Source organism: Lactobacillus apis (assembly GCF_003150935.1).
GTDB lineage: Bacteria > Bacillota > Bacilli > Lactobacillales > Lactobacillaceae > Lactobacillus > Lactobacillus apis.
The window spans coordinates 989,387-1,047,057 of the sequence record NZ_CP029476.1 but is presented as its reverse complement, the minus strand read 5'-3'; the positions used below and the strand labels follow the sequence as shown (position 1 = coordinate 1,047,057).

At 37.3% G+C, this 57,671-nt stretch carries 57 protein-coding genes, 1 tRNA gene and 2 other annotated features (2 of these 60 running past the window's edge); of the genes, 47 read left to right on the top strand and 11 right to left on the bottom strand.

Annotated features, from left to right (window positions below; all coding sequences use genetic code 11):
* Positions 1–1,110, top strand: the 3' portion of a protein-coding gene (locus DKL56_RS05035; RefSeq protein WP_109715639.1) for a HAMP domain-containing sensor histidine kinase. 459 nt of this gene lie to the left of the window's left edge; only the last 1,110 of its 1,569 coding nucleotides appear in the window; its start codon lies beyond the left edge, outside the window; the stop codon is at positions 1,108–1,110.
* Positions 1,111–1,253: 143 nt separating this feature from the next.
* On the opposite strand, the gene yidC is transcribed toward DKL56_RS05035, so the two are convergent.
* The gene (gene yidC, locus DKL56_RS05030) at positions 1,254–2,225 is read right to left on the bottom strand and encodes a membrane protein insertase YidC (protein WP_109715638.1); all 972 of its coding nucleotides are present in this window, start codon (positions 2,223–2,225) and stop codon (positions 1,254–1,256) included.
* 36 nt (positions 2,226–2,261) lie between these two features.
* Positions 2,262–2,591 carry an acylphosphatase gene (locus tag DKL56_RS05025; RefSeq protein ID WP_109715637.1) on the bottom strand — a complete coding sequence of 110 codons (330 nt, stop codon included), beginning with the start codon at positions 2,589–2,591 and terminating at the stop codon, positions 2,262–2,264.
* 103 nt (positions 2,592–2,694) lie between these two features.
* Here DKL56_RS05025 and DKL56_RS05020 point away from each other — a divergent pair, with 103 nt between their 5' ends.
* The 5 genes from DKL56_RS05020 (at position 2,695) to greA (ending at position 8,202) form a co-directional block, all read left to right on the top strand.
* On the top strand, positions 2,695–3,462 hold the full coding sequence (locus DKL56_RS05020; protein WP_109715636.1) for a TrmH family RNA methyltransferase: 768 nt from the start codon (positions 2,695–2,697) through the stop codon (positions 3,460–3,462).
* 76 nt (positions 3,463–3,538) lie between these two features.
* On the top strand, positions 3,539–3,889 hold the full coding sequence (locus DKL56_RS05015) for a winged helix-turn-helix transcriptional regulator (RefSeq protein WP_109715635.1): 351 nt from the start codon (positions 3,539–3,541) through the stop codon (positions 3,887–3,889).
* A gap of 48 nt (positions 3,890–3,937) precedes the next feature.
* Positions 3,938–4,143: a binding site (T-box leader), on the top strand.
* 38 nt (positions 4,144–4,181) lie between these two features.
* A complete protein-coding gene (gene pheS, locus DKL56_RS05010; protein ID WP_046307238.1) occupies positions 4,182–5,231 on the top strand; it encodes a phenylalanine--tRNA ligase subunit alpha in 1,050 nt (349 codons plus the stop codon).
* Positions 5,231–7,648: a phenylalanine--tRNA ligase subunit beta gene (gene pheT / locus DKL56_RS05005; RefSeq protein WP_109715634.1), complete on the top strand. Its 2,418-nt coding sequence runs from the start codon at positions 5,231–5,233 to the stop codon at positions 7,646–7,648. The genes pheS and pheT overlap by 1 nt, the downstream gene beginning before the upstream one ends.
* A gap of 77 nt (positions 7,649–7,725) precedes the next feature.
* Positions 7,726–8,202 (top strand): transcription elongation factor GreA, encoded by a 477-nt coding sequence (greA, locus tag DKL56_RS05000; RefSeq protein ID WP_109715633.1) that lies wholly within the window; start codon positions 7,726–7,728, stop codon positions 8,200–8,202.
* A gap of 53 nt (positions 8,203–8,255) precedes the next feature.
* Here the strand turns inward: greA and DKL56_RS04995 are convergent, their stop codons facing one another.
* Positions 8,256–9,170, bottom strand: a complete 915-nt coding sequence (locus DKL56_RS04995; protein ID WP_109715632.1) for an N-acetylglucosamine kinase — start codon at positions 9,168–9,170, stop codon at positions 8,256–8,258.
* A gap of 302 nt (positions 9,171–9,472) precedes the next feature.
* Here DKL56_RS04995 and DKL56_RS04990 point away from each other — a divergent pair, with 302 nt between their 5' ends.
* From DKL56_RS04990 to DKL56_RS04945, 10 genes are all read left to right on the top strand, one after another.
* A complete protein-coding gene (locus tag DKL56_RS04990) occupies positions 9,473–11,500 on the top strand; it encodes a peptidoglycan D,D-transpeptidase FtsI family protein (protein ID WP_420812402.1) in 2,028 nt (675 codons plus the stop codon).
* Between the two features lie 84 nt (positions 11,501–11,584).
* Positions 11,585–11,734, top strand: a complete 150-nt coding sequence (rpmG, locus tag DKL56_RS04985; RefSeq protein WP_046307229.1) for a 50S ribosomal protein L33 — start codon at positions 11,585–11,587, stop codon at positions 11,732–11,734.
* A 53-nt stretch (positions 11,735–11,787) separates the two neighbouring features.
* On the top strand, positions 11,788–12,360 hold the full coding sequence (locus DKL56_RS04980; RefSeq protein WP_109715630.1) for a 5-formyltetrahydrofolate cyclo-ligase: 573 nt from the start codon (positions 11,788–11,790) through the stop codon (positions 12,358–12,360).
* A gap of 10 nt (positions 12,361–12,370) precedes the next feature.
* Positions 12,371–13,051: a rhomboid family intramembrane serine protease gene (locus tag DKL56_RS04975; protein WP_046307225.1), complete on the top strand. Its 681-nt coding sequence runs from the start codon at positions 12,371–12,373 to the stop codon at positions 13,049–13,051.
* Positions 13,051–13,269 carry a YqgQ family protein gene (locus DKL56_RS04970; protein WP_046307223.1) on the top strand — a complete coding sequence of 73 codons (219 nt, stop codon included), beginning with the start codon at positions 13,051–13,053 and terminating at the stop codon, positions 13,267–13,269. Before DKL56_RS04975 ends, DKL56_RS04970 begins: the two co-directional genes overlap by 1 nt.
* A gap of 59 nt (positions 13,270–13,328) precedes the next feature.
* Positions 13,329–13,733, top strand: a complete 405-nt coding sequence (locus DKL56_RS04965; protein ID WP_074425086.1) for a rhodanese-like domain-containing protein — start codon at positions 13,329–13,331, stop codon at positions 13,731–13,733.
* Between the two features lie 83 nt (positions 13,734–13,816).
* Complete coding sequence (gene miaA / locus DKL56_RS04960) at positions 13,817–14,737, top strand: tRNA (adenosine(37)-N6)-dimethylallyltransferase MiaA (RefSeq protein WP_109715629.1); 921 nt, start codon at positions 13,817–13,819, stop codon at positions 14,735–14,737.
* On the top strand, positions 14,730–15,980 hold the full coding sequence (locus tag DKL56_RS04955) for a methionine gamma-lyase family protein (protein WP_109715628.1): 1,251 nt from the start codon (positions 14,730–14,732) through the stop codon (positions 15,978–15,980). Before miaA ends, DKL56_RS04955 begins: the two co-directional genes overlap by 8 nt.
* A gap of 193 nt (positions 15,981–16,173) precedes the next feature.
* Positions 16,174–17,511, top strand: coding sequence for a type I glutamate--ammonia ligase (gene glnA, locus DKL56_RS04950; RefSeq protein WP_109715627.1), 1,338 nt, complete (start codon positions 16,174–16,176; stop codon positions 17,509–17,511).
* A gap of 703 nt (positions 17,512–18,214) precedes the next feature.
* Positions 18,215–19,399 carry an MFS transporter gene (locus DKL56_RS04945; protein WP_109715626.1) on the top strand — a complete coding sequence of 395 codons (1,185 nt, stop codon included), beginning with the start codon at positions 18,215–18,217 and terminating at the stop codon, positions 19,397–19,399.
* 146 nt (positions 19,400–19,545) lie between these two features.
* Here the strand turns inward: DKL56_RS04945 and pyrE are convergent, their stop codons facing one another.
* Positions 19,546–20,181 (bottom strand): orotate phosphoribosyltransferase, encoded by a 636-nt coding sequence (pyrE, locus tag DKL56_RS04940; RefSeq protein WP_046307214.1) that lies wholly within the window; start codon positions 20,179–20,181, stop codon positions 19,546–19,548.
* Complete coding sequence (gene pyrF / locus DKL56_RS04935) at positions 20,182–20,889, bottom strand: orotidine-5'-phosphate decarboxylase (protein WP_109715625.1); 708 nt, start codon at positions 20,887–20,889, stop codon at positions 20,182–20,184.
* A 244-nt stretch (positions 20,890–21,133) separates the two neighbouring features.
* Here pyrF and DKL56_RS04930 point away from each other — a divergent pair, with 244 nt between their 5' ends.
* The 7 genes from DKL56_RS04930 (at position 21,134) to DKL56_RS04900 (ending at position 29,856) form a co-directional block, all read left to right on the top strand.
* Complete coding sequence (locus tag DKL56_RS04930; protein WP_109715624.1) at positions 21,134–22,057, top strand: dihydroorotate dehydrogenase; 924 nt, start codon at positions 21,134–21,136, stop codon at positions 22,055–22,057.
* 237 nt (positions 22,058–22,294) lie between these two features.
* A complete protein-coding gene (gene pyrR / locus DKL56_RS04925; protein WP_046307209.1) occupies positions 22,295–22,834 on the top strand; it encodes a bifunctional pyr operon transcriptional regulator/uracil phosphoribosyltransferase PyrR in 540 nt (179 codons plus the stop codon).
* Positions 22,835–22,993: 159 nt separating this feature from the next.
* The gene (locus DKL56_RS04920) at positions 22,994–23,950 is read left to right on the top strand and encodes an aspartate carbamoyltransferase catalytic subunit (RefSeq protein ID WP_109715623.1); all 957 of its coding nucleotides are present in this window, start codon (positions 22,994–22,996) and stop codon (positions 23,948–23,950) included.
* A complete protein-coding gene (locus DKL56_RS04915) occupies positions 23,950–25,224 on the top strand; it encodes a dihydroorotase (RefSeq protein ID WP_109715622.1) in 1,275 nt (424 codons plus the stop codon). Before DKL56_RS04920 ends, DKL56_RS04915 begins: the two co-directional genes overlap by 1 nt.
* Positions 25,225–26,310, top strand: coding sequence for a carbamoyl phosphate synthase small subunit (locus DKL56_RS04910; protein ID WP_109715621.1), 1,086 nt, complete (start codon positions 25,225–25,227; stop codon positions 26,308–26,310).
* Positions 26,303–29,485 carry a carbamoyl-phosphate synthase large subunit gene (gene carB / locus DKL56_RS04905; RefSeq protein WP_109715620.1) on the top strand — a complete coding sequence of 1,061 codons (3,183 nt, stop codon included), beginning with the start codon at positions 26,303–26,305 and terminating at the stop codon, positions 29,483–29,485. Before DKL56_RS04910 ends, carB begins: the two co-directional genes overlap by 8 nt.
* 77 nt (positions 29,486–29,562) lie before the next feature.
* On the top strand, positions 29,563–29,856 hold the full coding sequence (locus DKL56_RS04900; RefSeq protein WP_109715619.1) for a hypothetical protein: 294 nt from the start codon (positions 29,563–29,565) through the stop codon (positions 29,854–29,856).
* A gap of 798 nt (positions 29,857–30,654) precedes the next feature.
* Here DKL56_RS04900 and DKL56_RS04895 read toward each other — a convergent pair.
* From DKL56_RS04895 to DKL56_RS04880, 4 genes are all read right to left on the bottom strand, one after another.
* A complete protein-coding gene (locus DKL56_RS04895) occupies positions 30,655–30,957 on the bottom strand; it encodes a hypothetical protein (RefSeq protein ID WP_109715618.1) in 303 nt (100 codons plus the stop codon).
* Position 30,958: 1 nt separating this feature from the next.
* Positions 30,959–33,355, bottom strand: coding sequence for a Xaa-Pro dipeptidyl-peptidase (locus tag DKL56_RS04890; protein ID WP_109715617.1), 2,397 nt, complete (start codon positions 33,353–33,355; stop codon positions 30,959–30,961).
* A gap of 96 nt (positions 33,356–33,451) precedes the next feature.
* On the bottom strand, positions 33,452–33,808 hold the full coding sequence (locus DKL56_RS04885; protein ID WP_109715616.1) for an arsenate reductase family protein: 357 nt from the start codon (positions 33,806–33,808) through the stop codon (positions 33,452–33,454).
* A gap of 81 nt (positions 33,809–33,889) precedes the next feature.
* Positions 33,890–34,927, bottom strand: coding sequence for a PTS sugar transporter subunit IIC (locus DKL56_RS04880; RefSeq protein ID WP_109715615.1), 1,038 nt, complete (start codon positions 34,925–34,927; stop codon positions 33,890–33,892).
* Positions 34,928–35,357: 430 nt separating this feature from the next.
* Here DKL56_RS04880 and DKL56_RS04875 point away from each other — a divergent pair, with 430 nt between their 5' ends.
* Entirely contained in the window at positions 35,358–35,843 is a 486-nt protein-coding gene (locus DKL56_RS04875; protein WP_074425117.1) for a hypothetical protein, read from the top strand.
* A gap of 119 nt (positions 35,844–35,962) precedes the next feature.
* On the opposite strand, the gene DKL56_RS04870 is transcribed toward DKL56_RS04875, so the two are convergent.
* Positions 35,963–36,036 (bottom strand) — tRNA-Arg (locus DKL56_RS04870).
* A gap of 187 nt (positions 36,037–36,223) precedes the next feature.
* Here DKL56_RS04870 and DKL56_RS04865 point away from each other — a divergent pair.
* The 16 genes from DKL56_RS04865 (at position 36,224) to DKL56_RS04790 (ending at position 50,631) form a co-directional block, all read left to right on the top strand.
* Positions 36,224–38,014 carry a DUF2207 domain-containing protein gene (locus DKL56_RS04865; RefSeq protein WP_109715614.1) on the top strand — a complete coding sequence of 597 codons (1,791 nt, stop codon included), beginning with the start codon at positions 36,224–36,226 and terminating at the stop codon, positions 38,012–38,014.
* Positions 38,015–38,104: 90 nt separating this feature from the next.
* Positions 38,105–39,439 (top strand): DUF2325 domain-containing protein, encoded by a 1,335-nt coding sequence (locus DKL56_RS04860; RefSeq protein ID WP_109715613.1) that lies wholly within the window; start codon positions 38,105–38,107, stop codon positions 39,437–39,439.
* A 116-nt stretch (positions 39,440–39,555) separates the two neighbouring features.
* Positions 39,556–40,395 carry a YitT family protein gene (locus tag DKL56_RS04855; RefSeq protein ID WP_109715612.1) on the top strand — a complete coding sequence of 280 codons (840 nt, stop codon included), beginning with the start codon at positions 39,556–39,558 and terminating at the stop codon, positions 40,393–40,395.
* Positions 40,396–40,471: 76 nt separating this feature from the next.
* Positions 40,472–40,549: a sequence feature (ribosomal protein L21 leader region), on the top strand.
* Between the two features lie 14 nt (positions 40,550–40,563).
* Positions 40,564–40,878, top strand: a complete 315-nt coding sequence (gene rplU / locus DKL56_RS04850) for a 50S ribosomal protein L21 (RefSeq protein WP_046307185.1) — start codon at positions 40,564–40,566, stop codon at positions 40,876–40,878.
* A 13-nt stretch (positions 40,879–40,891) separates the two neighbouring features.
* Positions 40,892–41,185 (top strand): 50S ribosomal protein L27, encoded by a 294-nt coding sequence (rpmA, locus tag DKL56_RS04845; RefSeq protein WP_046307181.1) that lies wholly within the window; start codon positions 40,892–40,894, stop codon positions 41,183–41,185.
* Between the two features lie 127 nt (positions 41,186–41,312).
* Positions 41,313–42,422, top strand: a complete 1,110-nt coding sequence (locus DKL56_RS04840) for a M24 family metallopeptidase (protein ID WP_109715611.1) — start codon at positions 41,313–41,315, stop codon at positions 42,420–42,422.
* A 71-nt stretch (positions 42,423–42,493) separates the two neighbouring features.
* Positions 42,494–43,063, top strand: a complete 570-nt coding sequence (gene efp, locus DKL56_RS04835) for an elongation factor P (protein WP_046307177.1) — start codon at positions 42,494–42,496, stop codon at positions 43,061–43,063.
* Between the two features lie 18 nt (positions 43,064–43,081).
* Positions 43,082–43,540 (top strand): Asp23/Gls24 family envelope stress response protein, encoded by a 459-nt coding sequence (locus tag DKL56_RS04830; RefSeq protein ID WP_046307175.1) that lies wholly within the window; start codon positions 43,082–43,084, stop codon positions 43,538–43,540.
* Positions 43,518–43,916 carry a transcription antitermination factor NusB gene (nusB, locus tag DKL56_RS04825; protein WP_046307173.1) on the top strand — a complete coding sequence of 133 codons (399 nt, stop codon included), beginning with the start codon at positions 43,518–43,520 and terminating at the stop codon, positions 43,914–43,916. Before DKL56_RS04830 ends, nusB begins: the two co-directional genes overlap by 23 nt.
* Positions 43,917–43,967: 51 nt before the next feature.
* A complete protein-coding gene (locus tag DKL56_RS04820) occupies positions 43,968–44,816 on the top strand; it encodes a tetrahydrofolate dehydrogenase/cyclohydrolase catalytic domain-containing protein (RefSeq protein ID WP_074425126.1) in 849 nt (282 codons plus the stop codon).
* Entirely contained in the window at positions 44,806–46,164 is a 1,359-nt protein-coding gene (gene xseA / locus DKL56_RS04815) for an exodeoxyribonuclease VII large subunit (RefSeq protein ID WP_109715610.1), read from the top strand. The genes DKL56_RS04820 and xseA overlap by 11 nt, the downstream gene beginning before the upstream one ends.
* Complete coding sequence (locus tag DKL56_RS04810) at positions 46,154–46,396, top strand: exodeoxyribonuclease VII small subunit (RefSeq protein WP_046307168.1); 243 nt, start codon at positions 46,154–46,156, stop codon at positions 46,394–46,396. Before xseA ends, DKL56_RS04810 begins: the two co-directional genes overlap by 11 nt.
* Position 46,397: 1 nt before the next feature.
* Positions 46,398–47,264 carry a polyprenyl synthetase family protein gene (locus DKL56_RS04805; protein ID WP_109715609.1) on the top strand — a complete coding sequence of 289 codons (867 nt, stop codon included), beginning with the start codon at positions 46,398–46,400 and terminating at the stop codon, positions 47,262–47,264.
* A 2-nt stretch (positions 47,265–47,266) separates the two neighbouring features.
* Positions 47,267–48,076 carry a TlyA family RNA methyltransferase gene (locus DKL56_RS04800; RefSeq protein ID WP_109715608.1) on the top strand — a complete coding sequence of 270 codons (810 nt, stop codon included), beginning with the start codon at positions 47,267–47,269 and terminating at the stop codon, positions 48,074–48,076.
* A gap of 9 nt (positions 48,077–48,085) precedes the next feature.
* Positions 48,086–49,771, top strand: a complete 1,686-nt coding sequence (gene recN / locus DKL56_RS04795) for a DNA repair protein RecN (RefSeq protein WP_109715607.1) — start codon at positions 48,086–48,088, stop codon at positions 49,769–49,771.
* Positions 49,768–50,631: a GNAT family N-acetyltransferase gene (locus DKL56_RS04790; RefSeq protein WP_109715606.1), complete on the top strand. Its 864-nt coding sequence runs from the start codon at positions 49,768–49,770 to the stop codon at positions 50,629–50,631. The genes recN and DKL56_RS04790 overlap by 4 nt, the downstream gene beginning before the upstream one ends.
* A 40-nt stretch (positions 50,632–50,671) precedes the next feature.
* On the opposite strand, the gene DKL56_RS04785 is transcribed toward DKL56_RS04790, so the two are convergent.
* Positions 50,672–50,947: a hypothetical protein gene (locus tag DKL56_RS04785; RefSeq protein ID WP_046307161.1), complete on the bottom strand. Its 276-nt coding sequence runs from the start codon at positions 50,945–50,947 to the stop codon at positions 50,672–50,674.
* A gap of 207 nt (positions 50,948–51,154) precedes the next feature.
* On the opposite strand from DKL56_RS04785, the gene gmk reads away from it, so the two are divergent.
* From gmk to pknB, 7 genes are all read left to right on the top strand, one after another.
* Positions 51,155–51,769, top strand: a complete 615-nt coding sequence (gene gmk / locus DKL56_RS04780; protein ID WP_046307159.1) for a guanylate kinase — start codon at positions 51,155–51,157, stop codon at positions 51,767–51,769.
* 2 nt (positions 51,770–51,771) lie between these two features.
* Positions 51,772–51,990: a DNA-directed RNA polymerase subunit omega gene (gene rpoZ, locus DKL56_RS04775; RefSeq protein WP_046307157.1), complete on the top strand. Its 219-nt coding sequence runs from the start codon at positions 51,772–51,774 to the stop codon at positions 51,988–51,990.
* A gap of 63 nt (positions 51,991–52,053) precedes the next feature.
* Positions 52,054–54,453 (top strand): primosomal protein N', encoded by a 2,400-nt coding sequence (priA, locus tag DKL56_RS04770; RefSeq protein ID WP_109715605.1) that lies wholly within the window; start codon positions 52,054–52,056, stop codon positions 54,451–54,453.
* Positions 54,454–54,467: 14 nt separating this feature from the next.
* Positions 54,468–55,412 carry a methionyl-tRNA formyltransferase gene (fmt, locus tag DKL56_RS04765; protein ID WP_109715604.1) on the top strand — a complete coding sequence of 315 codons (945 nt, stop codon included), beginning with the start codon at positions 54,468–54,470 and terminating at the stop codon, positions 55,410–55,412.
* The gene (rsmB, locus tag DKL56_RS04760) at positions 55,402–56,724 is read left to right on the top strand and encodes a 16S rRNA (cytosine(967)-C(5))-methyltransferase RsmB (protein WP_109715603.1); all 1,323 of its coding nucleotides are present in this window, start codon (positions 55,402–55,404) and stop codon (positions 56,722–56,724) included. The genes fmt and rsmB overlap by 11 nt, the downstream gene beginning before the upstream one ends.
* Before the next feature lie 4 nt (positions 56,725–56,728).
* Positions 56,729–57,478, top strand: a complete 750-nt coding sequence (locus DKL56_RS04755) for a Stp1/IreP family PP2C-type Ser/Thr phosphatase (protein WP_109715602.1) — start codon at positions 56,729–56,731, stop codon at positions 57,476–57,478.
* Positions 57,475–57,671, top strand: the 5' end (the start) of a protein-coding gene (pknB, locus tag DKL56_RS04750) for a Stk1 family PASTA domain-containing Ser/Thr kinase (RefSeq protein WP_109715601.1). 1,783 nt of this gene lie beyond the right edge of the window; only the first 197 of its 1,980 coding nucleotides appear in the window; the start codon lies at positions 57,475–57,477; its stop codon lies off the right edge, out of view. The genes DKL56_RS04755 and pknB overlap by 4 nt, the downstream gene beginning before the upstream one ends.

Sequence of the window (57,671 nt, the reverse complement as noted above, 5' to 3'; positions counted from 1 at the left end):
ATGGAGAGCGTCTATGTTAAGGGCCATCGGCGACAAATTATTACCTATCAGAAAGTTAGAGCAGCACATAGTGGCAAACTTACAGGCTATATTGTTGTTGCCAACAAGATGTCTTACTACAATGAATTGATGCACGATCTACTTAAATGGATGGTACGGATTTCCGCTATTGCAATTGTGGTCTTTATTTTGATTTCGTACATGATTGTGCGCGGCGTTGTTCGGCCAATCAAAGAAATGTCTAAAGTTGCCCGTGAAGTTAATGCAGATCCAAATAGTACTGCTCGAATAAGAAGTTTTCACCGAAATGATGAGCTGCAAGAACTTGCAGTTTCTCTGAATCAAATGCTTGATCGAATGCAACGCTACATTGATCAACAAAAAGAATTCGTTGGTGACGTTTCACACGAGCTGCGTACACCAGTTGCGGTAATCGAAGGGCATTTGAACTTGTTAGAACGGTGGGGCAAAGATGATCCAGAAATTCTGGAGGAGTCAATCAATGCTTCATTACAAGAAGCTAAGAGAATGCAACATCTAATTCAAGAAATGCTCGACTTAACCCGTGCGGAACAAATCAATGTGCAGTATCCAAATGCCGTAACAAACGTTGCGGATGTTTTGAAGCGTGTCGCTGGAGATATGGGAATGGTCCATCAGGACTTTTCAATCGGTTTGGAAATGGATGATTTACCACAGGATACTGAAATTCAGATTTACCAGGGACACTTGGAGCAGCTACTTGTAATTTTGGTTGATAATGGAATAAAGTATTCAACTACGCGAAAAGAAATTAATATTTCTGCCGGTTTGGCCCAAAATGACGTACATATTATCGTACAAGACTTTGGTGAAGGTATCTCTAAAGAAGATCAAAGCAAAATTTTCAACCGTTTTTACCGTGTTGATAAAGCTAGAACACGTGAAAAAGGTGGTAATGGTTTAGGTCTGTCTATTGCACAAAAACTGGTTAACAGTTATCATGGTAAAATTAGTGTTGAATCAGTCGAAGGTCAGGGGAGTCAGTTCATTATTGAGTTCCCAGCCCTCACAAAGAAGCAGGCACAAGTTTTGCGTGAACGCGCTCAAAGTAAAAAAGAAGCAGAATAATAGAAGAATATCTGAAACAGCAAAAGAAAAGCTTTTGCTGTTTTTGTTTTAGCTAAATTTAGGTAAGTAAAAAGGCTAATTCTATGTACTGGAATTAGCCTTTTAGGAGTTCTATATTATTTAGTAAAAATCTTGAGAAATCTTTATTTATGATGCTTTTGTTGTTTACCTTTATTACGGTTGCGCAAGTTTTCGTGCAATTCCTTTTCTTTTTCAGAGACAGCTGAACCTGAAGTTTTTTGATTTAGTAATTCATCAATTTTCTCTTTCGTTACAATCGCCTTAATTGGTTCGTTCTTAAGGTGTTCATCAACGTCCTTCTTAACTTTTGGCATGATGATAAAAGTAACGATCAACTGTTGAATGACCGAGAAAAAGTTTCCGGCAGCCCAGTATAGAGCTACTGAACCAGAAACGGATAGAGAAATAAACAAAGTCATGATTGGGTTCATCAACATCATTGATTGCATTTGTTTCTTTTGCTCTTTAGGGACACCGATAATTGACAGGTACCCTTGGATGAAAGCAAACAGTGTTGCAATGATGGTAACCGAAATGGATCGTTCACTAAGTGAGATACCAAAGAAAAACGAGTTTGCCAGTGGTTTGGAATACATTACGGCTTGATAAATTCCAATCATGATTGGAAACTGAATAATCAAAGGTAAGCAGCCCATACCACCTGTTAAGGAAATGTTGTTTTGCGAATAAAGTTCTCTTTGCCAGCCTGCCAAAGTCATTTGTTGGTCTTGAGTTAAATCTTTACGCTTCATTGCGTCCTGGATTAACAGCATTTGAGGCTGAACTCGCGTCATTTTTTCCTGTTGTGTAGTTGATTTCTTTTGTTGGTTTAGCATTAAAGGTAGAAGAACTATTCTAACAACTAACGTCATTAAAATGATTGCCCAACCTGCGCCATTTGCTCCACCAATCATGTGCGAAAACGACAACATGATATTTTGAAGTGGTTTCCCAATAAAGCGATAAATATTGCCATAGAAAAAGCCTGTAGGGGGCTTAGTAGCAGCATTACCATTTTGGGCACATGCTGTAACAGTTAGCATGACCACAAAACAAAGAGCAATTAATCCAATATATTTACGAAATTTTTTCATTAAATTCACCAAGTTAGTTTTTTAAAAAGTCAATACTTAATATAATACATGAAAACCATGGAGTTTGGCTACATCTGTCAGTTTTTCTTTTTTAATTGTAGAAATACGTGCAGAAGGTGAAACATTACGAGGCAGTTCCTTGATAAATTGATTGACGCAATCAAGGTTAGTCTGTAAAGTAATGGTGACTGTGCTGTCGCTATTATTACATACGTTACCAACAATATTCATCTGCTTGGCAAGGTTCATAACACTCCAGCGAAAGCCAACACCTTGGACAATACCAGAGGCAGTCAACTGCCACGTTTCAACTGGTGAGTCAGTCGTTTTTTCACTATTGTGGTTGTGATGATTAAATAAACCCATAATGATTTTCCTTTCTAAAAGCATATCATCTTGATTTTACCATTTTCTTCATCGAATATTACAATTGTCAGGTACTAAATCTAAATAAAAAGAGGACAAATAAATGGAACAAATTACTTCGGTAAATAATCAACTTATTAAAAGTTTAGCTAAACTAAAGCAAAAAAAGTATCGTGAGCAAACCGGTACTTACATGATAGAAGGTTTTCACTTAATAGAAGAAGCACTTAAGGCAAAGCTAAGTTACGTTTACTTACTAGGAACAGAAGATGCTTTGGAACGCGCAGAAGAGGAATTAAATGTTGAATTAAGTGCCAAAAACGTTTTTTTGATAAATACAGCAATTACACGAAATTTAACTAGCACTAAAAATTCACAAAGTATTTTTATGGTTCTTAAGATGACTCAGCCGAAGAACTATTCATTTAACTTTGGTAAGTGGGTATTGCTTGATAATCTTTCTGATCCTGGTAACGTAGGGACAATTATCAGAACTGCCGACGCTGCCGGTTTTGATGGTGTTATTTTGTCACCTGAAAGTGTTGACCTATATAATCCTAAAACGCAGCGTGCAATGCAGGGTAGCCAGTTTCACCTTAATTTAATAGTTAAACCACTATCCGAAGTAATTAATGAATTGAAGTTAAATTCTATCCCTGTCTACGCCAGCTTATTAGACAAAAATGCGAAGCAATTACCAGAATTTGAGCATGTTGCTCAATTGGGCTTGGTAATTGGGAATGAAGCACACGGTGTAAGTGAAGAAGTTGCTAATATTTGTGATGAAAAGCTCTATATTCCGATTAAAGGGCAAGCAGAATCACTTAATGCTGCAGTTGCAGCTGGAATTATGATTTATTATTTTGCCTAGGTCTTGTACTTGTTTCTAGTAAGTGTTTTTTTTATAATAAATTCATGACATTGCTTTGCTGTAGGAGGAAAGTAGGATGGCTTCAAGTAGTAAAAACAAGGAAGGTACTGACTATATTGGCACAGACAACGAGATGTGCCAGCACTATATAAATGCATTTCAAATAATTGGTAAAAAGTGGAATGGCTTAATAATTAGTTCCCTCTGTGCCGGAAATTATATGCGTTTTAAAGACTTAACACGTTGTGTCAGAGCCTGTTCCGATCGTGTTTTGGTTGAACGTTTAAAAGAACTAGAAAAAGAAGGAATTGTTAAGCGATCAGTTGATAGTGATACTAAAATTATTTCTTATGGTTTAACGAGAAAGGGTGCAGATTTAAAGCCAGCTTTAGACAAAATACATGATTGGGCCGACAAGTGGGTCTAATTTTTAATAATTGCTTGCATGTTTTAACAAAAAGAATTATTCTAATAGTTAATTACATGGAGTAAGACTAGTAGCAGTAATCGTTTATTGCAGAGAGACTTTTTTATTAGCTGAAAGAAAAGTCTAAATAGAGCTGTGAATTTCATCTTACTAGTAGGATTTAATCAATTCCGGTATTCACCGTTATCGAAGACTTGAGTGTAGACTCTCTGTGAGTCTAAACCAGGGTGGTACCGCGAAGCTTCGTCCCTTGATATGAGGGATGAAGCTTTTTTGTTTGAAAGGAAAAATTATGGATTTGTTTGAGAAGCTGCAAGAACTTCGCGACCAAGGATTATCAGAAATTGATAAGGCAAAAACCGAAGAAAAGCTAAACGATGTACGCGTTAAGTTAGTAGGTCGTAAAAGTGAATTAACCGAAATTTTGCATTCAATGAAAGATGTTGAACCTGAAAAAAGACGTGAGATTGGTCAAAAGGTCAACAAAGTGCGTGATCTGTTTAATCAAAAATTAGATGATGCCAAAAATGAAATTGTTGAAAAATTGGTTAAGGAACAACTGGAAAAGGAAGCAATTGACGTGACGCTTCCTGGACGTGAGGAGCATCTTGGCACTAAGCACCCAATCAATATTATTTTGGATGACTTAGAAAAATACTTTATTGGTATGGGTTTCAAAGTAGCACAGGGTCCTGAAATTGAAACTGATCACTACTGTTTTGAAATGATGAATTTGCCAAAGGATCATCCAGCACGTGATATGCAGGAAACTTTTTATATTGATTCAGAGGATTTGCTTCGTTCGCAAACTTCAGGTGATCAAGCCCGTGAATTAGAGAAGCACGACTTTTCAAAAGGTCCACTAAAGATGGTCGGGCCTGGTAAGGTATATCGTCGTGATGATGATGATGCAACGCACTCACACCAATTTATGCAAATGGAAGGCTTAGTAGTCGATAAAAATATTACAATGGGCGACTTAAAAGGTACATTGGAGTTAATGGCTAAGCATGTTTTTGGTCAAGACCGCGAGACACGCCTTCGTCCTAGTTACTTCCCATTTACTGAGCCATCAGTTGAAATGGATGTTTCTTGCTTCAACTGCAATGGTAAAGGCTGCTCAATTTGTAAATATACCGGTTGGATTGAAGTTTTAGGTGCCGGAATGGTTCACCCTAATGTTCTGGAAAATGCTGGAGTTGATTCTAACGTCTATGGTGGTTTCGCCTTCGGTGTAGGATTAGACCGCTTTGCTATTCTTAAATATGGCATTGATGATATCCGTGACTTCTATACTAATGATGTTCGTTTCTTAGAACAATTCAGCAAGGAGGAAAGATAATGTTAGTTTCATATCAATGGTTACAAGATTTTCTTAAATTAGACCAAGAGCCACATCAATTAGGTGAAAAAATCACCCGTACTGGGGTTGAAATTGCTGAAGTAAAGCATCCTGAAGAAGGACTTAAGAAAATCGTTATCGGTCACATTATCGATTGTGAGCCAATCGAAGGCACTCACTTGAACCTAACTCATGTTGATGTTGGTGAAGAAGAACCTCATCAAATCGTCTGTGGTGCTCCAAATGTTGCTGCAGGTGAGGATGTTGTTGTTGCACTGCCAGGTGCGCGTATTGCGGATAACGTTAAAATTAAAAAGGGTAAGTTGCGTGGCTATGAATCCAATGGCATGATTTGTGGCTTACAAGAGATTGGTTTTGCTGATAATCTCGTTCCAGAAAAATACGCTGATGGTATTTTTGTCTTCCCTCAAGATGCTGATGTAAAACCTGGTCAGGATGCTTACGAACCTTTAGGAATGGATGACTATATTTTTGATTTTGATATCACACCTAACAGGGCAGATACATTATCAATGGAAGGTGCTGCTTATGAAGTGGGTGCAATCGTTGATGAACCAGTTAAAATTGAAAATGTCACTTTAAAGGCAGACGGTGAATCTTGGACTGATAATTTCACTGCCGAAGTTGACCCTAAGCTCGCACCAAAATTTAATTTACGTAAAATCAGTGGTGTAAAGGTGGCCGATAGCCCTCTTTGGATGCAAAAGAGACTTTGGAATGCTGGTATTAGACCGATTAATAATGTCGTTGATGTGACAAACTACATCATGCTTTTAACTGGTCAACCAATGCACACTTATGACGCTCGTGCATTTGAAACTAACAAGTTAGTAGTAAGAAAAGCAAATCAAGGTGAAAAGTTAACTCTTCTAAATGACAAAGAGATTGACCTTGATGAAAATGATATCGTTATTACTAATGGTGAACGTGTTGTCATGATGGCCGGTGTTATGGGTGGCCTTAATTCAGAAATTGAGGATGACACAACCGATGTTATTTTGGAATCAGCAATTTTTGATCCAACTCTAATTCGCAAAGCAGCTTTACGTCATGCTAATAGAACTGAAGCTTCAAGTCGTTATGAAAAAGGTGTTAACTGGGATGCTACTGAGCGTGCGCTCGACATGGCAGCTTTACTTCTTCGTAACAATGCTTCTGGTACAATTGACGAAGGTGTGATTACTGCGACTGATGAAAAACGTCAACCTGATGTTATTCACACTACTGTTTCTTATTTAAATAAAGTGCTGGGAACAGAAATTTCGAATGATGAAGTAGGTCATATCTTCGATCGACTTAACTTTGAATACGAACTTGATGGTGATAATCTAACAGTCAATGTACCTGCAAGAAGATGGGACGTTTCTATTCCAGCAGATTTGGTTGAGGAAGTTGGTCGGCTTTATGGTTATGACAAGATTAAATCAACTCAACCAGTTTTAGCGGAAACACATGGGGGTTATTCTGAAACAGAGGAAGCAATTAGGAGAATTAAAGCAATTGTTCAAGGTCAAGGACTAATTGAGGCAATTTCATATTCACTGACTTCCCCTGAAAAGGCTGTTTCATACACTCACAATCCCAAAAAATTAGTTCAAGTACAAATGCCATTAAATTCAAGTCGTTCAACTTTACGTCAAAACTTAATGACTGGACTAGTTGATGCAGCAAGTTATAATATGGCACGTAAACAAAATCAGCTTGCACTTTTTGAACAGGGACGAGTATATGATTTTGAAAACGACACATATAATGAGCACGAGCATTTAGCAACGCTATATTCTGGGAATGTCTATTTTGATAACTGGCAACATGAAGAAGAACAAATCGACTTCTTCTATGTCAAAGGACAATTAACCAACTTGTTTAAAGCTATTGGTGTTAATTTAAGTAAAGTTGAGTATAAAGCAGAAGAAATCGAAGGAATGCATCCAACTAGAACAGCTGGTATTTATATCGATGGTCAATACGTTGGAATGATTGGAATGATTAGTCATGCTGTAACCAGAGCAAGCAAGGCATTAAATGGCAGTGAGATTTACGGCTATGAAATCGATCTTGATACTTTAGTTCCAATGATTATTAGTCCTAAGACTGTTTCTAAAAATGCACCTAAGTTTCCTGCAATTGAGCGTGACCTATCAATCTTGGTTGAAGAAAGTGTCTCTAATCAAGCTATTGAAAATGTCATCAACGATAATGGTGGCAAGTTCTTAGTTAATTTACGTGTTATTGATGTATATCAAGGTGCTCATATTGATGAAAATAAGAAGAGTCTGGCTTACCGTCTTACTTTCCTTAATGAACAAGACACCTTGACTGACGAAGTAGTTAACAAAGCGATGGCTTCGATTGATGCAGAACTGAAGGAACAACTTGGTGTTGAAATTCGGTAAAGGTTGACTTTGGAAGTAGAAATCAATATCATAAACCAGTGCAAATAGAATTTTAACTTTAAGGAGTAGAAAATTTCATGCCTGAGAAATCATATCCAATGACTGCTGAAGGAAAAGAAAAACTTGAAGCAGAACTTAAGAATTTAAAATTAGTAAAACGTCCTGAAGTAATTGAACGAATCAAAGTTGCTCGTTCATACGGTGATTTATCTGAAAACTCTGAATATGATGCCGCTAAGGATGAACAAAGTCACTTAGAAGACCGAATCAATGTCGTTGAAGAAATGTTGAAATATGCACACGTTGTTGATGCGAATTCAAGTGACCCAGATGAAGTTGATGTCGGAAAGACTGTTACTTATACTGAAGTTGGTGAAGATGATCCAGAAACATATACTATTGTTGGTAGTGATGAATCTGATCCAATGAATGGTAAAATTTCTAACGATTCACCGATTGCTCAAGCAATTCTTGGTAAGAAAAAGGGTCAAACAGTGACCATTACAACACCAGGTGGTAAATTTGACGTTGTTATTAACAAAGTTGAAGAATAATTGTAATAAAAAACCAGTTACTTTTATGTAACTGGTTTTTTTGTGGAAAATTACTAGTGACTAGTAAAGTAACGATAGTCTTTACTCTTGTCAAAAACAACACCGCGGGCATTTTCACCATTAGAGATTGAAAATACGGCTTTTGGATAGTGCTCATGAACTTTAGCTTCCAAGTAATTCCGCATCATTTCATTGTTTGCAAGAACTGAACCTGTCAGTGCAATGCGCATTGGCTTTGGTTCCTCGTAGCGATCCATACCAATGATAATATCGCGGGCGAGTAGCTCAGCCTGTTCTTTAATTACTGCAGTTGCGTTTTCATCGCCGCTGTCAGCCAATTTTGCAACGCTAACAGCCATTGAAGCAACTTCTGGATTAGTCATTTGGTAGAACTTGGCAGTCCCATCAACAATGTTATCAGTCTTAAATAAGTCATTAAACATTGGAATAAGTTTGTTATCTTCGCGCTTATCCCAACTTAATAAGGCAGACTTAAGTGCAGTCAAGGCAATTGCATAACCAGAGCCTTCATCTCCCAAAGTGGCACCGTATCCGCCAGTAGTGATGATTCGCCCATTTTGCAAACCGTTAAATACTGAACCGGTCCCTGCAATAACCAAACCGCCGTCTTCGCCTTCAAGACCACTATAAAGTGCTAATAATGAGTCTGTAACTGCACGCGTTGGTAAGTTATTAACTTTAGCAGAAATTTCTGCAGCCACTTCGGAGGCATGTCCAATAACTGATAGGCCTGCCATACCACACAAAATGCGTTGGCAATCACCATCAATTTCATCAATTAGGTGGTTAATGGCACTAGTGATGTTCTTGATTGCAGTGTCGTAATCTGTATTGACTTGACCCGGGCCAGCTTCACTACGTTTAATTTCGTTACCGGTTAGATCATAAGCAATTGCGGTAGTATGTGTACCACCAGCATCGACACCAATTTGGTATTCAAGTGTCATAGTTTTATCTTCCTTCCATTAATTACTCTTTTCACTATCTATTCTATTACAAAAAGCTTAAATGCAGAAGATGTTTCAGTAAATAAAGAAGTAGATAATTGCTTTTTAAAAAGAGTGATTCAACAAATTTACTATCTTGCTGTTCTCTTTTTAAATTTTGTCAAAGCAACAAGCAAGTGATGGAATTACAACACTGCATTTGATAAAATAGCCTTAGTTTAGTGAGGTTGGATTACGTGAAATTTTTTAAAAAGGATCAAAAATCAAATAGAAATAAGACAGAATCGTCAACACCACTCAGAATGAAGTTAATTCTGGGCATTATTTTTGTGCTTTTTGCTACATTAATTGGTCAATTAGCTTATTTACAAATCGGTTATGGGTCACGATTTAAAGCAGAAGTACAAAAATCAAATTCAGCCGTTGTCTCTAGTCAGGTTCCGCGTGGTGTGATGTACGATAATAAGGGACGAGTTTTAGTTGGTAATACCGCCAAAAATGCGATTACTTATACTAAGAGCGTTTCAACGACTATTGATGATGTCTACTCAATTTCTAATAAGCTCAGCAATTATATTTTGATTAAGAACGAGAAGCCAACTGAACAACAAATCATTGATTACTATTTGGGTAATAAGGAGAATAGTAAGCGAGAAGCTGCTAGAGTTCCTAAATCTATCCGTGCTACTGAAGATGATGAAAAAATTAATAAAAGTATTCAACAACAGGTTCAAGCAAAGCATTTAAAACTATCTAAGCGGCAGGAAACAGCAGCGTTAATTTATAACAAAATTTCCGGTGCGTATACACTGTCAACCATTTACGTCAAAAACGATGGTTTAACCGATAAAGAAATTGCCGAAGTGGGTGAGCACTTATCCGAGTTGCCAGGAGTTGGAATTGGAACTGACTGGCAAAGATCATATCCTAACGGCTCTTCTATTCAAAGTATTATTGGCTCAGTATCAACCCAAAAGGCGGGTTTGCCCAGTGATAACTTGCAATACTATTTGACCAACGGTTATTCAAGAAATGATCGGGTTGGTACTTCATATTTAGAAGAAGAATATGAGCCACTGTTAAAAGGAACAAAATCAACCAGTAAAGTTTCAACGACAAGCTCCGGTAATATCGAGCAGACTAAATCAGTTTATTCTGGTCAAGCTGGAGCAAGTTTGGTTTTAACGATTGATGCACGCTATCAAAAAGAAGTACAGAAATCACTTGAACAGATTTATTCTTCCGCGATTGCATCTGGAGCTGCTCATTATTCAAACGGTGCCTATGCCGTTGCAATGAATCCTAAAACTGGTGCACTTCTGGCAGTTGCTGGAATTAGTCGAGATCCAAAGAAAAATAAAACAACTAATAATGCCTTAGGCGTCATCAATCAAGCCTTCGTTATGGGATCTGCCGTTAAGGGAGCAATGGTTAGTGGTGGCCTAATTAACAAGATTATTACGCCAACAGACAACGTGATGCCCGATGTTCCAGTTTATCTACCCGGAACACCGATTAAGAAATCAGTATATCCAGTGGGAACGTTTGGCTCATTGGATGCCTCAACAGCACTGGAAGTTTCTAGTAACATTTACATGATGCGTTTGGCAATGAAATGGGTTAACGCTAAGTATGTTCCTAAAGAATTTATTAGTATGCCTAATACTGCCTTTGATACAATCAGACATAATTTTAATATGTTTGGCTTGGGACAGAAAACTGGTGTTGATTTACCAGGTGAAATTTCAGGTATTCAAGGTAAGTCCTTTAATGAACACGGACAGATTTTATCAGGGTCAGTTCTAGACTTGTCTTATGGGAACTATGATGCATATACACCAATTCAAATGGTGCAATATGTTTCAACGATAGCTAATGGCGGCTATCGAATGCAACCATATATCGTCCAGTCAATTGGTCAAACTTCCAGAAATGGTAAAAAGGTTTATATTGATTATGACAAAAAACCTAATGTTCAACTAAAAATTCCATGGACGCCAAGTGAACTGGATGTAGTTCGGCAAGGATTTTGGCGTGTTGTACACGGTACTAACTCATGGGGTACTGCGCATAAGATAAAGAATGTTAAACCGTCAATTTCCGGTAAATCTGGAACAGCGCAAACCTTTTATTATGATCCAGATAACCCTAATCAAAAGAATCCACCAGAGTTAGTCAATGCAACGTTTGTAGGATATGCACCATCGGACAATGCAAAGATTGCGACTGCCGTTGTTTTCCCAGGTTTAGACCCTGATTTGGAAGGCTCTTACACACTGCAAATGACTAAAGCAATGGTTCAAGATTACTTTAAACTCTATAAAAAATAGAAAAAAGATAATAATTACTGGTAAAAGTGAAAGAGAAATGCTAAACTTATACAGTCAGAATAAAGAATTTAGGTGGTGAAAGAAATGGCAGATAACATCATTTTGGAATGCACCGAATGTGGCGATAGAAGTTACTTATCTAAGAAAAACAAGCGTAAGCATCCGGATCGTTTAAGTTTGAAGAAGTATTGTCCAGTTGAAAGACACACTACTCTTCATCGTGAAACTAAGTAATAAACCAATATGGCAGGAGCCTATGCTCCTGCTATTTTTTGTATAGGGAAGACATGGACAAAAAAGAATTTAGGCAACAACAAATAAAGATTTTAGGTGAATATGCGGACAGTGAGCAAAAGATAAATGAAGATCAAGCTTTGCTTGACAGCTTAATTAATACTGAGCTATTAAAAAATAGTCGTAGTATTGGAGTCACTTCTTCTCTATCCTATGAAGTAGATACTGCTAAGCTGATTGCTTATCTGTGGGATTTGGGCAAAGAAGTTTATCTTGCACGTGCGAATAACGATAAAGAACACACGCAAGATTTTGTTCTATATAACTATATGACAAGAGTTTCGCGCTCAAAATTTGGTGTAGAAGAAGTAAGTGATCCGCACGCTAAAATTAATAATGAACTCGATTTGTTGATTGTTCCTGGATTAGCTTTTGCCGAAGATTCCCATCAACGTTTAGGCTTTGGTGGAGGCTATTATGACCGTTTTTTGGCTAAACATACTGCCGCTAAGACTGTTGCCTTAGCGAATACAAAAATGATTTTTAGTTCTGCTCAGTGGGAAATTGAGGCAACAGATATTCCGATTGAAATGATTATTACGCCTACTTCAATTTTACAAAATTAACGAGGTTAAGATGGATCAACGACAATATTTAAAAAATTGCTACGTAACTGTTGGCATTTTGGTAGTACTACTACTTACCTTTATTGTAGAAACAGCTCTTGGTGGCTCAGAAAATACGGCTGTCCTGGTTAAAATGGGCGCCATGAACAATTATGCTGTAGTTGGTGGAAACCAATGGTGGCGGCTCTTTACAGCCCAATTCTTACACATTGGCATTATGCACTTGGTTTCAAATGCGGTAATGATTTATTATATCGGTTACTACATGGAACCACTTCTTGGTCACTGGCGCTTTTTATTGCTTTACCTGCTTTCAGGTGTAGGTGGTAATTTGTTAAGCTTGGCTATGGGAAGCGACAGTTCTCTTAGTGCCGGTGCTTCAACAGCATTGTTTGGCTTGTTTGGTGCAATGACTGCAGTGGCTTTAAAAAATCGTGCTAATCCAGTTATTTCGTATTTGGGCCGTCAGGCTTTCTGGCTAGCAGCCATTAATATTGGATTGGATTTATTTGCTCCTAACATCGATATTCAAGGTCATATTGGCGGTTTTGTTGCAGGAGTACTTGTGGCAATTATCTTAGGAGACCGCACGACACATCATTACTCGGTTAAAGAAAGAACTGTTGCTGCAGCTGTCATAATTGTTTATTGTGTCGCCACAGTCAGAATGGGTATGGTCATAAAACTATAATGAAAACACTATATGATGTACAACAGCTTCTTGAAAAATACGGCATATTTGTTCATGTTGGTAAGCGGATCTGGGATATTGAACTCATGGCGCTAGAACTCGATAATATTAATCATGCCCATCTAATTAGTCAGCACGATTACTTAGTGGCAAAACTAATTTTAAATCGAGAGCATGAATACGAAGAAAAGCATCAACAAGATAACCATAGCTCTTAAAGAAATTTAGGAGTATATTATTTTTATGAACATTTTTACTAGAGGAGAAATCGATTTTTATGTCAACTTTTATAATTATTGTAGATATAGTATTAATAGTTATCATTTTGGCTTTTGTCGCTGTTTGGCTGTGGAATAAAATTCAAACAAAACGATTAGGAAATGGTGACTTAACCAATGAAGAATTTAATCAAGGAATGAGAAAGGCACAAATTGTTGATTTACGTGAAAAGGAACCTTTCAAAAGAAAGCACATTGATGGTGCTCGTAATCTTCCATACACTATGATGAAATATCAATACTCAGAGTTAAGACCAGACTTACCTGTTTATTTGTATTCCGATTCTTTGTCGGTTACTCTTCGTGCCGCTAGATTTTTGCAAAAGAAGAACTTCTCTTCAATTAAATGGCTAAAAAACGGCTTTGATGAATGGGATGGCCGTACCAAATCATCTAAATATTAATCTAAAAACATGTTTGTACTCTTTTTCAAACGTGTTTTTTTAATATATAATTAAAATCGATATGCAAAAAAGGGAAGCGAAAGATGCAAAAAATATTAGCAATTGTTGGACCAACGGCTATTGGTAAGACAAGCACAGCGATTAATCTAGCTACTGAGCTCAATGCGGAAATTATCTCCGGCGATTCAATGCAAATTTATCGTGAAGTTAAGGTGGGCACAGCCAAGCCGACGAGCGAAGAACAAGCATTAATTAAGCACTATTTGGTCGATGTGCAGTCGGTTTATGAGCCCTATTCAGTTAAGGATTTTGTTGACCAAGCGCAGCAGGCAGTTTCAGAGATTGCACACAAAAACAAGTTGCCAATTTTGGTAGGGGGAACAGGTTTTTATGTTAATGCCCTATTAAACCGGATGCAACTTGGAGAAGTAAATGAACATACGCAAGCAGTAGACGATTATTGGCAAAGCTATTTAGATAAAAACGGTGAGGCTGCTTTGTGGCAAGAATTGGCTAAGCAAGATCAAGTGACTGCGTCTAAGATTCCAGTTACAAACTCAAGAAGGGTTTTACGTGCTCTGACAGTTATTAAGCGCACAGGGAAAAAGTTTTCAGAGCAACAAACACAAATTAAGCCGCGTTATGATTATCTGATTTTTGGCCTAAATTCTGATCGCCAAGAAATTTATCACAGAATTGATTTACGAGTTGATCAGATGATGGATGCGGGCTTACTTGATGAAGCTAGGTTTATTTATGACAATCGGCAAAAAGAGTACCAAGTATTGCAGGCAATCGGGTATAAGGAATTTTTTCCATATTTTGAAGGTAATAAAGAACTTGATGATTGTGTTAAAGATTTAAAGACAGCTTCACGTAGGTACGCTAAACGGCAGCTGACCTATTTTAGGCATCAATTACCAATTACGTGGGTCGACCCCCTTAATGATCAAGATTATTTAATAAAAATGAAACAGAAAGCAGAGGAATGGTTGAATGAATAATTGGCCAGAAGAATTACAACAGATTGTTAGTGAGATTGATAAGCAAATTGCTCCGCAGTTAGCAAAAATTGACGATAATATTTTGTATAATCAAAACAAAGTATTGCAAGCATTTAAGGATAAGGCCGTAGCAGAAGCCGACTTGATTGGTAGTACCGGTTATGGTTCAGATGATAGTGGCCGTGATAAGCTTGATCGTATTTATGCGCAAATTTTTCATACCGAGGATGCGCTGGTTCGTTCCCAGTTTGTTTCCGGAACGCATACTTTAGCTACTGCGATGGCAGGTAATTTACTTCCAGGGGATGAGTTAACTTATCTAACTGGAATGCCTTATGATACCTTGCAACAAGTTATTGGAATTGCAGGAGATGGTCGAGGGAGTCTAAAATCATACGGAGTAAAATTTTCTCATGTTGATTTGCTTGAGGATGGTAGCGTTGATTTTGACGGTGCACGTAGCTTGTTAGCTGAACATCAGCCAAAAATGGTGGTTATCCAGCGTTCACGTGGTTATGATACGCGTAAAAGTTTTACGATCGAAAAAATCAAGCCAATGATTGAAATGATCAGAGAAGTGAGCCCCGCCAGCATCATTTTTGTCGATAACTGCTATGGCGAATTTTCTGAAAAACATGAACCAACAGAATATGGCGCTGACATAATGGCTGGTTCTTTAATTAAAAATGCTGGTGGTGGTTTAGCTAAAGTCGGTGGCTATGTTGTTGGAAAGCATGAGTTAATTGAAAATACGGCTGCACGTTTAACAGCTGGTGGCATTGGACGTGAAGAGGGTGCAAGTCTAAATAATAATTTGGATTACTTTGAAGGTCTGTTTATTTCTCCGAGTGTAACGGGAAATGCGATTAAAGGTGCAATTTATTCTTCTGCTATTTTAGAACGAATGGGAGCAGAAGTTTCTCCAAAATGGAATGACGATCGAACTGATTTGATTCAGGCAGTAATTTTCCATGACAAAGATAAAATGATTCGCTTCGCTAAAGCACTACAGGAAAATTCACCAATTAACTCGTTTGTTGATCCTGTGCCAAGCAATGATACTGGCTATGAAGATAAGGTTATTATGGCTGATGGATCTTTTGTTGAAGGTGCAAGTATCGAGTTTTCTGGAGATGGACCAATTCGGCCGCCATACGCAATTTACATGCAAGGTGGTTTAACTTATGCTCATGTCAAAATTGCGATTACCAATGCAGTTAATGAATTATTCTTCAAAAATTAATTTTGGCCTGTCAATGGCTTTATATTAGTAAAGCTTTTGTAAAGATTAGCAAAAAAATGGTTAGACCACTTTGACAAGTATTTAATGTTTTGCTAATCTATTAATCAAGTTTTGAGCAAGGTTTGGAAAACTGTGTTCGGGCTATACCAATTGTTAGTTATTTATAGTTGTTTATATTTTTAGGTGGAAAAGCATGACAAAGAAAATTACAGCAGATGATATTAGAAAGAGCGTTATTGATGATGACGTTCGCTTTATTCGATTGGCTTTTACAGATATTAATGGAACTCTTAAAGCAGTAGAAGTTCCAACTAGCCAATTAGACAAGGTTTTGACTAATGATGTTAGATTTGATGGTTCTTCAATTGATGGCTTTGTTCGTCTAGAAGAAAGTGACATGATTTTGTTCCCAGACTTTTCAACTTGGTCAGTACTACCTTGGACAGATACTCGTGGTGGTAAAATCGGTTGCTTGATTTGTTCCGTTCATACAACAGATGGTGAACCATTTGAAGGTGATCCACGTAATAATTTGAAGCGAATTGAAAAGCAAATGAAGGACATGGGCTTTTCTGCATTTGACATCGGTTTTGAAGCAGAATTCCATTTATTTAAATTAAATGAAAAAGGTGATTGGACTACTGAGGTTCCAGATCACGCTTCATACTTTGACTTAACTTCAAATGATGAAAGTGCAAGTTGCCGTCGTGATATCGTTGAAACTTTGGAAAGTATCGGTTTTGAAGTTGAAGCAGCTCACCATGAAGTTGGTGATGGCCAACAAGAAATTGACTTTAAGTTTGACGATGCGTTGGCAACTGCGGATCGTGTACAAACTTTCAAGATGATTGTTCGCGAAATTGCTAAAAAGCATGGCTTGTTCGCAACATTCATGGCTAAGCCATTACAAGGTCAAGCTGGTAATGGTATGCACACTAACATGTCTTTGTTCAAAGATGGTAAAAATGCTTTCTACGATAAGAATAATGAGTACCACTTATCAAATACTGCTCTTTACTTCTTAAATGGTATTCTTGAGCATGCTCGCGCAATTACAGCGGTTGCTAACCCAACAGTTAACTCTTATAAACGACTTATTCCTGGTTATGAAGCACCAGTTTACATTTCCTGGGCATCTAAGAACCGTTCTCCAATGGTCAGAGTACCCTCGGCTGAAGAAGTTAATACTCGTTTAGAAATGCGTTCTGCTGACCCAACTGCTAACCCGTACTTGCTGTTAGCAGCATGTTTGGAAGCTGGTCTAGATGGTATCAAACGTGAAAAGATGCCAATGGATCCTGTAACTTGCAACTTGTTTGAAGTTAGTGAAGAAAAACGCAACGAAATGGGTATCAAACCTTTACCTTCAACACTGCACAATGCACTTAAGGCATTCAAGGAAGATAAATTAATTCAAGAAGCACTTGGTGAACATCTTACCCAAAGCTTTATCGATTCCAAGGAACTTGAATGGGCACAATATGCCGAAACAGTTTCAGATTGGGAAAGAAATCGCTACATGGGCTATTAATTAACAAGAAATATAGTAAAAGCGAAACAAGCGATTGTTTCGCTTTTTATTTGCTACAGTATTTTGGAGTTAAAAAACTGAAAAATTATGAATTAGAAGGTTTGTATCAAAGTTGGTCAACTAAATATACTTTTATGGGAATTTGATTCTCTATTCTTTAATGATGGTATTAACAGTACAGGTATTATGGGAGACATACAGTACCTAGAAGAAGCTTCTTGGGATATAGCTGATAATCTAAAAAAGCGTGGCCTAAAATCAATCATTGGTGAAGAAGCAGTTGCTTGTTGCCTATGTCTTTAGTAATTTTGGTAGTATTGTCAAAATTAAAGTTTTAGAGACTAAAACTAATTTTTAATAATAAAAAAGATACTTCATGATATGACCCCCTAAATTTGGGGGTCATATCATTTTGGGGTTCACATCATCAAAGTATCTTTTTTTATTTGTAAATTTTTACTGCAGCAAATAAAACGAGGGATAGGCTTGAAGGAAAGCTGTCTGCTAAAAATTTTGAGCACTTAGCTAATGCTAATCACGCAAAAAAACTGAAAGACATTGATAAAAAAATCTGGATTACATAGATTTGATCAATGTCTTTTTGTAAAAATAAAAATTTGCAAGGAATCTGCAGTTAACTCAAAATATTATAAGTGATAGAATAAAAATATTAATCTATTTTTAAAACTAAGTGAGAGATTAAATGGCTAAAGAAAAATCAATTTATACCAAAGACGTAATTCTAGTGATGGCAGCTTCGTTCTTTTTTATGTTCAGTACAATGTTTGTTAATCCACTAATTAACGGTTATGCCAAAAGTCTTGGAGCAAGTAGTGCATTTGCAGGCGTTATAGTCGGCATTATGAGTATTGCATCAATGTTTCTAAGGCCAATAGCAGGGAATTTAACAGATAAACTTTCTAAATACTGCTTATCATTGATTGGCGGTATTTTAATCATGGTAGGTGTGATTGGCTATGTCATAGCTCCTGCTAGCAATTGGCTATTAATTTTTCGCTTGATTAATGGTGCAGGGTTCGTTCTATGTACTGTTTGCATGTCTACGTGGCTAGCATTTTTGGTTCCTCGGGCTCATGTTGGCCAAGCTATGGGCTTTTATGGCTTAATGAATGCTTTGGCAATGGCGGTTGCTCCGGCCTTGGCAATTAATGTTTATCAAAAAACTGGTTACCGACTAGCACTAATTGCTTCTGCAATTGCAGCTTTTATGATGGTCATTATCATTCAATTTGTTGGTAATCGTGCAAATCCTAAAAAAGGTACGGCTAAGAAAAAGTCCGGTTCTTCGCATCATTTTAAAATTATTCAAAAAAATGTCCTGCCAATCGCACTGCTGACCACATTATTTGCTTTTCCTTATTTTTCCACGCAAGCTGATTTGGTTACTTATGCTCAAGAACGTCATCTGAATGTTAATGTAGGATCATTCTTTTTAATTTATGCTGTGGTTCTATTAGTAATTAGAATTTTTCTAAAGAACTTTTTCGATACAGTCAAATTTGGTATCTGGTTTTGGGTTAGTATTGGAGCCACTTTGATCTATCTGCTTTTATTATCAACTATGAAGAATAATTTGATGATGGCCTTAGCTGCTGCTTTTATGGCAATTGGCTATGGGGTAATCTATTCAATCTTGCAGTCAACAGCACTTCTTTTGGCGCCAATTAGTGAGCAGGGACTAGCAAGTAGCACTTTTTACTTGGGATTAGATATTGGGATGGCATTTGGTCCAATTATTATGGGATTAATTAGCGATCTTTTGCCAATTAAATTTTTCTACCCAATTCAATTGCTGTTATTACCACTAATGTTGATCGTTTACTGGCGTTACCATACCCGATTGAATGGAGCAATTAATCATCATTAAAAGTGTGATAAGGCCTAGGGAGACAAATAGACTAGAAGTATGTAACATAGACAATTTTTCGCAAAAATTTGCGTGTAAATTACGATTGCAACTAAAAAAGTGCAACTAAACGATTGTTTAGCTGCACTTTTTGTTAGCAAGATTAATTATTGGAACTTTTTACCCCATTCCCATGGATCTTCGTGCCACGTTTTTAATGCTTCATATTCATCAGAACTAATGTAGTTCATTTCTTTTTCTTTTTGAAGTAGTTGGGGATAGGTGAGTAGAGGACTGAAGTCTACACCTGCATCAGCAAAGTTCTTTTTAGTATCACTAAGGTAGTAAGTGAAGATTGAACCTACACCGATGACGTTGCCACCTTCATTTTCAGTCGCCTTAACGGCGTTGATGACAGAACCACCTGTTGTAATTAAGTCGTCGATTAAAACAATTTGATCATTTTCAGTAAAGCGTCCTTCGATTTGGCGACCTTTTCCGTGATCTTTAGGTTTTGGTCGAACATAAATCATTGGTAAGCCTAATTTGGTGGCAACCCAGGCTGCATGAGGGATTCCAGCAGTAGCAACACCACCGATTACTGATACATTAGGATATTTTTCTTTAATCAATGCGGCTAAGTCAGTAGCAATCCAGTCGCGTAAATCCGGATAAGAAACTGTCAATCTTAAGTCAGTGTAGATTGGTGATAACATACCACTGGCATAGGTATAGGGTTTGTCAGGTGAAATAGTAATAATTTTTTCTTCAACAAGTTTGTTAATGATCTGATCTTGATACATTTAATTGAACTCCTTTTTAATTTTTTGATATGTCAATTCTGGATTATCTGCTTGTGTGATTGATCGTCCAACAACAATCGCGCTAGAACCAAATTCTTTAGCTTTTTGTGGTATTGCAACACGCTTTTGATCTCCATTGGTGTCACTTGCTAAACGAATGCCGGGTGTGACGTATAAAAAGTCATCTCCAACTTCTTTTTTCAGTTTTTCAACTTCAAGTGGTGAACAAATTACACCATCAGCGCCAGCTTTCTTAGCTGTTTGGGCAAGGCTAACAACTTGCTCAGCCATTGGTAATGAACAATTTTGTTCATTTGCCAAGATTGAATCTGAAATGGATGTGAGCTCGGTTACTGCTAGCAGTTTAGGAATTTCCTTTCCTTCAGGAGTTCCGTCTATCAATCCTTTTTGTGCAGCTGCAATCATTTCACTACCACCAAGAGCATGGATAGTTGTACAAAAAATTCCAAGTCGAGCAAGCTGTTTAGCTGCTTGATAAACTGTGTTTGGAATATCGTGTAGCTTTAAATCTAAAAAAATGGGGTAACCTTGCTGAACTAGTTTTTTAACTAAGTCCGACCCGGCGTGATAGAAAAGTTCCATTCCAATTTTTAAATAAGTATTTTCGGGCTTGCCTAGTTTTGCCAGTAGCTTTTGAACATCATTTTCATTGTCATAGTCCAAAGCTACAAATACCGCTTTTTCCATTAAAAACCTCCACAAGCAAAAAAGCCTATTCTGGTACAAGAGTGCAACAAAATAGACTTTTTATTTAATTTAAGTCATGTTCAACTTGCGGTCTCTCTGTACCGTTTAAAGTTTGTCAACATTGAGATTACCACCTTCATCAATAAAATACAACCAATTTTTAGTTTTTAAAAAATGAAAAAACGTGTAAAATAGAGCCAAAAATAATTGTAATGACTGAGAGCATTCATTTTTGGAGGAACTTATGACAAATATCAGCGTAAAATTACCAGGACTTAATTTAAAAAATCCAATCATGCCTGCTAGTGGTACTTTTGGTTTTGGCGACGTACCAGCAGCTAAGAAATTTGATTTGAATGAATTAGGCGCACTAGTAATTAAAACAACTACGCCAAAAGCGCGAGTTGGTAATCCGCAACCACAAATTGTCGTTTTGGACAATGGGGTACTTAACTCGGTTGGCCTAACAAATCCAGGAGTTGATCAAGTCGTAAGCGACAAACTACCTGAATTGAAAAAGAATTATCCGATGTTGCCACTAATTGCAAGCGTAGGTGGTGAAAGTGAAGAGGGTTACGTTGAAGTAGCAACTAAATTAGCTAATTCAAACTTAGTTGATGCACTAGAAATCAACTTTTCCTGTCCTAATGTTGCTGAAGGTGGCATGACCTTTGGTGTTCATCCTGAACTCATTGAAAGTTTAACTGCTAAAATTAAGGCTGCGGTTAATGTGCCAATTTATATTAAGTTAACGCCAAATGTAACAAGCACAACTGAAATTGCGCGTGCAGCAGAAGCTGGTGGCGCTGATGGATTGGCAATGATTAACACGGTAACTGGGATGCGGATTGATCTTAAAACACGTAAACCACTTTTAGGTAACAATATCGGCGGTTATTCTGGTAGCGCTGTAAAGCCCATTGCACTGTATCAGATTAATCAAGTGCGTCAGGCTACTAACTTGCCAATTATAGGAATGGGTGGAATTGAATCTGCAAAAGATGTTGTTGAATTTATGCTAGCAGGTGCTAATGCAGTCGAAGTTGGCAGTGCTCATTTTAAGGATGCATTAGCATGTCCACATATTGCACGTGATTTGCCAGCGGTACTTGAAGAACTAGGTGTCGAAGACATTAATGACTTAGTTAATCAGGTCGAGTTAAACTAAGTTTAACAAATAAGAGCAAATTTATGTTTGATACTCTTTCTTGAATTCAGCTAATAACCTAAGATTTTTAGTTGACAAGTAGGAGTGGAACACGTATATTTAAATAGAAATATGTCCTTTAAATTAGTCCAGTGAGGCTAGCAAGGCAGGCTTAATTAAGTATCAAACTTTTTAGGAAGCACCTAGTCTCATTTAGACTAGGTGTTTTTTCATAGCAACGGTAATAGGAGAAAAATGATGGCAAAAGAAATCTGGGATGCGCTTGCAATGAAGCGTGCTTTGACACGAATTACTTATGAAATTATTGAACATAATAAAGGCACAGAAGATTTAGTTTTAGTTGGTATCAAAACTCGTGGTGTTTATTTAGCACAACGTATTCACGATCGGATTCAAAAACTTGAAGGCGTAGATGTACCTTTTGGTCAACTTGATATCACACTTTATCGTGATGACCGTCATGACGCTTCATTAAAACAGGATCCTGTTGTTAACTCGGATGAATTGGGTGTTAATATTACCGATAAACATGTAATCCTTGTTGATGATGTTATTTACACTGGCCGAACAATTCGCGCAGCTATGGATGCATTAATGGACATGGGACGTCCGAGCTCAATTTCTGTTGCCGTGTTAGTTGATCGCGGTCACCGTGAGTTACCAATTAGAGCTGATTTTGTCGGTAAAAATATTCCAACTTCTTCAAACGAGCAAGTTGCCGTTAAAGTTGAAGAAATTGATCAAAAAGATAGTGTTGAACTGCAACCACTATCGTGATAAAAGTTATGATTTAATTCAACCATTTAATTGACTCCAGAGAGGGTCAGAAGGGCTTGAGTTTCTTTTGTGCGGCACTGCATAAAGTAAAATTCCCTTTTGATAAACCTGGAGTAAAAGCTTCCGGTTTATTTTTTTGCAAAAGAAAAGAGTTTTAAAATGAAAACGACCAATTTAGTCACTTTATCATCATTCGTCAGTGTTGAAGACCTGAGTGTGCAAGAAGTTGAAGCATTGATTGCGCGCGCACAATACTTTAAAAATGGTGGTGCTAGACCTCATTTAACTGAGCCTGTATATGTTACAAACATGTTTTTCGAAAATTCTAGTAGGACACATACCAGCTTTGAAATGGCTGAAAGAAAGTTAGGTTTAACGGTTATTCCGTTTGATCCATCTCATAGTTCAACTAAAAAAGGCGAAACGCTTTATGACACTTCTTTAGTTATGCAAGCCGTTGGAATTGATCTCGAAGTAATTAGACATCCTGAGAATGAATATTATGAAGAGTTAATCCATCCTAAGAAAAATGAGCATTTAAACATTGGCGTAATTAATGCCGGTGACGGTAGTGGACAACATCCTTCGCAATGCCTACTAGACATGATGACAATTTACGAGCAATTTGGTCATTTTAAAGATCTCAAAATTGCAATTGTTGGTGACATCACTAACTCAAGAGTAGCTAAGAGCAGCATGGAGCTCTTAAATAAGTTAGGTGCACAGGTTTACTTTTCTGGCCCAAGCTACTGGTACGACAGTAAATATGATCAGTATGGTCAGTTTAAAGAGCTTGATGAGTTAGTCGACCAAATGGATGTCATGATGCTCTTACGGGTTCAACATGAACGTCACGCCGGGGATCCAAATGAAGCACAGTTTGATGCAAGCAAATATCACGAAGAATTTGGAATTAACCAGCAACGCTATGACCAAATGAAAGATGATGCTATTATTATGCATCCAGGTCCAATTAATCGGGGAGTTGAATTGGCAAGTGAGCTGGTAGAAGCACCTAAATGCCGCTTTGTTCGCCAAATGGAAAATGGTGTATTTATGAGAATGGCAATGATTGAAGCTGTAGTGCGTGGGCGCAAGCTAGGAGGCCTTTCCTAATGTCAACTGTAATTAAAAACGGTCAACTTTTTATCGGGGACCGGATTGAATCGGGCGATCTCTTAATTGAAAAAGGCAAAATAGTTGCTATTGGACAATCACTTACAGGAGACAATGAAATTGATGCAGGTGGAAAATTAGTTAGTCCTGGTTTAGTTGATGTTCACGTTCATTATCGTGATCCAGGTCAAACTAATAAAGAAAACGTGCAGACCGGTTCTAAAGCAGCAGCACACGGTGGATTCACTACTGTTGGTGCCATGCCAAATGTTATTCCAGTACCTAACACACCGGAATTAATGTCTGAGATGGTTAAAAATAATCAGGAACATGGTGTGGTTCATATCATGCAGTATGGTCCGATAACGACAGATGAAATAGGCGATAAGATTCCGGATTATCACGGCTTGAAAGAAGCGGGCTGTTTCGCATTAAGTAACGATGGTAAGGGTGTTCAGAGTGCACAAACAATGTACTTGGCCATGCAGCAAGCAAAGAAGAATAATCTAGTCATCGCTGAGCACGCGCAAGATGATTCACTGTTTAATCTGGGTGTAATAAATGAAGGAAAAAAAGCAGAGGAGTTTGGGGTGCGGCCAGTTACTGAGCTAGCTGAAACAACGCAAATCGCACGTGATCTATTGCTTGCACAAAAGACAGGTGTGAGATATCACATTTGTCATGTTTCAACCGAAAAGAGTGTGGCATTGGTAAGACTTGCCAAGCAGGCAGGTATTAATGTTACTTGTGAAGTCGCACCACATCACTTATTAATTGCAGATTACGACATCCCTGCAAATGACGGCAACTATAAAATGAATCCGCCACTGAGAAGTAAGGCTGATCAACAAGCGCTAATTGAAGGTTTACTTGACGGTACAATTGATATGATTGCAACAGATCATGCTCCGCATACCCAAGAAGATAAGGCAGGTGGTTTTGCAAAAGCCGCCTTTGGCATCACTGGAAGCGAAACTGTCTTTAGCGAATTATATACCCATTTTGTTAAAACTGGTGTTTTTTCACTAACGCAATTATTGAAATGGTTAACTGTTAAACCTGCCGAGGCATTTGGACTTAGTCAATCGGGCAGGATAGCGTTAGGACAACCCGCAGATATTGCAATTTTTGACTTGAATAGTAGTCATAAAATTGCCGAAACCGATTATTTATCAAAAGGAACTAATACTCCTTTTACGGGGGATGAAGTTTATGGTCAAACATCCATGACCATAGTCGATGGTAAAGTTGTTTACCAAAAGGAAGGAAATTAAATGAGATACTTAATCTTAGAAGATGGCAGCATATATGAAGGAGAAAGCTTTGGGAGTAAGAAAGAAACCAAAGGTGAAGTCGTATTCACAACAGGTATGACAGGCTATCAAGAAGCTATTACGGATCAATCATATGCTGATCAAATTTTAGTTTTTACCAATCCGTTAATTGGTAATTATGGGATTACGCTGGCAGATTATGAATCACTTGAGCCTGGCATTAAGGGCGTGATTTGCCATCAAGTTGCACGCTACCCAGATAATTGGCGGATGCAAACAACTTTACCAGACTTTTTGGAAAGCTTGGATATCCCAGGAATCCAGGGAATCGATACTAGGGAACTGGTTAAAAAGTTGAGAATGCACGGAACTATGAGAGGACAAATCTGCGATTCAAAAGAAGAAGCAGAAACAATTGCTTCTGAGCTTAAAAAGACCAATGTTACTCAAGGTGTAATTAGTCGAGTTTCAACTTCTACTTCTTACCCTGTACCTGGTTCAAAACGTAATATCGTTGTAATTGATTTTGGCTTAAAGAACAGTATTTTACGTGAGCTTGCCAAACGTGACTGTAACTGTGTTGTTTTACCTTACACAGTTTCGGCCGAAAAAATCTTATCATTGAAACCAGACGGTGTGCTCTTGTCCAATGGACCTGGTGATCCGCTTGAAATGGCAGATGCCGTAGAAATGGTTAAAGAGGTGGAAAAGCATATTCCTTTGATGGGTATATGTATGGGTCACCAAGTATTTGCTCTAGCTAATGGTGCCAAAACTTATAAAATGAAATTCGGTCACCGTGGTTTTAACCACCCAGTGCGTGAAATTGCAACTGGTAATATCGGCTTTACTTCACAAAACCATGGATACGCAGTTGATCGCGATTCAGTTGATCCAGAAAACCTCATGATTACTCACGTTGAAGTTAACGACGGCACTGTAGAAGGATTACGCCATAAAAAGTATCCAGCTTTTTCAGTTCAATTCCACCCAGACAGTACCCCTGGACCTCACGATGAAGAAAGTATTTTTGACTATTTCATGCAAATGATTGATCAAAGAAAGGAAGCACAGAAGCATGCCTAAAAGAACAGATATCAAAAAAATAATGGTGATCGGTTCTGGTCCGATTATTATTGGTCAAGCTGCCGAATTTGACTATTCGGGAACGCAAGCCTGTCTTGCTTTACGTGAAGAAGGTTATGAAGTAGTACTGGTTAACTCTAATCCAGCAACAATTATGACTGATACAACAATTGCCGATAAAGTATATATTGAGCCATTAACAGTTGATTCAGTCTCACGTATCATTCGTCAAGAATATCCTGATGCAATTTTACCTACTTTGGGTGGTCAAGTTGGCTTAAACATGGCCTTATCCTTAGCTGAAACTGGTATTTTGGATGAGCTAAATATTGAACTTTTGGGAACTAAACTTGAGTCAATCGAACAAGCAGAAGACAGAGAGAAGTTCAAAGAACTGTGTCAAAAATTGGGTGAACCGGTTCCGCCTTCAAAGAGTGTTAAAACCGTTCAAGAAGCTTTAGACTTTGGCGATGAAATTGGCTATCCAATAATTGTTCGTCCTGCTTTCACAATGGGTGGAACAGGTGGCGGTATTTGTAATGACCGCGAAGAACTTGCTAATGTTGCCAAAAATGGTTTGGAATTGTCACCAGTAACTGAATGTTTAATTGAAAAATCAATTGCTGGCTACAAAGAAATCGAATTTGAAGTAATGCGAGATCACGATGATAATGCCATGATCGTATGTTGTATGGAAAATTTCGATCCAGTTGGTATTCACACAGGAGATTCAATTGTTTTCTCGCCTTCTCAAACTCTATCTGATAAAGAGTATCAGATGCTTAGAGACTGTTCCTTGCGTTTGATTAGAGCTTTGAAGATTGAAGGGGGATGTAATGTTCAGTTAGCCCTTGATCCTAATAGTTTTGACTACGATGTTATCGAAGTTAACCCTCGTGTTTCAAGATCATCAGCCTTAGCTTCTAAAGCAACTGGTTATCCGATTGCCAAGATGGCAGCTAAAATTGCAGTCGGTCTGACTTTAGATGAAATCAAGAATCCTGTTACTGGTACAACTTTTGCTGAATTTGAGCCTGCGCTTGATTACGTTGTCTGCAAGATTCCACGTTTTCCATTTGACAAGTTTACCAAGGCTGATCGTCAACTTGGTACACAAATGAAAGCCACTGGAGAAGTAATGGCAATTGGTCGTACAGCTGAAGAAGCATTCCAAAAAGCTGTACGTTCACTTGAAATTGATCAAAAGAACTTTTTCTCCAAAGAGGCACATGAAGCAAGCGACGAAGATCTTGAAACTAAATTAGTTAAAGTGCAAGATGACCGTCTCTTCTATATTGCTGAGGCCTTTAGAAAAGATTACTCAATTTCAGACGTGCATGAGTTGACAAAAATTAATTTCTACTTCTTGGATATCGTTAAGCACATTGTTGAATTAGAAAAAGAAATTCAAGCAAATCCTGATGATATTGCCACATTAAAAAATGCCAAGAAATACGGTTTTAGTGATGATACTATTGCCAACTTGTGGAATGAAAATGTAAATCAGGTACGTAATTTACGTAAGAGCAATGGCATTATTCCAGTCTATAAAATGGTTGACACTTGTGCTGCAGAATTTGTTTCTAAGACACCATACTTTTATTCAACTTATGATTTTGAAAATGAAAGTTTGAAAACCAACAAGAAGTCAGTTTTGGTTGTTGGTTCAGGTCCAATCAGAATTGGTCAAGGGGTAGAATTCGATTACGCTACTGTTCACTGTGTGAAGGCATTGCAGAAAATGGGATATGAAGCAATTGTCATTAACTCTAATCCAGAAACTGTTTCAACTGATTTCTCTATTTCAGATAAATTATACTTTGAACCATTAACTTTAGAAGATGTCTTAAACGTTTGTGACTTAGAAAAGCCTGAAGGTGTCATTATTCAGTTTGGTGGACAAACCTCAATCAACTTGGCTGCGGGCTTAGAAGAACATGGAGTTAAGATCTTAGGTACTAGTGTGGCTGATTTGAACCGTGCTGAAGACCGTGAATTGTTTGACCAAGTAGTTAAAGAATTAGGATTAAAGCAACCTCAAGGTATAACTACTACCACGCACGACGGTGTAATTGAAGCAGCAAAGCAACTTGGTTATCCTGTTTTAGTAAGACCTAGTTATGTGCTTGGTGGTAAGGCAATGGAAATTGTTTATACTGAAGCAGAACTCGAAGATTACTTAAATAATCACGTTGATATCGCCAGTAGCCATCCAATCCTGGTTGACGACTATCTTGACGGTCGCGAGTGTGACGTTGATGCAATTTGTGATGGCGAAACAGTTCTAATTCCAGGAATTATGGAACATATTGAACACGCCGGAGTCCACTCTGGTGACTCAATGGCTGTTTACCCAGCTCAAACCTTTACCCCTGATATTAAGCAAAAAATTGCTGATGTTACCAAGAAACTAGCCTTGAAGCTAAATTGTCATGGTATCATGAACTTGCAGCTAATTGAGCGTGATGGGGAAATTTATATTATTGAAGTTAACCCACGTGCTAGTCGAACAGTTCCATTTTTGAGTAAAATTACTGATATTGAAATGGCACAAGTGGCAACACGAGTTATTATGGGTGAGAGCTTGAAAGAGCAAGGTTATGCTGATGGCTTGGCTCCCGAACCAAAAATGATTAGTGTTAAGGCACCTGTCTTTTCATTCAGTAAGCTTGCTGATGTCGATAGTTACCTTGGACCAGAAATGAAATCAACTGGTGAGGTTATGGGTAGCGACTTGAGCTTCCCTAAAGCATTGTACAAGGCCTTTTCAGGCGCCAATATGCAAATTCCTGACAGCGGCAATGTTTTGTTAACAATTGAGGACCGTGACAAACAAGCAATCTTACCGATTGCCAAAAGATTTGCTCAAATCGGTTACAGAATTTTTGCCACTAGTGGAACAGCTAACTTCTTGCGGGATAATGGCCTTCATGTAACTGAAGTAAGTAAAATCCATGAAGAAAAGGAAGACAACCTTTTAAGTGAGTTTAAAAATGGTAAGATTGATCTAGTAATTAATACAATGGGGCACGATGTGGCCAAAAACTCTGATGGCTTCATTATTAGACAAAATGCAATCCAGCAAAATATTCCATTGATTACTAGTCTAGATACAGCGCGAGCACTATTAATCGCTTTGGAAAATCGTTCATTTATAACAACGAGCTTAAAATAGAAAAAAGCTAACAAAAAGAGAACTACAGGATATCTGATATGACCCCCAAATTTAGGACAAATTTGGGGGTCATTTTTATGTCTAAATTATCTAAACAAGATAAAATTGAAATCTATCATCTTTGGCATGATTATCAAATCGGTTCTATTGAGTTAAGTCAGCGTTATCGGGTTGGCAAATCTAATATTAGTTACTTGTTGGCTTTAATTGACCGTCACGGTCTAGCTATTTTAAACCAGCCGTTTACTACTTATACAAGTAATTTTAAGGAGCAGGCTCTCAAGCGAATCGTAGTTAACCATGAGCCCCTTTATTACGTAGCACTAGAAAAGTTATGGCATGTTGTCCAATTAACTGCGCGAATACCGTGAAAATGGATATAATATCGTTAACAAGTAGAGAGGACAACCGCTTACGCCAGCAGAACTTAAAGCTGAAAATCGAGAACGAATTTATAAAAAATTGAGCGTCTTAATCGACCAGCGGACCAAGAACCGCAAGCCTCGGAAATAGCCCTGGCAGTCACCCAACTAAGAAGCGAGCTTAAGGTCAATGTAACTTTTATTCTTGATGCCATTAATGCCAACTTGAATCCGCCCCGTCTTTCTCGTAGTAATTACTACTACGCGCTTTAAAGAAGAAGGACAAAGATCGGAATAATTAAGAAATAATGGCTGAAATCAGAGCTATTTATGAAGAATACAAGCACCACTATGGCTATCGCCGCATTACTGTATAGCTTAGATGTCACGGTTTATTAATCAATCATAAAAAGGTGCAGTGCCTAATAACAAAATGAAATTATTTGACATAGTCAGTAAACGCTGGCACAAATACAACAGCTATCGCGGTACTCAGGGTCTGATTAAGCCTGACTCGATTAAACGCAGCTTTAGTGCGGTTTATCACCATCACAAATGGTATTCAGATATAACTAAGTTTAAGCTCAAGGTGCAAAAGACCTATTTATCACAGATCATTGATGTGTGTACTCTATTGAAATGAAACTTAAAAAATTTAAGGTTGGTTTTGACGGTGGTAATTTTTTTCTATTGTTTTATTTGAAACCGATAAAGCATGAGCTTTTTGTCACTTTTTCAACTGCTCTAAGCAAATAAAAGAAGGCACTTTAAAGTGCCTTCTTTTACTTTAGTGATAGATGGGTCTTATCAAATATCATTAGGATCTATATATTCACGTGTCAATCTTGCAACCTCTGAAAGATCAAGTCCATAATCAGTTATTGAAACTTCATATTCAAAAGCATGAATTTCATCGACTTCTTCTGCCTTACCATAATTAAAGAAGGCACCAAGCGTTCCACATAAATGTAAAATGGTAGAGAGACTTTCAGTAGAATACACAACAATAAAAACGCTATTTTTATATGATTTTTCAATTTTATATTCAAAATCATTTTTAATACTTGTTTTTATAACAAGTATTAAATCTTCTTGCTTTTTTTCGTCCATTTTATTTTTCGTTAAATTTGATTTCTGTTTTTGCGAGATCAATCGTATAAGTTGTTTCTTCAAGTGGTCGTTTGGTCATGCCTTGGTCAGTTGAATAGATAATTAAGCATAGTTTGCTGCCTACTGGAACTTTATAGTAAGTAGGTTGTAATTCAAAGCTCAAATCATAGAATTCTCCGGGCTCAATTGCTGCAGGTTTTTGCATGTCCGCATAATTCTGTAGATTCATGTGAGCCTTAGTTATTAATTTAGCATGAGATAGCTTATCAGGAACAAATTCTTGCAATGTATCTGTTCCAAAACGAAAACCAAGTTCTTGGCCATCACGCATCAGAAATTTTGGTACTTCAGTTAGACGCTTACGGTCACCAAGTTCCACTAGAGCAACAGAAATTTGGCCTTTGTTAAGACTAGATGAAACACGTAATTTTACTTCAGGACGCCCAACAATAGTTACTGGGTGAATAAACTCATCTGTTGTAAAGCGAAGACTAGGCTTAGCCCATTTTTCATCACCAGCAATAAATTTATCTTGCCAAGCACTTTCAGAAATTTTAGCTGCTTTAAAATCTTTACCACCTAAATCAAGAAAAGCAAGCTTCTTTTTGCCGTTACCATCTTTTTGCAATTCGGCATCGTCAGTTGGGTAGTAAACTACTTCTTGACCAACGTCATTGCTCCAGTCCTCTTCATCGTGCCAGATATCGGCCTCGAGATTGTCTTGAATCATGACAGTTGGCCATTGATTATAGGCATTATTTTCGATACCCAATAATTCGTGAACAAACCATAAATTCATTAAATCAGTGAAATCAATTGATACCAAGTTATTCATATTATAATGAGGTCCTTGGTGTAAAAATAGGTGATGCTCAACCGGTAAGTCTTTTACTTTTTGCCAAATTTTATAGACGTTTTTCGGCTTGACGTTCCAGTCGTTTAGGCCATGAACGCTAATCCAAGAGCAGTTGATTTTATCTGTATGATGGCGGTAATTTCTATTTTCCCAATAATCAGAATATTGGCCCGTTTTACGGTCTTCTTTTTCTAGTAGACTAGCCTGCATTTCATCATATTTAGGCTTAATCTTAATGTAGTCACCTGAATCTAATAAGTTAGATTGACAAGTTTCTGCTAATAAATCTAAGTCTTCACCTTGACAATCTTCAGGAGCGATTACAAGGCCGTGTTCACGGTAGTAGTCATACCAAGAAGATATAGCAGCTTCAGAGACAACTGTCTTTAATCCAGCAACACCAGTAGTTGCGATTGCAATTTGTAAAGTCCCTAAATATGAGCGACCGGTCATTCCAATATTATGGTTGCACCAATCTGCTTTAATCTCATGTTTTCGCGAGCGGTCGGTATAGGCAATTCTGTCTCCATGAAGCCATTCAATAATTTCTTTGGCACTCTCAGTTTCTTCTGGGGCACCTGTGATTCGCAGCCCATCACTTCCTCGTGTACCGATTGCACCAGCAAAAACACTGGCAAAGCCGCGAGCTAACAAATATTCATTTAGGGTATAAGAAGATTTGCCGACAGCCATTTCAGTTGCAGAAGAAGTATTTTCATCACTAGGTTTTCTCGCTTTGACTACAGCAGATGGCTCGTACTGTGGATTTGTCCATTCAGTAGCATCCGTCAGATTTTCGTCAACATTATGGTCACGTTTTTCGTTGTCAATAATTCCACCAAAGTAGGGACTAGCTGTATACAAGGCTGGAACAGGCATTTTTTCACTTTCGAAAGGACGAAAAATAGTTGCTTGAAGTAAGTCGGATTGGCCGTCGCCATCAGTATCTAGATCACTTTCAACATAAACAACTTCTCGAATTACTTTGCTAGTGTCAAATACTGGTAAGCTTTTACCGTTCAAGAAGACAAACTGGTTAGTAGGCAATTCATTTTTACGGTTATAAAAATAGCCTTTGCCAGCCATTACATCGATTAGCAGCTGACCGTTTTTGGTACGCGTACTTAGTAATCGGTAAAAGGCACTAATTAGTTCTTCTTTATTACTAATACTGTCGACCATTGGCAAAGCTTGCTTTTTCATTGTCTTGCAGGGATCATTTAGGTCGTAGTCATAATGAACACGGTAGTCCAATAACTGTAAAGCGATATTGTAAAATTCAATCAATGAAATTTCTTCTGGTTTTGTATCCAAGAAAGCTGCCAAGGTTTGTGTAGGTGAAACAGCAAATTCATTTAGTTTTGTAGCACGAGCATTTTCATCATTTGGCTGAACTTCAGCCCGACAATTTTCTACCATTTCGGCTAATAGTTGCGCAAAAGATAGATCCTGATAGTTAGCAGGCAAAAATTTAATTTGTAGTAGTTCTTTAACCTGCGTTTCTAATTTTGTTTCAACATATGCATACTGGTTATATTTCATCTTGTCCTCCTTATTATTTTCTTATTTTACCTGTTCTTGAGATGTTACGAAAGTTTAAAAAGAGGATAAATAAAAAACGGATTTTTACATCCGTTTTTACAGCCAAGTTTTTTCATATAAATCTTCTTTAAAGCCACAGGTTAGTTTTTCACCGTCAACAACTAGTGGGCGTTTAATTAGTTTACCGTTCTTCGACATCATATCGGCAGCCTCTTCAATTGACATTTCTGGAACGCGCTCTTTTAAGTTCAACTTGCGGTAGTCTTGACCATGAGTATTAAAGAAATATTTTAGCCCTCGATCTTGGTGCATTGTCATCCACTTAACAAGATCTTCTTTTCGAGGAGGTTGCTCAACTAAATCTTGAAAAGTGAAGTCAACATTATGATCTTGAAGCCATTTTTGTGCACTTCTAGAAGTTGAACAACGTTTATAACCATAAAAATTAATCATTATTATTTCCTTTTCTTAATCATCTTGGCACTTATTATAGCAGTGATTAATTAAATAGAAAATATATAGGCTAAGTCATTTTTATTCAAAATCTAATTCGAAATCTTTGCCAGTGAAAAAGTGGGTTTTAACTGATAATAAGTAGTTGGCAATAATTCCAAGTGCGATCGGTAAAATGAAAAAGAGGATTGTAATTAAAGCAATGTTAGCAAAATTAGCTTGTCGGCCGGTCATAGCAGCAACTGGTCCGATCAAACCGGAGAAACCGAATCCAGCACTCATTGGATTACCAACAATTCCAAAGATTGCGCCTAAAGCACCCATAATTCCAGCGTTAACTGCAAGTGGAATCAACAGCTTGGGTTGAGTAAGTAGGTTTGCCATCTGCATTTTTGGTGAACCCAAGAAATGCGCAATTGAGGTACCGAATGAATTTACTTTCCAACCAAAAATTGCTAGGGCAAAAGCTGCAGCAGTAATTCCCAAATTGGCAGAACCAGCCGCGATACCGTGAATACTAATTGCAGTTGCGATGCCGACAGATGAAATAGGTGAAACGACAAGGATTGCAAAAACAATTCCCATCAGTGTTCCCATTAGAATTGGTTGGAGCGATGTTAGATGTTCAATTCCTAAACCAATTATTCTCGTAAATGCACTGATTGGAATTCTGGTGAGACTTCCAATTCCACCTGCAACTACCAAAACAATTAGTGGGACAAGTAAAATTGTGTATGCCTTTAACTTTTTACCTAAAAACAGGACTAATGCGTAGGCAACCATGATCGTGACTGCGACATTAATTACGTCACCGTTGCCGATTACCACAACTTTACTGTTTTGAATCGTAAAGTTACCAGCTGCAGCAGTAGCTGCAAGTGCAATGGATGAAGTTTGGATAGGGGTCAACTTACCAGTCATACCAACACAAACGGCACTAATTGCAGGTAGAAGTGAAGAAGCAAAAGTAGTAAAGGTAAGGATGAATCCTAGTTGAGGAAACATGGGTAGGAGTACTTTAATTAATTGACTAACTAAAGCGCCTGGAATTAACGCGACTACTATTCCTGTGGATAGGCCATTAAGCGTATCTAAGGTAATTCTTTTTAAAATTTTCATTCTTTTCTCCCGAAATAAAAAACTCACACAGTCAATCGCTGTGTGAGCATTACTCGAGAAGAAGTACTTAAGCTACGACACACAGCATTTTATTTGAACTGTGTGTCTAAGACAATACAAATTAGGCACTCAGATCATTCACTAAAGTACCAAAAATAATATTTAACTGGTGTTAGATTAGTTTTTATGTTTGTCATAATAATCCGTACCTCTCATAAATATTTAATCAATATCATACTAAACTAAATTTTAAAAAGCAAGCAAAATTAAAAATAAAATATTTAGTGTAAATATTAAGTACTAATCATAAATAGAAAATAATTCCTAAAAAATAAACTATTTAATACTTGTTAAGGACACCTTTGTTGAACTAAAATATTCAGTAATTGCATTATGGATTTTCCATAATCAGGTTTGAGAAAAAGGAGAAGTGATTAAAATATCTACGTTTATTAATTTTATTAGCTTTTTGGGTGACTGGTTGCTCTTTTCTTTTCCTTTATATCAGGGATTGATGGAGCTTTATGATTATAAGTGGTTTTTGACCGAATTTAATCAGTCTAGTAAATCACAACCGAAAATCTCACCACTTTATTGGATTGCACCAATAGTTAAGATTTATCTTGAGAAAAAACGTGCAGTGAAAATTTTAGGTGACATTATCAAGAATGAATCAGATTTGAGAACTGCAATGAGTTTTATTGACAAAGCTACGGCTTGGTACTTTGTGTCACTTGGTGGTTGGCTTAAGATGGTCTCATCTTTATATGAGTTCTTAGGCGAGCTTCACATTGAAAGTGTCCTCTGGCTAATTGTCGGTACAGTCATTTTAACTTTCTTAGGTATTTCTTCGGCATACTACCGTATTAATCCTAAGCGTCAAGAAAATCTGATTTCAAAACTCAAAGACAATTAAGTTATTAAGTAATTTACAAATCAAAAGGGCCTCAACTTAAAGTTGAGGCCCTTTTTGCTAGTAGTCATTCTGGTTTACGAAAAAACCACCCTTACAAATTGTAAAGGTGGCTTCAAAAGTGATCCGGGTGAGATTCGAACTCACGACCCACGGTTTAGAAGACCGTTGCTCTATCCAGCTGAGCTACCAGACCATCGAATTTACGCTTGCCGCGCAAGAACAGTAACTATTATAGAAAAAAAGATGTCTAATTGCAACCACTAATTTTCAAATCTTCCATAATAATTGTTGTACTTTAAATAAATTTATATAGGGTAGTGTTTTATATAGTAATAATCTGTATAATTAAACCAATAAACTAAGGAAAAGGTAGAAAAAGTATGAGAAGAAAGCTGTTAAAAATACTTCCTCTTATAAGTGTTTTGCTATTTTGTTTTGCTATGCCGCAAAAAGCGAAGGCAGAAGTTGAGGTTAAATATGATATTCAAAACAACCAGGTTACTTCAAAAGTAAATCCGGATGGCTCATTAACGATAAAACGCAGAATTGATTATGAATTCCAGTCAACTGCAAACGGCGTTTTTTATCGTCAAAATCTTGAACCTAATCAAAAGATTAAGCATGTCAAGATAACGACCAAGGCTAATGATGCACCAACGCTTAATTCGACCGATTTTACTCTTCGTAAGAGTGAACACGGCTATGAAATGATAGTGCCTCATGTTGTTAGAGAGAAGCATGAACATTTTACTGTAACTTACGCCTACCAAATTACCAATGCAATTACTAATTATCGCGATATTGCTGAATTAAACTTTATGATTATTGGTAATGGCTGGGATACAAGATTAAAAAAAGTTAAAGCGAGTGTGATTTTTCCAGGCCCAGTTAAGGATTTGAAGGCTTGGGCCCATGGCCCACTTGATGGTAAGCTTGAAGTGGATCCTCAAGACGGCAAAATTATCATGACTGCTGATAATTTGGGTGGTCATACGGGAATTGAAGTCCATACCATTTTTCCATTAAGCGTAACGCCTAAAAATAAAAATGTAAAAAATGTCAATCATAAGCAGGCTGTTCTTAAACAAGAAAAGAAATTAGCAGCGCAAAGTAACGCCAAACAAAAGAAAAACTTGATGATTAGTCTAGTTCTTGTTTTAGTCAGTGTTGTGACGGGAATCCTCTCTATTTTTAAAGGCTTTACCACACAGAAGATAGGCTATAAGCCTAAAAAGACTAGTGAGTTAAGTCACGATTATGAAATACCTGATGCCAATCCAGTGATTGCTCAAGTTCTTGATACTGCTAAAGTTCCTGATAGTAAGGCTTTTACGGCTTACTTAATGGAGCTTGCTATTCATAAGAAAATTAAAATTGAAGATTACAAGAGTAAGCTTAAGACAACCTATTATCGTATTTCATTAATCGATGAGAATGTTGCACACGAAAGTACTCTTATGTGGATGCTTTTTAATGAAATTGGTGATGGAACAAGTTTTACTACGAAGGAATTGAAAAAAGCACGTGGTAAAAAGTTGGGACGCAGTTTTGATGACTGGGCTGATGATCAATTCTATTCAGCAGATAAAGATCAATATATGCCTGAGGAGTTATTGTTAAAGAAGAAGCGTAGTAACAGGATAATTCTTGGTTTGAGGATTGCGAGTTTGGGTGCAGCTGGTCTTGCCGTGTTATTTACCCGCAAGTATATCTGGCCAATTATTATTGTTGCAGGACTACTTTTTGTCATTGGTACTATAGGTATGTACAGGGATAAAAACCAGATCAATCTGTATTCCAAGAAGGGTGCACTTGAAGTTGACAAGGTACGTAGCTTTAAGAAAATGTTGAAAGACATTGGTCGTTTCAATATGAAAGAAGTTGGCGATTTAATCTTGTGGGAAGATATTTTACCTTATGCAGTTTCTTTTGGCCTAGCTAAGAAGGTCATGAAAGAACTTAAAATTGAATTTAACCAGGATGAGTTAAATAATAGTGATTTATTCTTCTATGGTTTTCTGGCTAATAGTGGTAAAAATAGTTTTGCTGAAAACTTCAATACCTGCTTTAAAAACGGAATTGCCGCTGGTTCAAGTAGCGTTTCAAGTGGTTCATTTGGTTCCGGTTCATCGGGCGGCTTTGGCGGCGGTTCCGGTGGTGGAGCATTTTAAAAATTTTATTAAAGGTCTAGTTGTTATGCTAGGCTTTTTTTGTTTGCTATACTATTAAAGATAGAGATTAGAAAAAAGTTGGAGATTAAAATGTTTGATTACCGGAATAATATAAAAAGAATTTTAAATCAGACTACTGGCGATGAGAAAAGCTTACGAAATGGTCTAGCAGCAATTAAGTTGATTTTAGGCATGACAGATGGTGATCAAGCAATACCAAAAGAAAAAAGGAAAAGTTCGATTGAACTTGATTTAAATCAAGTAAATATGCTTTTGACCAGTCTCACTAAATTGCTCCGGGCACCAGGAGATGTTCAGGCAAAAAACACAGCTTTATCGGCGATTCAAAAACTGACAATGACACCACAAGTTGACCAAAAATTCAGGGATAACCTGATTGATCTTAAAAAGAATGTTAATTTGTCTAAGACTTCGAATGAACAAGTTAATCAAAAGATCTTTGAGCAGGCGCTTGAGAAAAAAGAAAAACCAAAAAAGGATTATCGAAAAGGTAAGCGTTATACAGTTGTTAGGCTTTTATCTGGTTGTGATTTAGTCGATGATGGTAATAGAATCGTTTATACGATGAAGGAATCGCAAATTCACTCTTTGAATTTAAAAAGTGGTGATATTGTCGAAGCTTTACCAGAAGAAAATAATCCACATTATGAAGCAGAAATTTTACGTATTGTTGGCTTTCGCAAGTTATCAAAAATGGAAGTTGATACTATTTCTACCTTTAAGTACGCTGTTGTACAAGGGAGACCAGGTCATTTGTCAATCAGCCGTAATGCTCAGGGGCAAAAACTACGTATTCGAGGCAAGGCAGTTTTACTCCCAATAGATTCAAGCAAATACTGGGATGATAATATTCAATTGGTTGATGGCTCAATTGTTGATTTAGCATGGTATGACGGGGATGTTAGGCTAAAGAAAAGTCCGGCTGACGCTATTCAAATTCGCTGGGTTTACCAGCTTGAACAGCCACAGTCGGCGACTCATGTTAAGAAAAAGAAAGATAAAGATAAAGTTGAAACGCAGGCAACTGAGTTACCAAAATTAGCTTTAGATCTTCATTACCAAAGAGTTGGTATTGCGGTAGGAGATAATCAAAACGAAGCTTTATTAGAGGGAATCGTAACTCGTTATAATGGAATTCCGATTCCAGTAGATGCCTTTCAGGGAAAGAAAAAAGTTATTGAGAATCAAATAAAAGATTTAGACTTGGTTATTTTGGTGACAGCATTTGCTGCTCATGATAGTGCTTGGAACATCAGTGAATTTGCAAGTAAATATAATGTCAAGTTCGCCGTTAGTTCAAGTAAGGGTTACCAATCATTTGAGCGTGCGCTATATCGTGCTGCCAAAGGGTTACCAGCATATGAGGGTAATCAAAGTATTCAATATGAAAAAGCAGATAACTAGATCAATTAAATCTATAAGTTTTTGATAATTTAGGAGGCAAAAAGACTTATTTCTTGCGTATATTAGTTATTTTCTTGTATTATATTAAATAACACTTTTTATGGAAGGAAGATGAGATGAAAAACATAAAGCACAAACACACATGGCAATATTGGTTATTTTTCTTGGCTGGACTTGAGATTATAACAATTGCAATTAACTTCTTCTATGCACCAATTAATGTAGCCGCAGGAGGATCAACGGGAATTTCAATTCTTGTAGACGCCGTATGGGGCATTAATCGCTCAATAACAGTTTTTATTGTCAATTTAATCATGCTCATTCTAGCAGTCATTTTTCTTGGCAAAGAAACTTTGAAAAAAGTGGCTCTCGGTAGTATGCTGCTGCCAATTTTAATGGCAATCACGCCAAGCATGAAACTAACTACTAACAATATGCTGGCAGTAATTTATGGTGGTGTTCTAATGGGAATCGGGGTATCAATGCTTTACCGCATCAATGCCTCATCTGGAGGAACAACTATTCCACCACTTATTATCAAAAAGTACTTTTATATCGATCCTGCTATGTCACTGATGGCAATTGATATGACTATAATTGTCTTAAATCTCTTTGTTGATGGAACGGAAGCATTCTTACTTGCTGCTTTTTCGCAGGTAATTACAACAATTACAATGCGGTATACAGAAACTGGTTTTGATAAGAAATACCAGGTTAGAATCATGAGTAATACAAAGTTGGATCAGGTTCGTGATATGCTACAAAATGACTATGAAGGTCTAACAGTTTTCAACGTTGTTGGTGGTTACACCGATAAAGACAAACAGCAGCTGGTAATTGTAGTTGACACAAACGAATATGGTCAATTAGTAGCAAAAATACGTGAAATTGATAATGAAGCCTTCATCGTGACAGAAAATGTAGCAAAAGTTCACGGTGGAAAGTGGCAAATTTAAGGCTCAATTAGTTGGATTTTTATTGCCAATTTTTGTTTGAAGTAGTACTATATAGGAGTTGTATTTGTGGAGACCTTCACATCTGCAACCGCACATTTTGTGGTTAGAAGTTTTCTATCAAGAAACACCTCAATTGGCGAGTCTAAGTAAATTTTTGGAGGGCAGTAAATGTACGCAATTATTAAAACCGGCGGAAAGCAATACAAAGTTGCTGAAGGCGATAGTGTTTTTGTTGAAAAGCTTGACGTTGAAGAAGGTAAGGAAGTTACTTTTGATGAAGTAATCTTAACTTCTGACGGCAATAACGTTAAGGTTGGTGCACCTTTAGTTGATGGCGCCAAGGTTGTTGCTAAGGTTGAGAAGCAAGGTAAGGAAAAGAAAGTTGTTACTTTCAAGTACAAGCCTAAGAAGCACTCACATTCAAAATATGGTCACCGTCAACCTTATACTAAGGTTACAATTGAAAAAATTGAATTAAACTAGAGGTGAAACAATTATGAATATTTTAAATCTTAAATTATTTGCCCACCACAAGGGTGGAGGTTCTACTGCTAACGGTCGTGATTCAGCTGGTCGTCGTTTAGGCGCTAAGGCTGCAGACGGTCAAACAATTCACGCAGGTACGATTATCTATCGTCAACGTGGTACTAAGATTCACCCTGGCAAGAACGTTGGTCAAGGTGGAGATGACACATTATTTGCATTAGTAAATGGTGTAGTTAAGTTTGAACGTAAGGATAAGTACAGAAAGCAAGTTTCTGTTATCCCAGTTGAAGAAGAAGCTAAGTAATTTAGTTCTTAATTAAGAAGACGAAAAGCATGTGCTTCTCGTCTTTTTCTGTGTTAAAAAATACGTTATGATCTATAAATAGTTTTTAGCAGTAAAATATAGTCAAACTTTACATAGGAGAAAAAAGATGGCTGAAAAAAATGAATTATTAAGTCTACTGAATAGGCGTATTACAGAAGTAGCTAATTTAATAAAAGAAAAAAATGCAGATGCTATACTCATTTTTAATCAAGCTAACTATCGTTATTTGACTAATTTTACTGGTGAAGAAGCACAGTTGATTTTGACAGCTGCAGGTGATCGGATTTTACTATCAGATTCGCGTTTTGCGGGCCAAATAAAGGCTCAGGCACCTGGTGAAATGACTGTTATTATGAAGCATGGCAACCAGGATCAAGAAATATCTGATCAGTTAAAAAAGGCTAATCTGAAAAAAGTCTTGGTTGAAGGGGAATTTGTTTCAGCAACTGAGTTATTTACTTTACAAGAGCTTAATCCAGAAATTGATTTTGAACTTTGTGAAGAATTAGTTGAACGAGTTAGAAACGTTAAAGATCCGCTGGAAATTGAGATGCTCCGTCGTGCGATTAATATTTCAATGGATAGCTTCAATGAAATTCTACCTTTAGTAAAGCCAGGGGCAATTGAGCGTAATATTGGTGCCAAACTTGATTACCTCTTTAAAGTTAATGGAGGCGATGGTCCGAGCTTTGATACAATTATTGCTTCTGGCGCGCGTTCAGCTTGGGCACACGGAGTTGCAAGCGATAAAGTAATTGAAGATGGCGACATGGTTGTAATTGACTTTGGTGCCTTTTATAATGGTTACGCAGCTGACATTACGCGGACTGTAGCAGTTGGTAAAGTTGATCAAGAAATGCAAAAAATTTATGAGATTGTTCATGAAGCTCAAAGACGTGGTATCGAAGCAGCAGTGGTAGGCAATCAAGGTAGTGATGTTGACCATGCTGCCCGCGACTATATCACTGAACAAGGCTATGGTCAGTACTTCGGTCATGGCATTGGGCACGGAATCGGCTTAGAAATTCACGAACTCTGTCAACCGGCGTTACCATTTGGTAAGCAAGAATTGGTAAATAATATGGTTCATACTGTCGAGCCCGGAATTTACCTTCCTAATAAAGGTGGGGTTAGAATTGAAGATGATATTCTTGTTCACGACAATTCGCCAGAGACTTTATCTACTTTACCTAAGGATGAGTTAATTTCTTTATAAAGTTAGAGATTATTTATAGTAAAATCACGTGTTAATTGGTAAGATATTATTATGGAGATGAGGTTCTTAATATGACAATGATTTCAGTTAACGAGTTTAAAAATGGTTTGACCATCAAGTACAATAATGACTTATGGCGCATCGTTGAGTTCCAACATGTTAAACCTGGTAAAGGTAGTGCCTTTGTTCGTTCCAAGTTAAAGAGCTTAAACACTGGTGCAGTTCAAGAATATACATTCCGTTCCACTGCTAAAGTTGAAACTGCGGAAATCCAAACAAAGGGTATGCAATACCTTTATAACGATGGTTCAAACTATGTTTTCATGGATACAACTACTTATGATCAGTTAGCAATTCCAAATGAACAAATTACTGATGAAGCTAAGTATTTAAAGGAAAACATGGATGTTAGTGTAATTATGCATGATGGTAAGACATTAGGAATTCAATTACCTAACACGGTTGAATTAGCGGTTTCAAAAACTGAACCAAATATTAAGGGTGATACTTCTTCAGGTGGTGGTAAACCTGCTACAATGGAGACAGGTTTAGTAGTCAACGTGCCGTTCTTTATTAATGAAGGCGATGTATTAATTATCAATACTGTTGATGGCACATACGTATCTCGCGCAAATAAATAGTTTTTTGAGGTAAACAAAATGGCAGATAGTTCAAAAATTGTCTTAGATGATAAAAATAACGGTGAAGAAATTGAAATAGATCCTAGTGTTCTTGAAGTTATTATGGGCATTGCTGCCGAAAAAGTTGACGGTGTGGCTGAAATGCATGGCAATGTCAGATCTGGAATTAACTGGGTTTTAGGTCGCGAAGATTTACGTCGCGGCGTCGAAATCAGAGTAAACGAAGATGGTGACTTAATTGCTGACGTCTACGTTGGTCTTGAAGCTGGCTGTAATGTGCCAAAAATCGCAAAGGATCTTCAAAAGTCATTAAGACAGCAAGTGCTTCAAATGACTGATCTGACTCTCAAGGAAATTAATGTCCATGTAATCGGTCTAGTATTCCCAGAGGAAGAAGAGCAGGATGATAGTGGTACCTCTCAACTTTTCTCTGACATTGATGAAAAGGATAAAAATGAATCAACACGAGAGTCGTAGAGTTGCAATGCAGGCTGTATATTTAGCTAATCAAGATTTAAAGTATACACCTGCTGAAGTTGAGGCGAAAACCGTTGCAATGCTTGATTTAAAAGAACTTTCTGCTTATTCAAAGACTTTAATTGAAGGTGTGATTGAAAAGCGGGACGAGCTAAAAGGTCAGCTTGCTTCTTATCTGAAGAAAAACTGGCGTATTGATCGAATTGACCAAATTTCGCTGGCTATTTTAGAAATAGCTCTATTTGAAATTAAATATAGCGATGAAATTGAGCCTAAAGCAGCGGTCAATGAAGCTTTGAACTTATGTGATGAGTTTGCAGATCCAAAAACTAAACCGTTTATTAACGGTATTTTGGCAAATTTCATCCAAAAATAATTAATAGTCGGCTTGATAGCCGGCTATTTTTTTAAAAAAAGGAATAAACTAATGGGTCAATTTCTAGATGGAAAGAACTTAGCTGATGAGCGCGCGGCTATACTAAAGACACAGGTTAGTGAATTAAAAAGTCAGGGAATAGTTCCATTATTTTGCGTAATTAATATTGGTGATGATCCAAGTAGTAAGCTCTATATTAAAACTAAAAAAAGGCGAGCAGATGAAATTGGAATTGTTCAAAAAGTCTATCAACTGCCTAAAACACAGAGTCAGCAGTCTTTGTTAACTCTGATTGATCGGTTAAATCAGGATAAAAAAGTTTACGGTATTATGATCCAGTTACCGGTCCCACCGCAAATTAACCTCAATGAAGCATTGGAACATATCGACCCAGAAAAAGATGTCGATTGTTTGACGCCGAGTAATGTAGGCCGTTTATGGCGCGGTGACCATTATGTAGAACCTGCAACAGCTCATGGTGTATTGGCATTACTTGATCACTATCAAATTAAGTTACATGGCAAAAAAGTGGTAATCATCGGTCGTAGTAGTATTGTTGGCAAGCCATTAGCTGCTTTAATGCTAGAAAGAGATGCGACAGTTTCTATTTTGCATTCAAAAACAAAACAGCTTGCTGAATATACCAAAAATGCCGATATACTTGTTTCAGCTGTTGGACACGCTAACTTGGTTACGCCAGAGATGGTCAAAGAAAATGCAGTGGTGATCGATGTTGGCATTAATAGAGTTAACAATCAAACTGTTGGGGATGTTAATACTGTATTGGTTAAACCTAAAGTGAGCTTTATTACGCCAGTCCCTGGAGGAATTGGTCCTTTAACTGTAGAATCATTGATGGAGCAAGTTGTTAAACTAACAAGGAGAAAAAATGGCAGATAATAAGTATCTTACAGTTACGGATCTGAATTACTATATTACACAGAAGTTCAAAAATGATCCGTATTTGCATAAAGTTTTTCTTCAAGGTGAACTGTCTAATTTTCGCTATCGCAGAAATTCTCATCAATATTTTTCGTTGAAAGATGAAAAATCCAAAATAAATGTGGTAATGTTCCGTTCATATTTTGATAAGGTTAAATTCAAGCCTGAAGAGGGTATGAAGGTCTATATTTCGGGTTATGTAAGTGTATATGGTCCTCAGGGAACCTACCAGTTTTATGCCGAATCAATGGAACCTGCTGGTCTTGGGGCACTATATGAGCAGTTAAAACAATTGCAAAGAAAATTATCTGACGAAGGTTTGTTTGATGAAGCCTATAAGAGGCCATTGCCAAAGTTTCCAGATCATATTGCAGTAGTTACAAGTGCTTCCGGAGCAGTAATTCATGATATTTTGGTTACTGTCAATCGCAGATTTCCTCATGCCGAAGTTGATTTATTTCCTGCTCAAGTTCAAGGAGATCGTGCTGCAGATTCTTTGGTGGAAGCAATGAAACAAATTACCAGTTATGGTGACAAATATGATGTCATGATTATTGGTAGAGGTGGTGGCTCGCTTGAAGATTTGTGGCCTTTTAATGAAGAAAAAGTGGTTCGGCAAGTTTATGATATGAGTATGCCGGTTATTTCATCAGTTGGTCATGAAACTGATACTACCTTGTGTGATTTGGTGGCTGATGCCCGTGCTGCAACACCCACTGCTGCAGCTGAATATGCAACACCTAACTTGCCTGATGAATTAGCTAATATTCATCAATTACAAAGCAGCCTATTGGCAAGTATGCAGAATATTATTCGAGTTAGACGTGAATATTTGAATCGTATTAACAATTCGGTCATTATGAGAGAACCGGCCAGACTATATGACGAGCAGGCCCAAACCGTCGATTTATTACGTGAGCGGCTTCACAGTAGCATGATTCATCTACTTGAGCGGCAAAGACAACAATATCAACTTACAAAGCAAAAGCTAGTTGGTGTGAATCCAGAAAAGAAAATTGAGCAAGTGCTTCAACAAGAGAACTTTTTCTACCAAAAACTAGTTTCCAATATGCAGACGCTTTTACGCGAAAAAAGGCATCATTTGGCTCAAGCCGGTCAGCAATTGAACGACTACAGTCCCTTAATGACGCTTGATCGTGGTTATGCTTATGTAACTGATGATACGCAGAAGACAATTACTTCTGTGGATCAATTGAAGAAGAATAATGAAATAAACATTAATTTTAAAGATGGTAAAGCACAGGCTGTTGTAAAAGCAGTTAGGAGAAACGAAAATGGCAACTAAGAAAAATAACTTCGAAGAAGAATTAAATGAATTACAAAAAATTGTTAGCAACCTTGAAAATGGTAATGTAGCCTTAGAAGATGCATTGACTGAATTTCAAACTGGAGTAAAACTGAGTAAGGACTTAAACAAACGTTTAACGGAAGCAGAGGAGACTGTTGCCAAATTAATTGATAGTGATGGTACAGAACATCAATTAGATCCAAATGACGCTGCAGCACCGGAAGAATAATATGAATTTTGCAGAATTTAGAAAAAAATGGACACCCAAAATTGATCAATATTTAGAGGAACATTTAAAACAAGACGTTGATGACAAAAAAATAAGTCAAATTATGACCTATTCAGTAATGGCTGGTGGTAAAAGACTGCGGCCCTTATTGTTTCTGGCTACCTTAGATTCTTTAAATAAGGACATTACGAATTCTGAAGTTCAAATTGCTTGTGGTATCGAACTAATCCACACGTATTCTTTGATTCATGATGATTTACCTGCGATGGATAATGATGATTATCGCCGTGGCAAATTAACCAGTCATAAAAAATGGGGTGAAGCTGAAGCAATATTGGCTGGAGACGCATTGCTTCCGTTAGGAAGTCAATGGATTGCAGAAGGCAGCAAGTCCTATGAATTGGTTGAAATTATCACCTCAGCAGTTGGACCCAACGGTATGGTTGGAGGACAATATCTTGACATTGATTCAACCAATAATGCAAGTGTGGCTGATGACGAAGTTTTAATTGATCGAATGGAATGGTTAAAAACTGGTTGCTTGATTGAAGCTTGTGTCAAAATGGGTGCTGTATATGCGGGAGCAGATGAAAATAGTAAGACAAATCTAATTAAATTTGCCGATAATTTTGGTCGAGCATACCAAATTTATGATGATTTAGTTGATGTCGTTCAAACTAGTAAAGAGGCTGGAAAAGCAACTCACAAGGACCAAGAAAATGGTAAGAACAATACTTTAACAATTCTTGGTATTGAACAAAGTAGAAGTGAACTAACCAAATTAATTACTGAGGCAAAAGCGAATTTAGCGAGTCTTAACAATGAAGTTTTAACTGGTTTTCTAGATTTATATCAAAAGGTGCTCTAAAAATGAAAGAAAGAGCTGACGTACTATTAGCTAAACAAGGACTTTTTAACTCTCGAACTCAGGCACAGCGAGCAATTATGGCTGGTTTGGTTTCGGATCACAATCATCAGCGAATTGATAAGAGTGGAACAAGTTTTCCTGAAGATGAACATTTTTATATTAAAAAGTCGGATAAAAAATATGTCTCACGTGGGGGATTTAAGCTCGAAAAAGCCCTTGAATCGTTCGAAATTGATTTAACGGATAAAATATGTCTTGATATTGGAGCTTCTACCGGTGGTTTTACAGATGTTGCACTACAGAACCATGCCAAAATGGTGTATGCACTTGACGTAGGATACAATCAGCTGGCTTGGCAGTTGCGAGACGATAAACGCGTTGTGGTCATGGAAAAACAAAATTTCCGTTTTAGTAAACCTGAAGATTTTACTCAGGGATTACCTGATTTTGCGATGACTGACGTTTCTTTTATTTCACTTGATCTAATTATGCCGCCAATGTACGACATTCTTAAAAATGATTGTGATGCTGTTTGCCTAATTAAGCCTCAATTTGAAGCTGGGCCAGAAAATGTTGGTAAACATGGAATTGTTCATGACCACCAGGTTCATTGCAATGTAATTGAACATACCATCGAAAAAGCGCGTGAAATAGGCTTTAACGTGCTAGGCCTTGATTATTCACCAATTAAAGGTGGCAAAGGCAATATTGAATTTTTAATTCATTTGCAAAAAAGTGAAGAAGATGGTGGGCAAATGCTATGGTCAGGAACCCCTGAAGAAGTTGTTGAACGAGCAGTTGCTGAGCTTTAGGAGATAATTATGTTAGTTGAACTGGATATTAAAAACTTCGCCATTATTAAGGCTTTGAAGGTTCGCTTTCAAGAACATATGACAGTGCTAATTGGTGAAACTGGTGCTGGTAAATCTATTATTATTGATGCCGTTTCACTATTGATGGGTGGAAGAAGCCAAAAAGAAATGGTTCGTAGTGGTGAAAAGAAGGCTGTTATTACAGGTCTTTTTGAAATTGACAATCAAGCCGCTAAAATTACAGAACTATGTGAGCAGTATGGCTTGCCTATTTCAGACGGGCAACTTGTGATTAGTAGGGAGCTTGCCGTTAAAGGTCGTAATGTAGTCAGAATTAATGGACAGTTAACGACGATTAACGTTTTACGAGAATTGGGTTGTTATCTGGTTGATATTCACGGTCAAAATGATCAACAAATTTTAATGGATCAGGACCGGCAAATTGATTTAGTTGATAATTACGCTCCAGAACAATTTAAAAAAGAGCTAGCGGAGTACCAAGCCAATTTCGCTACTTGGGAAAAGTTAAGCGACCGGTTGAACCATTTGCGAAGTGACGCTCAAGAGTTAGCCCAAAAGCAGGATATTTTAACCTTTCAAAGTGAAGAATTATCTTCTGCCAACTTAACTGATCCAACAGAAGACGAGCAACTAGAAGAAGAATACAACGAATTAAGTAACTATCAAAAAATCGTGGATACTGCAAATTACTTAATGCAGTTGTACGATGATGACGAACATGGTTTGGAAACACTACTAGGTAATGCTCAGAGTGCTGCAAATGAACTCGGCGAATATGGTGCTAAGTTTAAGGACATTGCCAAAACAATTGATGACGGTGTCTTTGCATTAAGTGATGCCCGAAGTGAACTATCAAATATCTTAGATGAAATGGACTTTGATGAGGAACGCTATCAATATGTTACAAGTAGATTAGATTTACTCAATTCGCTAAAGAAAAAGTATGGCCCTACTTTGCAGGATGTGTTTGTTTTTTATGAAAAAGTACAAAAAGAGTTGAGTCAATATGAAACTGGCGGTCTGGATGAAGAAAAACTGCAAAAAGAAGTAGCTCAAGTTGAAAGTAAGCTAACTGAAGAAGCAAAGAAACTTCATCAGATGCGTGAAAAAGTTGCAAATACATTAGAAGAGAAGATTAAGCAAGAACTTAAAGACTTATACATGGCAAAGGCCCGTTTTGCAATAGATATTTCGACTACTAAGGGTTTCACCAAAAAGGGAACAGATGAAGTTGTGTTCCTAATCGCTCCTAATCCGGGAGAAGATTTAATGCCATTGGTAAAAATTGTTTCAGGTGGTGAGCAATCAAGGTTGATTTTAGCGCTTAAAGCAATTTTTAGTCGGGTTGAACCTGTAGGAACAATGATTTTTGATGAAATTGATACTGGTGTCTCTGGAAGAGTTTCAGCGGCAATTGGAAAGAAATTGCATTCAATTGGACAAAATAAACAAGTTATTGCCATAACTCATTCGCCTCAAGTAGCTGCAGCTAGTGATCAAAAGTACTTAGTTGCCAAAGAAGTTAAAGATGGTGCAACCTACACTCAAATAGGTCCATTAACCCAGGAAGAAACAGTAACTGCAATTGCCGAAATGATGGCAGGAAGCGATGTTACTCAAGCTGCAAAACAAAACGCGAAAGACCTAATGAGGAGTTTTAAAAAGAAAGAATGAGATATCTCGAAAAAATAAAATTAGATTCTAAAGAAGTGAAGCAGGCTCGTCAGCTAGCTAAAGTAATTCATGAACACGATAAAACTTTTTGTGATATCTATTTAAGTAATCAATACAATTATTTTAAGGATATGCCCACTTTTATTCTAGCTTATGATAATGAAGAGCTAATAGGTCTAACAATGCTTTATGCTGATGAGAAGCCGGATGAAGAAGTCGACATTCATGTGGAAGTAGCGCCCAAAAAACGTCAACAAGGCGTAGCTACTGAAATGATTAAGCGTGCAAAAAAGATTCTGAATAAATATGGTTATCAGAACTATGATTTTGTTAGCGAGAAAGCTTTTATAGAACAAAATCCGACATATTTGTCCAATAATAATTTAAAAGTTGATGCTGCTGACTATCATATGAGTACACAAAATCCAGAGAAAATTTTTCAAGATGATAAACTGAATCGCATACTAGGCGTGCGTCAGATGGTCAAAACGGATTTTAATAATGTTGCAAGTATTTATAGTGTAGCTTTTGATCTAGATATTGCGAACGCTAAAACTTATATTGCCGAAAGTTTGGCTGATGATCAAATGCTGAGTTTTGTTTTAACTTATAAAGAAGACGTGATTGGCTATTGTGCTGTTGATGACGGGTATTTCTTTGGTTTATTTGTTGCTCGCGACTATCAGGGACATGGATATGCTAGTTTCTTTATTAAAAAAATGATGGAAATTTTGCTTAGAAAAGGAATAAACGAGTTTTCGCTTGATGTCGAACCTGATAACATAGCGGCAGTTCGGACATATCAAAATGCTGGCTTAAAAATAGTTAGTGAAACTTACTATTTAGTGAAAGAAAAATAGTAAAAAAAGAGTTGAGAAATATTTCTCAACTCTTTTTTTATTAAGCTAAATCGACCCTAAAAATATTATCTAAGTCAATAACTTTTATTAGCTTTTGGTTAGTTGTGCGCAAGGCAAAGCGTCCTGCAGAAATGTGCTTAATGACCTGCCCAATTTCACTAGTACCATCTTGATATCTTAATAGGACATAAGCCCGGTGAAGTAAAGCAAATTCTAAAGAAGATAGAATTTCACTGTGATATTGGTCATAAATACTCAGTTTATCAATGTCATAATCAAATAAATAGTGATAGATTTTTTTAAGTGAGTTTTTCATCAATCATACCTCAGTTTTTCTCGAACACTTGTTTGACTCTTTATATTATAAGAACATTTGTTCAGAAAAACAATACTTTTTCCAAAAATAATTTCCATCATGCGCTACTTTAAAATTCCCTGTTGTACATAATAAATAGGTAGAACTTGAAAATATTCTGCATTTAGTGCAAACTAGACATAATAGCTTTTATTAGGGGAGTATGGCATGACAGAAAAAGGCTTGTTGCTTGTTCTTTCTGGTCCTTCAGGAGTAGGAAAGGGCACTGTGAAAAGTGCAATCGTAGATGGTAAAGTTTTTCCGTTTGAATATTCGGTTTCGATGACAACAAGAAAACCTAGACCGGGCGAGGTAGATGGTAAAGATTATTACTTTGTTAGCGAAGAAAGATTTCAAGAAGCCATTAACCAAGGTGAACTTTTAGAATATAATAAGTACGTTGATCATTTTTATGGGACACCTTTAGTACCGGTTAAGCGAATGCTTGAAGAAGGCAAAGATGTACTGCTGGAAATCGATGTTAATGGAGCAAAAAAGGTACGAGAAAAAATGCCTGACGGAGTTTTTATCTTTTTAACGCCACCAGATTTGCATACATTACATCAACGCCTAGAAAATCGTGGGACTGAGTCTGAAGATGTTATTATGGGAAGAATCAAGCAGGCGCGTAATGAAATTTTAGTCATGCAAGATTATGATTATGCGGTGGTCAATGATACTGTTGCAAATGCAGTTGATCATATTAAGGCAATCGTAGATGCTGAACATGTCAGTGTAAAACGCGTTATTGATACTTACCGTAAAATGGTTAGGGAGGATTAAAGATGAGAGTTACATATCCATCAATTGATAAATTATTAGCCCAAGTGGATTCAAGATATTCATTATCAGTTCTTGCTGCTAAGCGTGCACATGAACTTGAAGCTGGTGATCCAGAGGCATTGAAAGAATATAAATCATTAAAGCCCGTCGGAAAGGCCCTTGAGGAGATTGAAGCCGGTAAAGTTACCGTCGATTCAAGCCATCGCGAGGTTAATCAGTAGTTGGTTGAATTATTTAACCTCCATCTCTTTTTGGATGGAGGTTATTTTTTTAAGGATGATTAAATGATTGCGCAAGTAGTAATTGATATTGCAGCAAAACAGACTGACCGCATTTTTGAATATCATGTACCAGATGACTTAGATGGTGTAGAAATTGGCTCACGAGTATTTGTACCATTTGGTTCACGTAAATTGCAGGGCTTTGTCGTTGACCTCAGTGAAAAAAGCAAATATCAGGGCGAATTAAAAGATTTACTTTTAGTAGTAGATGAAATGCCACCGTTAACATCAGAATTAGTTGAATTATCTAACGCGCTGGCTAATCGGATTTTTGCCTATCGAATTTCGATTCTTAAGGCAATGCTCCCAAGAGTGATGCGGGCAAATTACCGCAAGATCTTGGTACCGATAACCGACGAAGCAAAAAAAATGCCATACTTTCACGGTGATCTAATTGATTTAGCTAATGTGACTGATAATCAAGAGATTGGTCGCATTAATAGCTTGCTACGCAGTCAAGATGCCAAGATAGAATATTTAGTTGAAAATCGTGCCAAAGTAAAAAAAGCCAATTGTTATGAACTTACTTTAGCTAAAAAAGATTATATTAGTTTGTATGAAGAGCTTCGTACAAATGCCGTTAAGCAGCGACAACTATTATTGTTTGTCATTGAAAATTATGAACAATTTCCAATGATGCAAAATGAACTTGAGCAAGGGGCTCAGCTCAAAACAGAAACTTTAACAAGCGCGATTAAAAAAGGTTGGCTTGAAAGAAGTCAAACTGAAATTTATCGTGATCCAATAGCTAGCTATGGACGGTCTAAAGCAAGTCAACCAAAGGTTGAGTTAAATGAGAACCAGAAAGAAGCACTTGCGCAAATTACCCCTGCGATTCAAACAAAAACGGCTAAGACTTTCTTACTAGAGGGAATTACGGGGAGTGGCAAAACTGAAGTCTACTTGAATGCAATTAGTAAGACACTTGAACTTGGCAAAAATGCGTTAATGCTAGTACCTGAAATTTCACTAACACCGCAGATGGTCGAGCAAGTAAAAAATCGTTTTGGTGATCAAATAGCGGTATTGCATAGTGGTTTGTCTGAAGGAGAATTATATGATGAATGGCGCCGTATAAGACGCGGAGAAGTTCATGTTGTAGTAGGTGCACGAAGCGCCGTTTTTGCTCCTTTAACTAACATCGGTTTAATTGTAATTGATGAAGAACATGAATCGTCTTATAAGCAAGAAGACAATCCGCGTTATCATGCACGGGATGTTGCAATTTGGCGTAGTAAATACAATTCTTGTCCTTTAGTTCTGGGTAGTGCTACTCCATCTCTTGATAGCCGTGCTAGAGCCCAGAAAGGTGTTTATCAGTTATTAAAACTTCCAAAACGTGCCAATGCCAAGAAACTACCTGAAGTAAATCTAATAGACTTAAAAAAGGCTGATTTCGCAGGTAATCAACTTGATTTATCAATTCAACTAGTTGATGCAATCAAGCAAAGACTGCAAAAAAATGAACAAGTCATTTTAATGCTAAATCGGCGTGGCTTTGCCAGTTTTATGCTTTGTCGTGAATGTGGTTACGTAATGAAATGTCCTAATTGTGACCTTTCGTTGACAATGCATAAGGATACCCAACAAATGCAGTGCCATTATTGTGGCTATACAACTGTAATTCCGCAAATTTGTCCAAATTGTCACAGTAAACGAATCAGATTTTTAGGTACCGGAACGCAGAAGGTGTTAGAAGAGTTAAATGAGCTAATACCCAAAGCAAGAGTGTTACGGATGGACGTTGATACGACGAGAAGAAAAGGTGCTTTTAAAAAAATTCTTGATACTTTTGGAAATCATGAGGCAGATATTCTATTGGGCACACAGATGATAGCCAAGGGACTGGATTTTCCCAATGTAACTTTAGTTGGTGTAATCAATGCCGATACGGGTTTGTGGGTGCCAGATTACAATGCATCTGAACGTACCTTTGAGCTTTTGACACAAGTAGCTGGTCGGGCAGGACGTGCTGAAAAGACTGGCGAAGTCATAATACAAACTTTCAATCCAGATCATTACGCTATTAAATTTGCTAAAAAACAGGATTACGAGAATTTTTATGCTTATGAAATGAAAGTGCGTCATGCTGGTAATTATCCGCCATACTTTTATACTGTTTTGGTTTCTGTTGCATCTAAAAATGAGCAAAATGCTGCTAAGGAAGCATTCAAAATTAAAAAGCAACTTCAGCAACATTTGAGTAGTTCGGCAATTATCTTAGGACCATCACCAAGCGCAATTTCTCGCCTAAAAAATCAATATTATTATCAAATACTGGTAAAATATAAAAAAGAAGACAATTTAAATAGCTTATTACATCAAATCCAGGATTCTGCACAAAAAGTGAAGAGATATGGATTAAATATTTATATCGACAATGAACCAGAACGAATCATGTAAAGGGGATATGTTTAATGACATCAATAATTTTTATGGGAACACCAGATTTTTCTGTACCAATTTTAAAAGGACTAGTCGAAAATAATTATGAAATCAAGGCTGTAGTGACGCAACCGGATAAAAAGGTTGGTCGAAAGCAGCAAGTTACTAAAACGCCTGTTAAGGTGGCAGCTGAAGAACTCAATTTACCGATTTATCAGCCTACTAAGTTGGCTCGTTCTAAAGAAGTCGAAGAGCTGATTGAAATGCACGCTGATCTTATTGTTACAGCAGCATATGGTCAATTTTTACCAACTAAATTTTTAAACTCAGTTAAAATTGCTGCGGTTAATGTTCACGGCTCACTTTTACCTAAATATCGTGGCGGAGCGCCAATTCAATATTCTGTGATTAATGGCGATCAAGAAACAGGTATCACTATTATGGAAATGGTCAAGGAAATGGATGCGGGCGACATTTATGCGCAAAAGGCAATTAAGATAGAGCCTGATGATACTACTGGTAGCGTTTTTGATAAATTATCACTTGTTGGTCGAGACTTGCTTTTAGAAACACTTCCACATATAATTGCTCATCCAGATGAAAAAACCGCGCAGGATCCTGACCAAGTCGTTTTCTCTCCGAATATCAGCAAGCAACAAGAAAAGATTAGTTTGACGTTAACTGCGTCACAAGCAAATAACTTAATTAGAGGACTCAATCCTGATCCAGGTGCTTACCTAATGCTTGGAAACAGTCGACTTAAAGTTTGGCAAGCTCAAGTTTCTGAAGAAAAAACAACTTTGCCCGCTGGAAGTTTAGTTGCTAATGATAATCGTTTCGCAATTAGTTTTGCGGAAGGCACCGTTTTGAATCTGCTTGAAGTTCAACCAGCTGGAAAGAAGAAAATGTCAATTCAGAGCTTTTTGAATGGTCAAGGTAGTAAGTTTAAAGTAGGAGAACAAGTAGTTGACGGATAAAAGTGCTCGCTTTATTGCTTTAGAAACTTTAATACACATATTTAATGATGGCTCATATTCAAATATTAGCTTGAATAATAGCTTGCGCAATTCTAGTTTATCGGAAACTGACCGCAACTTTGCTACCAGGCTTGTTTATGGTACGGTTCAATATAAGATTTATTTGGAATTTCAATTGCATGATTTAATCAAAACCAAGCTAAAAGAAGACTATTTAAAGCCATTGTTATTAATGTCAGCTTATCAACTCTTTTTTATGGATAAAGTTCCTAACCGAGCAGTTTTAAACGAAGCTAATATTTTGGCTAAACAGTTTGGCAAGCGTAATTCGACTGGCTATAAAATAGTTAATGGAATCTTGCGCTCTTTAATTAGACGTGGGCCAGTTTTACCTGAAAAAGAGCAGCAGATAAATTATTTAAGCGTCAAAGAAAGCGTCCCAGAATGGTTAGTTAAGTACTTAGTTGATCATTGGGGAATTGAACGAACAGAAAGTATTTTGGCAAGTATTAATGAACCAGCTAAAAATACTGTTCGTCTTTCTCGGTTGGCGAATCCAAATGAAGTTGTCAGTGAATTGAATGAATTAGGCTTTTCGCCACAGCCTTCCCAATTGACGAGTGAAGAATTGGTTTTGGATCATGGCGGTGTTAGTTCAACTAACTTATTTAAATCTGGCAAACTAACCATTCAAGATGAAGCTGCTAGCTTAGCAGTGAGCGCTTTTGATTTTACAGGAAATGAAAAAGTTCTCGATGCCTGTAGTGCCCCAGGCGGTAAAACAGTGCAGATTGCTGAAAACCTAGACAGTGGCACAGTTACGGCTTTGGATATTCATGCCAATAAACTACGCTTGGTTAAGCAAAACGCTGAACGAATGAATGTAGCTGAGCGGGTAATCACCAAGGAAATGGATGCTCGCAAGGTGGATAGTGAATTCAGCAAAAATTCTTTTGATAAGATTTTAGTGGATGCTCCTTGTTCAGGATTAGGATTACTTAGAAGAAAACCAGAAATTCGCTACAATAAAACTCTAGCTGACCTAACCAAGTTGCAACAAATTCAGTTGGCGATTCTTGATCATGTTAGTCAATTACTAAAGCAGAATGGAGAGCTAGTATATTCTACCTGTACGATCGCAAGTGAAGAAGACGAGGACGTTGTAGAAATTTTCCTAAAAGAGCATCCGGAGTTTGAATTACAGTCATTCACCGCAGGTAATATGGATGCGCCAAATGGTTTAATTAAGCTTTTACCGGACAGTTATGGCAGTGATGGCTTCTTTATTGCCAAGTTTATAGCACGAGGTTAACATTTTGATTAAAACAGCATTTGCTTCAAGTATTGGACGAATACGTAAAAGCAACCAAGATTTTGTACAAGTTTTTAAAAACAAAAGTGGAGCGACGATGGCAATCGTTTGTGATGGCATGGGTGGTCACCAAGGTGGTGACGTTGCCTCAACCATGGCTGTTAGCCATTTAGGTCACAGCTTTAGCGAGACCGATTTCAGTGATTGTGCAAATGCTCATAAATGGCTTGATGTCCAATTAAGCTCTGAAAATGAAACGATTTTGCGCACAGCAGATCGTTTTCCTGATTTAAATGGAATGGGCACTACAATTGTTTTGGCAGTTGTGTTTGACCATCAAGCTTTGATTGCTCATTTGGGTGATTCACGTGCTTACGGTTATGCAGAAGGAAAATTTGTTCAACTAGTTGAAGACCATTCTCTTGTTAATGAACTAGTTAAAATGGGGCAAATTACTAAGCAGCAGGCTTTAACCCATCCGCAAAAAAATATCATTACGCAGTCACTTGGCGTTTCAAGCACAATTGATCCTGAGTTTCGTGAAATCCCCTTCAATGATGACGACCTTATTTTGCTGTGTACAGATGGCCTAACCAGTTCTTTGACTGATCCGCAAATTCAACAAATTTTAGCCACTAAGGATCTATCACTCAAAGACCGCTGCCATAAGCTAATTAATGAAGCAAATCGTCTTGGTGGCGGCGATAACATCACCGTTTGTCTAGTCCTAAATGAAGGTGGTGGCTCACGTTGATTAATAAAGGCTATTTATTAGGCGACCGCTATCGCATAATCGATACATTAGGTGAAGGCGGAATGGCAAATGTCTATTTAGCTGAAGACATCATTTTACAGCGGAAAGTTGCCGTTAAAATTTTAAGGCTAGATCTACAAAAAGAGCCGCAAACTGTAGCACGCTTTCAACGTGAAGCGCTAGCTACCAGTGA

Excerpts from the sequence above, each read along its gene's own strand:
- DKL56_RS04855 (WP_109715612.1), top strand. The coding sequence starts at position 39,556 with ATGAAAAACATAAAGCACAAACACACATGGCAATATTGGTTATTTTTC.
- rpoZ (WP_046307157.1), top strand. The coding sequence starts at position 51,772 with ATGAGAGTTACATATCCATCAATTGATAAATTATTAGCCCAAGTGGAT.
- gmk (WP_046307159.1), top strand. The coding sequence starts at position 51,155 with ATGACAGAAAAAGGCTTGTTGCTTGTTCTTTCTGGTCCTTCAGGAGTA.
- DKL56_RS04915 (WP_109715622.1), top strand. The coding sequence starts at position 23,950 with ATGTCAACTGTAATTAAAAACGGTCAACTTTTTATCGGGGACCGGATT.
- DKL56_RS05015 (WP_109715635.1), top strand. The coding sequence starts at position 3,539 with ATGGCTTCAAGTAGTAAAAACAAGGAAGGTACTGACTATATTGGCACA.
- xseA (WP_109715610.1), top strand. The coding sequence starts at position 44,806 with ATGGCAGATAATAAGTATCTTACAGTTACGGATCTGAATTACTATATT.
- DKL56_RS04865 (WP_109715614.1), top strand. The coding sequence starts at position 36,224 with ATGAGAAGAAAGCTGTTAAAAATACTTCCTCTTATAAGTGTTTTGCTA.
- recN (WP_109715607.1), top strand. The coding sequence starts at position 48,086 with ATGTTAGTTGAACTGGATATTAAAAACTTCGCCATTATTAAGGCTTTG.
- DKL56_RS04890 (WP_109715617.1), bottom strand. The coding sequence starts at position 33,355 with ATGAAATATAACCAGTATGCATATGTTGAAACAAAATTAGAAACGCAG.
- DKL56_RS04955 (WP_109715628.1), top strand. The coding sequence starts at position 14,730 with ATGAATAATTGGCCAGAAGAATTACAACAGATTGTTAGTGAGATTGAT.
- rpmG (WP_046307229.1), top strand. The coding sequence starts at position 11,585 with ATGGCAGATAACATCATTTTGGAATGCACCGAATGTGGCGATAGAAGT.
- priA (WP_109715605.1), top strand. The coding sequence starts at position 52,054 with ATGATTGCGCAAGTAGTAATTGATATTGCAGCAAAACAGACTGACCGC.
- DKL56_RS04900 (WP_109715619.1), top strand. The coding sequence starts at position 29,563 with ATGTCTAAATTATCTAAACAAGATAAAATTGAAATCTATCATCTTTGG.
- DKL56_RS04885 (WP_109715616.1), bottom strand. The coding sequence starts at position 33,808 with ATGATTAATTTTTATGGTTATAAACGTTGTTCAACTTCTAGAAGTGCA.
- nusB (WP_046307173.1), top strand. The coding sequence starts at position 43,518 with ATGAATCAACACGAGAGTCGTAGAGTTGCAATGCAGGCTGTATATTTA.
- DKL56_RS04880 (WP_109715615.1), bottom strand. The coding sequence starts at position 34,927 with ATGAAAATTTTAAAAAGAATTACCTTAGATACGCTTAATGGCCTATCC.
- pyrR (WP_046307209.1), top strand. The coding sequence starts at position 22,295 with ATGGCAAAAGAAATCTGGGATGCGCTTGCAATGAAGCGTGCTTTGACA.
- rpmA (WP_046307181.1), top strand. The coding sequence starts at position 40,892 with ATGAATATTTTAAATCTTAAATTATTTGCCCACCACAAGGGTGGAGGT.
- DKL56_RS04820 (WP_074425126.1), top strand. The coding sequence starts at position 43,968 with ATGGGTCAATTTCTAGATGGAAAGAACTTAGCTGATGAGCGCGCGGCT.
- DKL56_RS04970 (WP_046307223.1), top strand. The coding sequence starts at position 13,051 with ATGAAAACACTATATGATGTACAACAGCTTCTTGAAAAATACGGCATA.
- DKL56_RS04785 (WP_046307161.1), bottom strand. The coding sequence starts at position 50,947 with ATGAAAAACTCACTTAAAAAAATCTATCACTATTTATTTGATTATGAC.
- DKL56_RS04810 (WP_046307168.1), top strand. The coding sequence starts at position 46,154 with ATGGCAACTAAGAAAAATAACTTCGAAGAAGAATTAAATGAATTACAA.
- fmt (WP_109715604.1), top strand. The coding sequence starts at position 54,468 with ATGACATCAATAATTTTTATGGGAACACCAGATTTTTCTGTACCAATT.
- pyrF (WP_109715625.1), bottom strand. The coding sequence starts at position 20,889 with ATGGAAAAAGCGGTATTTGTAGCTTTGGACTATGACAATGAAAATGAT.
- DKL56_RS04860 (WP_109715613.1), top strand. The coding sequence starts at position 38,105 with ATGTTTGATTACCGGAATAATATAAAAAGAATTTTAAATCAGACTACT.
- DKL56_RS04800 (WP_109715608.1), top strand. The coding sequence starts at position 47,267 with ATGAAAGAAAGAGCTGACGTACTATTAGCTAAACAAGGACTTTTTAAC.
- greA (WP_109715633.1), top strand. The coding sequence starts at position 7,726 with ATGCCTGAGAAATCATATCCAATGACTGCTGAAGGAAAAGAAAAACTT.
- DKL56_RS04995 (WP_109715632.1), bottom strand. The coding sequence starts at position 9,170 with ATGACACTTGAATACCAAATTGGTGTCGATGCTGGTGGTACACATACT.
- DKL56_RS04975 (WP_046307225.1), top strand. The coding sequence starts at position 12,371 with ATGGATCAACGACAATATTTAAAAAATTGCTACGTAACTGTTGGCATT.
- efp (WP_046307177.1), top strand. The coding sequence starts at position 42,494 with ATGACAATGATTTCAGTTAACGAGTTTAAAAATGGTTTGACCATCAAG.
- pheT (WP_109715634.1), top strand. The coding sequence starts at position 5,231 with ATGTTAGTTTCATATCAATGGTTACAAGATTTTCTTAAATTAGACCAA.
- yidC (WP_109715638.1), bottom strand. The coding sequence starts at position 2,225 with ATGAAAAAATTTCGTAAATATATTGGATTAATTGCTCTTTGTTTTGTG.
- DKL56_RS04965 (WP_074425086.1), top strand. The coding sequence starts at position 13,329 with ATGTCAACTTTTATAATTATTGTAGATATAGTATTAATAGTTATCATT.
- DKL56_RS04895 (WP_109715618.1), bottom strand. The coding sequence starts at position 30,957 with ATGGACGAAAAAAAGCAAGAAGATTTAATACTTGTTATAAAAACAAGT.
- DKL56_RS04910 (WP_109715621.1), top strand. The coding sequence starts at position 25,225 with ATGAGATACTTAATCTTAGAAGATGGCAGCATATATGAAGGAGAAAGC.
- DKL56_RS04840 (WP_109715611.1), top strand. The coding sequence starts at position 41,313 with ATGGCTGAAAAAAATGAATTATTAAGTCTACTGAATAGGCGTATTACA.
- DKL56_RS05020 (WP_109715636.1), top strand. The coding sequence starts at position 2,695 with ATGGAACAAATTACTTCGGTAAATAATCAACTTATTAAAAGTTTAGCT.
- pyrE (WP_046307214.1), bottom strand. The coding sequence starts at position 20,181 with ATGTATCAAGATCAGATCATTAACAAACTTGTTGAAGAAAAAATTATT.
- DKL56_RS04790 (WP_109715606.1), top strand. The coding sequence starts at position 49,768 with ATGAGATATCTCGAAAAAATAAAATTAGATTCTAAAGAAGTGAAGCAG.
- DKL56_RS04805 (WP_109715609.1), top strand. The coding sequence starts at position 46,398 with ATGAATTTTGCAGAATTTAGAAAAAAATGGACACCCAAAATTGATCAA.
- rplU (WP_046307185.1), top strand. The coding sequence starts at position 40,564 with ATGTACGCAATTATTAAAACCGGCGGAAAGCAATACAAAGTTGCTGAA.
- DKL56_RS04920 (WP_109715623.1), top strand. The coding sequence starts at position 22,994 with ATGAAAACGACCAATTTAGTCACTTTATCATCATTCGTCAGTGTTGAA.
- carB (WP_109715620.1), top strand. The coding sequence starts at position 26,303 with ATGCCTAAAAGAACAGATATCAAAAAAATAATGGTGATCGGTTCTGGT.
- glnA (WP_109715627.1), top strand. The coding sequence starts at position 16,174 with ATGACAAAGAAAATTACAGCAGATGATATTAGAAAGAGCGTTATTGAT.
- DKL56_RS04990 (WP_420812402.1), top strand. The coding sequence starts at position 9,473 with ATGAAGTTAATTCTGGGCATTATTTTTGTGCTTTTTGCTACATTAATT.
- DKL56_RS04830 (WP_046307175.1), top strand. The coding sequence starts at position 43,082 with ATGGCAGATAGTTCAAAAATTGTCTTAGATGATAAAAATAACGGTGAA.
- DKL56_RS04930 (WP_109715624.1), top strand. The coding sequence starts at position 21,134 with ATGACAAATATCAGCGTAAAATTACCAGGACTTAATTTAAAAAATCCA.
- DKL56_RS04980 (WP_109715630.1), top strand. The coding sequence starts at position 11,788 with ATGGACAAAAAAGAATTTAGGCAACAACAAATAAAGATTTTAGGTGAA.
- DKL56_RS05025 (WP_109715637.1), bottom strand. The coding sequence starts at position 2,591 with ATGGGTTTATTTAATCATCACAACCACAATAGTGAAAAAACGACTGAC.
- miaA (WP_109715629.1), top strand. The coding sequence starts at position 13,817 with ATGCAAAAAATATTAGCAATTGTTGGACCAACGGCTATTGGTAAGACA.
- DKL56_RS04945 (WP_109715626.1), top strand. The coding sequence starts at position 18,215 with ATGGCTAAAGAAAAATCAATTTATACCAAAGACGTAATTCTAGTGATG.
- pheS (WP_046307238.1), top strand. The coding sequence starts at position 4,182 with ATGGATTTGTTTGAGAAGCTGCAAGAACTTCGCGACCAAGGATTATCA.